Origin of the sequence: Myxococcus sp. XM-1-1-1, assembly GCF_020037095.1 — a bacterium.
Taxonomy (GTDB): Bacteria; Myxococcota; Myxococcia; order Myxococcales; family Myxococcaceae; genus Myxococcus; species Myxococcus fulvus.
Window position 1 is genome coordinate 400,035 of the sequence record NZ_JAIQDH010000003.1, and the last position, 56,377, is coordinate 456,411.

The 56,377-nt window shown below is 69.9% G+C and carries 50 protein-coding genes (2 of these 50 only partly in view); 26 read left to right on the forward strand and 24 right to left on the reverse strand.

Features of this window, described 5'->3' with window-relative positions:
* From K8640_RS09330 to K8640_RS09345, 4 genes are all read right to left on the reverse strand, one after another.
* Positions 1 to 57 carry the 5' portion of an FHA domain-containing protein gene (locus tag K8640_RS09330; protein ID WP_223746738.1) on the reverse strand. The gene continues 768 nt to the left of window position 1, outside the view, so 57 of the gene's 825 nt are visible here — the first part of the coding sequence; the start codon lies at positions 55 to 57; its stop codon lies beyond the left edge, outside the window.
* Positions 58 to 167: 110 nt separating this feature from the next.
* Positions 168 to 923, reverse strand: a complete 756-nt coding sequence (locus tag K8640_RS09335; protein WP_223746739.1) for a YqjF family protein — start codon at positions 921 to 923, stop codon at positions 168 to 170.
* 64 nt (positions 924 to 987) lie between these two features.
* On the reverse strand, positions 988 to 1,701 hold the full coding sequence (locus K8640_RS09340) for a hypothetical protein (RefSeq protein ID WP_223746740.1): 714 nt from the start codon (positions 1,699 to 1,701) through the stop codon (positions 988 to 990).
* 19 nt (positions 1,702 to 1,720) lie between these two features.
* The gene (locus K8640_RS09345) at positions 1,721 to 2,329 is read right to left on the reverse strand and encodes an LppP/LprE family lipoprotein (protein ID WP_223746741.1); all 609 of its coding nucleotides are present in this window, start codon (positions 2,327 to 2,329) and stop codon (positions 1,721 to 1,723) included.
* 152 nt (positions 2,330 to 2,481) lie between these two features.
* Here K8640_RS09345 and K8640_RS09350 point away from each other — a divergent pair, with 152 nt between their 5' ends.
* On the forward strand, positions 2,482 to 3,678 hold the full coding sequence (locus tag K8640_RS09350; protein ID WP_223746742.1) for a carbohydrate-binding family 9-like protein: 1,197 nt from the start codon (positions 2,482 to 2,484) through the stop codon (positions 3,676 to 3,678).
* An 18-nt stretch (positions 3,679 to 3,696) separates the two neighbouring features.
* On the opposite strand, the gene K8640_RS09355 is transcribed toward K8640_RS09350, so the two are convergent.
* Entirely contained in the window at positions 3,697 to 3,951 is a 255-nt protein-coding gene (locus K8640_RS09355; RefSeq protein WP_141325209.1) for a hypothetical protein, read from the reverse strand.
* A gap of 4 nt (positions 3,952 to 3,955) precedes the next feature.
* The gene (locus K8640_RS09360; protein ID WP_223746743.1) at positions 3,956 to 6,415 is read right to left on the reverse strand and encodes a DNA internalization-related competence protein ComEC/Rec2; all 2,460 of its coding nucleotides are present in this window, start codon (positions 6,413 to 6,415) and stop codon (positions 3,956 to 3,958) included.
* Between the two features lie 191 nt (positions 6,416 to 6,606).
* Between K8640_RS09360 and K8640_RS09365 the strand changes: the two genes are divergently transcribed.
* Entirely contained in the window at positions 6,607 to 7,101 is a 495-nt protein-coding gene (locus K8640_RS09365; protein WP_013939202.1) for a CarD family transcriptional regulator, read from the forward strand.
* 72 nt (positions 7,102 to 7,173) lie between these two features.
* Positions 7,174 to 7,839 (forward strand): hypothetical protein, encoded by a 666-nt coding sequence (locus K8640_RS09370; protein WP_223746744.1) that lies wholly within the window; start codon positions 7,174 to 7,176, stop codon positions 7,837 to 7,839.
* Here K8640_RS09370 and K8640_RS09375 read toward each other — a convergent pair.
* Positions 7,802 to 9,637 (reverse strand): FHA domain-containing protein, encoded by a 1,836-nt coding sequence (locus tag K8640_RS09375; RefSeq protein ID WP_223746745.1) that lies wholly within the window; start codon positions 9,635 to 9,637, stop codon positions 7,802 to 7,804. The genes K8640_RS09370 and K8640_RS09375 overlap by 38 nt on opposite strands.
* Positions 9,638 to 9,829: 192 nt before the next feature.
* Here K8640_RS09375 and cysS point away from each other — a divergent pair, with 192 nt between their 5' ends.
* The 6 genes from cysS (at position 9,830) to K8640_RS09405 (ending at position 19,398) form a co-directional block, all read left to right on the forward strand.
* The gene (gene cysS / locus K8640_RS09380; protein WP_370640330.1) at positions 9,830 to 11,302 is read left to right on the forward strand and encodes a cysteine--tRNA ligase; all 1,473 of its coding nucleotides are present in this window, start codon (positions 9,830 to 9,832) and stop codon (positions 11,300 to 11,302) included.
* A gap of 44 nt (positions 11,303 to 11,346) precedes the next feature.
* Positions 11,347 to 13,044: a M28 family peptidase gene (locus tag K8640_RS09385; RefSeq protein WP_223746747.1), complete on the forward strand. Its 1,698-nt coding sequence runs from the start codon at positions 11,347 to 11,349 to the stop codon at positions 13,042 to 13,044.
* Between the two features lie 84 nt (positions 13,045 to 13,128).
* Positions 13,129 to 15,231 carry an excinuclease ABC subunit UvrB gene (uvrB, locus tag K8640_RS09390; RefSeq protein ID WP_223746748.1) on the forward strand — a complete coding sequence of 701 codons (2,103 nt, stop codon included), beginning with the start codon at positions 13,129 to 13,131 and terminating at the stop codon, positions 15,229 to 15,231.
* Positions 15,232 to 15,243: 12 nt separating this feature from the next.
* On the forward strand, positions 15,244 to 17,184 hold the full coding sequence (gene uvrC, locus K8640_RS09395) for an excinuclease ABC subunit UvrC (RefSeq protein ID WP_223746749.1): 1,941 nt from the start codon (positions 15,244 to 15,246) through the stop codon (positions 17,182 to 17,184).
* A gap of 136 nt (positions 17,185 to 17,320) precedes the next feature.
* The gene (locus tag K8640_RS09400; protein WP_046712884.1) at positions 17,321 to 17,839 is read left to right on the forward strand and encodes a DUF507 family protein; all 519 of its coding nucleotides are present in this window, start codon (positions 17,321 to 17,323) and stop codon (positions 17,837 to 17,839) included.
* Between the two features lie 71 nt (positions 17,840 to 17,910).
* Entirely contained in the window at positions 17,911 to 19,398 is a 1,488-nt protein-coding gene (locus tag K8640_RS09405) for a hypothetical protein (protein WP_223746750.1), read from the forward strand.
* 153 nt (positions 19,399 to 19,551) lie between these two features.
* Here K8640_RS09405 and K8640_RS09410 read toward each other — a convergent pair whose 3' ends face one another.
* Together K8640_RS09410 and K8640_RS09415 are read right to left on the reverse strand one after the other, a co-directional pair.
* Positions 19,552 to 19,914 carry a hypothetical protein gene (locus K8640_RS09410; protein ID WP_223746751.1) on the reverse strand — a complete coding sequence of 121 codons (363 nt, stop codon included), beginning with the start codon at positions 19,912 to 19,914 and terminating at the stop codon, positions 19,552 to 19,554.
* Positions 19,915 to 19,978: 64 nt separating this feature from the next.
* Positions 19,979 to 20,878 (reverse strand): SDR family oxidoreductase, encoded by a 900-nt coding sequence (locus K8640_RS09415; RefSeq protein ID WP_223746752.1) that lies wholly within the window; start codon positions 20,876 to 20,878, stop codon positions 19,979 to 19,981.
* 108 nt (positions 20,879 to 20,986) lie between these two features.
* Between K8640_RS09415 and K8640_RS09420 the strand changes: the two genes are divergently transcribed.
* Entirely contained in the window at positions 20,987 to 21,880 is an 894-nt protein-coding gene (locus K8640_RS09420; RefSeq protein ID WP_223746753.1) for a LysR family transcriptional regulator, read from the forward strand.
* A 32-nt stretch (positions 21,881 to 21,912) separates the two neighbouring features.
* On the opposite strand, the gene K8640_RS09425 is transcribed toward K8640_RS09420, so the two are convergent.
* The 6 genes from K8640_RS09425 to K8640_RS09450 form a co-directional block, all read right to left on the reverse strand.
* Positions 21,913 to 23,250: a di-heme oxidoredictase family protein gene (locus K8640_RS09425; protein WP_223746754.1), complete on the reverse strand. Its 1,338-nt coding sequence runs from the start codon at positions 23,248 to 23,250 to the stop codon at positions 21,913 to 21,915.
* A 27-nt stretch (positions 23,251 to 23,277) separates the two neighbouring features.
* Positions 23,278 to 24,381 (reverse strand): imelysin family protein, encoded by a 1,104-nt coding sequence (locus tag K8640_RS09430; protein ID WP_223746755.1) that lies wholly within the window; start codon positions 24,379 to 24,381, stop codon positions 23,278 to 23,280.
* Positions 24,382 to 24,424: 43 nt separating this feature from the next.
* Positions 24,425 to 25,897 carry a hypothetical protein gene (locus K8640_RS09435; RefSeq protein WP_223746756.1) on the reverse strand — a complete coding sequence of 491 codons (1,473 nt, stop codon included), beginning with the start codon at positions 25,895 to 25,897 and terminating at the stop codon, positions 24,425 to 24,427.
* A gap of 136 nt (positions 25,898 to 26,033) precedes the next feature.
* Positions 26,034 to 26,948 carry a DUF3108 domain-containing protein gene (locus K8640_RS09440; RefSeq protein WP_223746757.1) on the reverse strand — a complete coding sequence of 305 codons (915 nt, stop codon included), beginning with the start codon at positions 26,946 to 26,948 and terminating at the stop codon, positions 26,034 to 26,036.
* A 22-nt stretch (positions 26,949 to 26,970) separates the two neighbouring features.
* Complete coding sequence (locus K8640_RS09445) at positions 26,971 to 28,662, reverse strand: DUF4091 domain-containing protein (protein ID WP_223746758.1); 1,692 nt, start codon at positions 28,660 to 28,662, stop codon at positions 26,971 to 26,973.
* 25 nt (positions 28,663 to 28,687) lie between these two features.
* Positions 28,688 to 29,494: a DUF3108 domain-containing protein gene (locus K8640_RS09450; RefSeq protein ID WP_223746759.1), complete on the reverse strand. Its 807-nt coding sequence runs from the start codon at positions 29,492 to 29,494 to the stop codon at positions 28,688 to 28,690.
* A gap of 330 nt (positions 29,495 to 29,824) precedes the next feature.
* Between K8640_RS09450 and K8640_RS09455 the strand changes: the two genes are divergently transcribed.
* Positions 29,825 to 30,034: a hypothetical protein gene (locus tag K8640_RS09455; RefSeq protein WP_141323204.1), complete on the forward strand. Its 210-nt coding sequence runs from the start codon at positions 29,825 to 29,827 to the stop codon at positions 30,032 to 30,034.
* 15 nt (positions 30,035 to 30,049) lie between these two features.
* On the opposite strand, the gene K8640_RS09460 is transcribed toward K8640_RS09455, so the two are convergent.
* Complete coding sequence (locus K8640_RS09460) at positions 30,050 to 30,721, reverse strand: YggS family pyridoxal phosphate-dependent enzyme (RefSeq protein WP_074957343.1); 672 nt, start codon at positions 30,719 to 30,721, stop codon at positions 30,050 to 30,052.
* Complete coding sequence (locus tag K8640_RS09465) at positions 30,718 to 31,317, reverse strand: nucleoside triphosphate pyrophosphatase (RefSeq protein WP_223746760.1); 600 nt, start codon at positions 31,315 to 31,317, stop codon at positions 30,718 to 30,720. The genes K8640_RS09460 and K8640_RS09465 overlap by 4 nt, the downstream gene beginning before the upstream one ends.
* Before the next feature lie 50 nt (positions 31,318 to 31,367).
* Here K8640_RS09465 and K8640_RS09470 point away from each other — a divergent pair, with 50 nt between their 5' ends.
* Entirely contained in the window at positions 31,368 to 32,462 is a 1,095-nt protein-coding gene (locus K8640_RS09470) for a sensor domain-containing diguanylate cyclase (RefSeq protein WP_141323208.1), read from the forward strand.
* An 83-nt stretch (positions 32,463 to 32,545) separates the two neighbouring features.
* On the opposite strand, the gene K8640_RS09475 is transcribed toward K8640_RS09470, so the two are convergent.
* A complete protein-coding gene (locus K8640_RS09475; RefSeq protein ID WP_223746761.1) occupies positions 32,546 to 34,114 on the reverse strand; it encodes a SurA N-terminal domain-containing protein in 1,569 nt (522 codons plus the stop codon).
* A 218-nt stretch (positions 34,115 to 34,332) separates the two neighbouring features.
* Here K8640_RS09475 and mreC point away from each other — a divergent pair, with 218 nt between their 5' ends.
* From mreC to K8640_RS09500, 5 genes are all read left to right on the forward strand, one after another.
* Positions 34,333 to 35,193 carry a rod shape-determining protein MreC gene (mreC, locus tag K8640_RS09480; RefSeq protein ID WP_141323211.1) on the forward strand — a complete coding sequence of 287 codons (861 nt, stop codon included), beginning with the start codon at positions 34,333 to 34,335 and terminating at the stop codon, positions 35,191 to 35,193.
* Positions 35,190 to 35,690 (forward strand): hypothetical protein, encoded by a 501-nt coding sequence (locus K8640_RS09485; RefSeq protein WP_141323212.1) that lies wholly within the window; start codon positions 35,190 to 35,192, stop codon positions 35,688 to 35,690. Before mreC ends, K8640_RS09485 begins: the two co-directional genes overlap by 4 nt.
* Positions 35,687 to 37,726 (forward strand): penicillin-binding protein 2, encoded by a 2,040-nt coding sequence (gene mrdA, locus K8640_RS09490; protein WP_223746762.1) that lies wholly within the window; start codon positions 35,687 to 35,689, stop codon positions 37,724 to 37,726. Before K8640_RS09485 ends, mrdA begins: the two co-directional genes overlap by 4 nt.
* Positions 37,710 to 38,861 (forward strand): rod shape-determining protein RodA, encoded by a 1,152-nt coding sequence (gene rodA, locus K8640_RS09495; protein ID WP_223746763.1) that lies wholly within the window; start codon positions 37,710 to 37,712, stop codon positions 38,859 to 38,861. Before mrdA ends, rodA begins: the two co-directional genes overlap by 17 nt.
* A gap of 137 nt (positions 38,862 to 38,998) precedes the next feature.
* A complete protein-coding gene (locus K8640_RS09500; protein WP_223746764.1) occupies positions 38,999 to 39,685 on the forward strand; it encodes a PilZ domain-containing protein in 687 nt (228 codons plus the stop codon).
* A 116-nt stretch (positions 39,686 to 39,801) separates the two neighbouring features.
* On the opposite strand, the gene K8640_RS09505 is transcribed toward K8640_RS09500, so the two are convergent.
* Both K8640_RS09505 and trxA read right to left on the reverse strand, forming a co-directional pair.
* Positions 39,802 to 40,131, reverse strand: coding sequence for a hypothetical protein (locus K8640_RS09505; RefSeq protein ID WP_046712903.1), 330 nt, complete (start codon positions 40,129 to 40,131; stop codon positions 39,802 to 39,804).
* Between the two features lie 471 nt (positions 40,132 to 40,602).
* On the reverse strand, positions 40,603 to 40,932 hold the full coding sequence (gene trxA / locus K8640_RS09510; protein ID WP_223746765.1) for a thioredoxin: 330 nt from the start codon (positions 40,930 to 40,932) through the stop codon (positions 40,603 to 40,605).
* Between the two features lie 179 nt (positions 40,933 to 41,111).
* Here trxA and K8640_RS09515 point away from each other — a divergent pair, with 179 nt between their 5' ends.
* From K8640_RS09515 to K8640_RS09545, 7 genes are all read left to right on the forward strand, one after another.
* Entirely contained in the window at positions 41,112 to 41,492 is a 381-nt protein-coding gene (locus K8640_RS09515; RefSeq protein ID WP_194869015.1) for a hypothetical protein, read from the forward strand.
* A 34-nt stretch (positions 41,493 to 41,526) separates the two neighbouring features.
* Entirely contained in the window at positions 41,527 to 42,342 is an 816-nt protein-coding gene (locus K8640_RS09520) for an inner membrane protein YpjD (protein WP_141323221.1), read from the forward strand.
* Positions 42,343 to 42,344: 2 nt separating this feature from the next.
* Positions 42,345 to 43,679 carry a glutamyl-tRNA reductase gene (gene hemA / locus K8640_RS09525; RefSeq protein ID WP_223746766.1) on the forward strand — a complete coding sequence of 445 codons (1,335 nt, stop codon included), beginning with the start codon at positions 42,345 to 42,347 and terminating at the stop codon, positions 43,677 to 43,679.
* The gene (gene hemC / locus K8640_RS09530; protein WP_141323224.1) at positions 43,676 to 44,617 is read left to right on the forward strand and encodes a hydroxymethylbilane synthase; all 942 of its coding nucleotides are present in this window, start codon (positions 43,676 to 43,678) and stop codon (positions 44,615 to 44,617) included. Before hemA ends, hemC begins: the two co-directional genes overlap by 4 nt.
* 42 nt (positions 44,618 to 44,659) lie before the next feature.
* The gene (locus K8640_RS09535) at positions 44,660 to 45,394 is read left to right on the forward strand and encodes a uroporphyrinogen-III synthase (protein WP_223746767.1); all 735 of its coding nucleotides are present in this window, start codon (positions 44,660 to 44,662) and stop codon (positions 45,392 to 45,394) included.
* 118 nt (positions 45,395 to 45,512) lie between these two features.
* Positions 45,513 to 47,309: an adhesin gene (locus K8640_RS09540; RefSeq protein ID WP_223746768.1), complete on the forward strand. Its 1,797-nt coding sequence runs from the start codon at positions 45,513 to 45,515 to the stop codon at positions 47,307 to 47,309.
* Complete coding sequence (locus K8640_RS09545) at positions 47,294 to 49,138, forward strand: GspE/PulE family protein (RefSeq protein ID WP_223746769.1); 1,845 nt, start codon at positions 47,294 to 47,296, stop codon at positions 49,136 to 49,138. The genes K8640_RS09540 and K8640_RS09545 overlap by 16 nt, the downstream gene beginning before the upstream one ends.
* A 52-nt stretch (positions 49,139 to 49,190) precedes the next feature.
* On the opposite strand, the gene K8640_RS09550 is transcribed toward K8640_RS09545, so the two are convergent.
* Positions 49,191 to 50,636, reverse strand: a complete 1,446-nt coding sequence (locus tag K8640_RS09550) for a hypothetical protein (RefSeq protein ID WP_223746770.1) — start codon at positions 50,634 to 50,636, stop codon at positions 49,191 to 49,193.
* Between the two features lie 394 nt (positions 50,637 to 51,030).
* Here K8640_RS09550 and K8640_RS09555 point away from each other — a divergent pair, with 394 nt between their 5' ends.
* Positions 51,031 to 51,435 (forward strand): hypothetical protein, encoded by a 405-nt coding sequence (locus K8640_RS09555; RefSeq protein ID WP_223746771.1) that lies wholly within the window; start codon positions 51,031 to 51,033, stop codon positions 51,433 to 51,435.
* Between the two features lie 86 nt (positions 51,436 to 51,521).
* Positions 51,522 to 51,857 (forward strand): hypothetical protein, encoded by a 336-nt coding sequence (locus K8640_RS09560; protein WP_223746772.1) that lies wholly within the window; start codon positions 51,522 to 51,524, stop codon positions 51,855 to 51,857.
* A gap of 69 nt (positions 51,858 to 51,926) precedes the next feature.
* Here the strand turns inward: K8640_RS09560 and K8640_RS09565 are convergent, their stop codons facing one another.
* The 3 genes from K8640_RS09565 to K8640_RS09575 form a co-directional block, all read right to left on the reverse strand.
* The gene (locus K8640_RS09565; RefSeq protein ID WP_223746773.1) at positions 51,927 to 53,459 is read right to left on the reverse strand and encodes a hypothetical protein; all 1,533 of its coding nucleotides are present in this window, start codon (positions 53,457 to 53,459) and stop codon (positions 51,927 to 51,929) included.
* A 79-nt stretch (positions 53,460 to 53,538) separates the two neighbouring features.
* Positions 53,539 to 55,545, reverse strand: coding sequence for a hypothetical protein (locus K8640_RS09570; protein WP_223746774.1), 2,007 nt, complete (start codon positions 55,543 to 55,545; stop codon positions 53,539 to 53,541).
* Positions 55,545 to 56,377: the 3' portion of a bifunctional UDP-sugar hydrolase/5'-nucleotidase gene (locus K8640_RS09575; RefSeq protein ID WP_223746775.1), read on the reverse strand. 1,678 nt of this gene lie beyond the right edge of the window; the window shows 833 of its 2,511 coding nt (coding positions 1,679–2,511); its start codon lies beyond the right edge, outside the window — the gene reads right to left on this strand; it ends in the stop codon at positions 55,545 to 55,547. Before K8640_RS09575 ends, K8640_RS09570 begins: the two co-directional genes overlap by 1 nt.

Below are 56,377 nucleotides of genomic sequence, written 5' to 3' on the forward strand. Positions count from 1 at the left end.
GCCCTCGGGCAATTCGAAGGGCGTGGTGGTGCCCAGGTGCTGGAATTCGAAGCGCATGACCCGGGGCTGGAGCAACGGGTGGACCGCCCTGGCGCACGGGGATTCGCGTGCTTGGCGCTTGGGTGCGTCCCGGGCGCTGGCCCGGCCCGTCCTCGCCGCGAGACGGCTCAGGCGGCCGGGTCGCGGGAAGTGTCCACTTCCGACACGCGCGCGCCAGGATGGACGGCCACCGCGGAGCCATCCGCGACGAACGCGGAGGCGGGCGTGCCCCGCAGGAAGGGCACGAAGCGCTCGCCGTACAGCTTCGCCACGTCGCACTCGAAGACGGGGTCCTCGGCGCGCCACACGGACCAGCGCGGGTGCTCCACGCGGTACTCCGCGCTGCCTCCGTCGCGCTGGGGCGTGTAGCCCCAGTAGTGCTCGGTGATGAACTCCTCCTGCGAACCCGGAGCGCTGGGCAGGGGAGTGCCCCGCGTGCGCGCCGCGAGTCGATGCCAGCGGCCCTCGTGCTTCCAGCCGTACTCCAGGCGGCCCGGTGCGCCCTGCTCGGCGCCGTCCATCTCCACGAGGTGCCGCATGGGCAGCGCCAGGTACGGCTCGTTGTAGACGACGCGCGCCACCGTCGCGATGGCCCACCGGGGGACGAGCTCCCGCACGAAGGCCACGCCCCGTCGCCATCCCTCGGGTCCACGGTGGCGCACGTAGTAGCGGAGGTTGACCTCGTCGAAGTCGCGATGGAAGGGCACCGCGAGCCCGCGCACGCGCGTGTCGAGGAAGCGGAAGCCCACCATGCTGGCGAAGGCCTTGCCTCGCCACGTGTCCAGCTCCGTGCCTCGGGGGACGAGCGGCGCGAGCACCTTCGGGTCCACCTCGTAGTTGAGCATCACGAGGTAGCGCCACGTGGCTGTCAGGAAGGGGCTCATGTCCCTTCGTAATCCGCGCCGGGCCCGCGTGTCCGGGCCGCCGTCGCGGGCCCCGAACTCCGCCTTACCGGAGTCGGAAGCCGATGTTCTGTGGGAGCGAGAACATGTACGCGCTCGCGACCACCATCATCACCACACCCAGGGCGAGCAGCGAGAGCTTCAGCGACGGGTGGTCGAGCTTCGTGGCCACGCCCGCGAAGAAGAGGACGGAGGCGAAGAGCACGACGCAGAAGGTGAAGTTGTCGCCGTTCTGGGTGGCCTCCCGCGCCTTGTCGAAGGTCGCTGACGCCTCTTCGTTCAGCAGCCGGCTGCGCTCGCGAGGCGCCGGGTAGTATTCGGGCCGCGTGAAGGGTGTGTCCGGCGGCGCGACGCCTTGCAAGAGGCCCTCCGCGCGCCACGCCTCGAAGGCGGGGCGGAACTCCTCGCGGAAGCGCTGCTCGAAGAACCGCGCCCGCTTCTCGTCGCCGTCGCTCCACGCGGCGGCCCAGTTCCCGAAGGTGCTCGTGTCCACCTCGACGAGCAGCGCCATCTCGTTGGCGGCGCGGACGGCCTCGGAGCGCAGCGCGTTCGCCTTGCTGTATTCGTAGGACTGCTCGCCGCTCCAGCGGGTGGCCTGGTACGCGCTCCACGCGGAGCCGACGGTGGCGAGCGCGAGCAGCACGGTGGCGAGCAGTTCCACCATGTACTCACGCCTGCGCTCGCGCGCGGGGCGCAGGTGGAGGATGGCGTCGGCGAGCTCCTTGTGGAACTCGTGGGGAGCCGGGGATGACGTGCTCATGCGGGGCCTCCAGGTCCTGTCACGGCGAGGACGTCGGCTGTGTGGTGGCCGAGGTCGCCGTCACCACGGGCCCCTTGGGTCCGGGCCGGATTTCGTAGTCGACGGAGGCCTGTCGGGAGGGGCAGCACAGCGGATCCTCGTCCGAGTAGCGGCGCACCGCGCCCGACAGGCTCTTCGCGTCCACCAGCCGCACGTCCCCGAGCGCTCCGTCGAACCGGTCCGACATGGGCTCCGGAGACAATGTGCCCGCGAAGCGGCCGTCGACGAAGACGAACACCTGGTAGCCCATGGCGCGGCACTGGCCGTCCCCCTCGGCCGCGGCGGTGATGACCTCCGTCGTGTCGTAGACCTGCAGCGCGCCCAGCAGCGTCCAGCCCGCCTTCACCACGGCCCGGTCCGACGCGGTGGTGGGCTTGCGCGCGAGCTTCGCGCAGGGGCCCGTGCGCAGGGACTGGCCATCGCCACGAGGCGCCTTGGGCAGCGTGGCCCCCGACACGTTCCATGACGCCAGGGGCTGCTTGTCCACCCACGCGGAGCCGCTGGCCTGGGGCGCGGCGGGCGACGCGGCCAGGGAGGGGGCCGCCCAGAGGAGCAGGACGGCGGGGATGAGCACTCGACGTCGCGACATGGGCGAGACCTCCGGAAGCAAGATGGCCCTGTCGCGCGCGAATGGGACGTGGGCCGCGCGGGCGGGCAGGTGAGCGGAGGGCCGCCCGGGTCGAACGCAGGCGCGATGGAGCCCACCTCGCCGCGGGAAGGCCGCTAGGATGCCCGCCGCCGATGCGCACTTCCTCCATCGTCCTCTTCCTGACCCTCGCGTGTTCCGTGGCCGCGTGCCGCGATGAACAGGCGGGCCCCAAGCCGCGCACGCAGCGTCTGCCGGAGCCTGCCCGCGCCCGCATCCTGGACGCCGCGCCCTCGGACCTGACCTTCCGCGCGGGCACGACGTTCGCCGGCGGCTCGGTGGTGTACCTGGGCTCGAAGGTGACGCCCGCGAACGCCGCCCCGGGGCAGCAGGTCCAGCTCTCGCACTACTTCCAGGCGCGCGCGCAGCCGCCCCAGGGCTATGGCTTCTTCGTCCACGTGGTGGACGTGGCGAGCGGCGGCATGGTCGTCAACGCGGACCACGAAATCCAGGACGGCGCCGCGCCGTTGGCCACGTGGCCGGTGGGCAAGGTCATCGAGGATGTCCATGTCGTGCCCATGCCCAACGCCCCCGCGCGGGTCATGCTGGGCTTCTGGCGCGGCGACGAGCGGCTGGCCGTGGACGACGCCTCCGCCCAGGACGGCGCGAACCGGATGCTCGGGCCCCAGCTCGGCGGCGCCGCGCCGGCGCTCCCCGAGTATGTCGTGCGCCGGGCCGAGACGGCGCCCAGGCTGGACGGCGTGCTCGATGACGCGGTCTGGAAGACGGCGACGCCGGTGGTGCTGAAGGGCAGCTTCGACGGGCGCGCGGTGCGGCTGCGCACCGAGGCGCGCCTGGCTTACGACGACGCGTACCTGTACGTGGCCTTCGACTGCGAGGACCCGGACGTCTGGGGCACGCTGCGCAAGCGCGACGACCCCATCTACGAGCAGGAGGTGGTGGAGATCTTCCTCGACGCCAACGCGGACGGGCGCACGTACAACGAGCTGCAGGTGTCACCGCACAACGTCCAGTTCGACGCGTACTTCCCCGCGCGTCGGCAGGGCATGGACCTGTCGTGGGACTCGGGGCTGACGTCCGCCGTGAAGGTGCGCGGCACGCTGGATGACGCCTCCGACAAGGACGAGGGCTGGTCCGTGGAGCTGCGCATCCCCTTCGCGAAGCTCGCGGAGGTGCCCCGGGTGCCGCCGCAACCTGGGGACAAGTGGCGCTTCAATCTCTATCGGCTGGAGCACCACGGCCGGAAGACGGTGGAAGGCCAGGCCTTCTCACCGCTCTTCGTCGGTGACTTCCACGCGCTGCCGCGCTTCGGGTGGCTGACGTTCCAGTGAGGGGCCGCGCCCCCGCGCTCAGGCGTGCGGGGTGATGTCCCACTGGGCATCCGCGACGGAGCGCTCGGAGGTGTCGCCCAGGAAGCGGAGGAAGCCCTGGAGCTCGAGCGTATCGATGAGCTCCTCGGCCTCCTGTTGCGAGTACCCCTTCAGGTCCACGAGCAGGTCGCGCATGAGCGACTTGCCGCGCAGGTAGCCCACGGGCTCTCCAGGGCCGAGCTTGGACTTCAGGTCCGCCGTCAACTGCCGCAGGTCGATGTCCTCGGGAATCATCGACTCAACGATGGGAATGACGCTCCCCCGCGGCAAGTCGTGGCGAGGAGGGCTCCGGCTCGCGCGTCAGGTGAGGGACCAGCCGGACTTCCCGCCCATCACTCTCCACCGTGACGGCGCCGTCGATGTCCGTCCGCCAACACTCGCTGCCCAGGGCGCGGTAGCGCGCCTCGACCTCCGGGTGGGGGAAGCCGAAGCGGTTGCGCCGGCCGACGCAGAAGACGACGTGCTGGGGACGCACCCGCTCCAGCAGCGCCTGGGTGGAGGACGTCCGGGAGCCATGGTGGGGTGCCTTCATCACCGTCACCGGGCCCAGGCCCTCGGTCAGCAGCTCCTCCGCGTCGTGCTCCATGTCGCCGGGCAGGAGCACCGTGACGTCGCCATGGCGCACGCGCAGCACCACGCTGCGGTCATTGACGCCCTCCAGCAGCTCCCGCTCCGCCGGGCCGGGCGGCCCCAGCACCTCCACCGTCGCGTCTCCCAGGCGAAGCGGCGGATGGCCCGCCTCCACCTCCTCGACACGTGCGCTGCCCGCCGCCTTCACCACCTGCCGTGACAGGGGACCGCCCTCGTCACCCGCGGGCAGCCACAGGCGCGCGGTGGGCACCTGTCCCAGGGTCGATATCAATCCCAGCGCGTGGTCCGGGTGCGGATGGGACAGCACCGTCAAATCCAACGCGGAGATACCCTGGTGGCGCAGGTAGGGCAGCACGAAGCGCGTGCCCGTGTCCGCGCCGTTGGGCGCGCCGCCGCCGTCCACCAGCGCATGGTGTCCCCTCGAGCTGAGCACCACGGCGTCTCCTTGCCCCACGGAGAGGAAGGTGACGCGCAGGCCCGGCTGCGGCATCACCCGGGGCACGAGCACGGTGGCGACGAGCGCCGCGGGCGTGAGCCACAGGCCGTGTCTCCACCGCCCCGCGCCCAGGGCCCACACCAGCAATCCCAGCGCATACGGCGCGGCCCAGAGGCCCAGCGACGGCACCTCCACCGAGGCCAGGGGCATGGCCGCGAACACGCGCGTCACCCACAGCAGCGCCTCCGACGCCCACGCGCCCGCCCACAGCACGGGCGTGGCCACCACGGGCGAGATGACGAACAACGCCGCCCCTCCCGCCGCCAGCCCCGTGAGCAGGCCACAGAGGGGCAGGGCGACGACATTGGACAGGAGCCCCGCCAGGCTCACCCGTCCGAAGGCCGAGGCCACCACGGGCAGCCCCGCGAGCGTGGCCGCGCCGCTCGCGCACAGCGTCTGCGCCATGGCCTCGCGCGACTGGTGCCACCACCGCACCCATCGGCGAGGCTCGCGAGGGTCCGCGGGCGCCAGGGGTAGCGCCAGCCTCAGCGCGGGCACGAGCACGACCAGGCCGAAGACCGCCAGGAACGACAGCCGCAAGGACAGGTCCTCCACGCTGGAGGGCGCCCACAAGCCCAGCACCAGGGCCGCGGCGCTGAGGCCGTTGAGTCCATCCGCGCGCTTCCACCACGCCAGCCCCAACAGCACCACGGTGGCCATCACCGCCGAGCGCACCGCCGGAGGCTGGTTCCCGGTGAACAGCACGTAGGCCCAGACGAAGGGCACGGCCGCCGGAGCCGCCACCCGACGCGCATCCACCATCCGCCACCGCGCGCCCGCTCTCACCAGCAACCGCCGCAGCACCGCGAGCGTCATCAACGCGAGCGCCGCGACATGCAGCCCGCTCACGCTGAGCACGTGCGCGAGGCCCGCGCGTGAGAACGCGTCCTCCCACCCTGCATCCAGCTCCGCCCGGCGTCCCGCCGCCAACGTCAGGAAGAGGGCCGCCGAGTCCCGCGACGGCGCCACCCGGTGCGTCTGCTCCGCGAGCCGCTCGCGCGTGTCCTCCAGGCTCCACCGCCACGTCGACGCGAGCGACAACACCAGCACCCGCTCCGCGCTCGTGGACCCGGTGAAGGCCACGCCCTGTCGCCGCCGGACCGAGGAGAAGTCCTTCTCACCGGGATTGGCCGCCGGAGCGTCCGGGGTGAGCCGCGTCCGCGCTCGGAGCCGCTGGCCCGGCAGCAACTCCACGGGCGCGCCGCGCAACGTCAGGTTCACCTTGAACCGGGCCGGCTCGAGCGCCGTCTCCGAGGGTCCCGCCAGGGCCACCACGAGCCGCACGCGCGTGCCGCCCTCCACGGCGTCCACCCGCTCCGCCTCGCCCTCCAGCACCGCCTCGCCGCCGCCCTGGAGGGACGCGGGCACCCGCACCCGGGCCTCCCAGTGCGACAGGCCGGCTCCCGCCATCCAGAGTGCCCCCAAGACCGCCAGGTGAGCACCAGGCAGCCGGGCGAGCGCCAGGCCGACCAGTCCCAGCAAAACCCCGCAGACCAGAAATAGCTCCGCCGAGCCATCCGTTCCGGGTGACCAGAGAGCGCCCAGCAGCAGGCTCAACGAAGGAAAGAAGAGGGGACGCGTCCCCAGGTCGCGCCAAGCGTAACGTTCCACCCACCACCCCGACCTGCACCGTCCGTCACGCCAGCTCGCACACCGAGCGTCATCGCGTACGAAAACCGACAACGTAGTCGGACGCGTTCTGGGTGGTCAAGGCGTTATCGTTGCCCGTTGATGTGGTTTGTGGTAGTAGTGCCCGGCTTGTTGATGGAAGGCCGGTTGCGAGTCTTTCAAGGAGGCAGTTAGTGCAGACCAGCTTCAAGACTGGTGACAAGGCGGTTTATCCAGGCCAGGGCGTCGGTGAGGTGATGGGTATCGAGCACACCGAAGTGGCCGGGCAGCGCCAGTCGTTCTACGTGCTGCGCATCCTGGAGAACGGGATGCGGATCATGATCCCGATCAACAAGGTCGGGTCGGTCGGCCTCCGGGAGATCATCAGCGAGGAGGATGTGAAGCAGGTCTATTCCATCCTCAAGGAGAAGGACATCTCGGTCGACTCCACCACCTGGAACCGTCGGTACCGGGAGTACATGGAGAAGATCAAGACGGGCTCCGTCTTCGAGATCGCCGAGGTGCTGCGTGACCTCTACCTCCTGAAGGGCGACAAGGACCTGTCGTTCGGCGAGCGCAAGATGCTCGACACCGCGCGCTCGCTGCTCATCAAGGAGCTGTCGCTGGCGAAGGACTGCTCCGAGGAAGAGATCGAGTCGGACCTGAAGAAGATCTTCAACCTGGCCTGATCCGGGCCTCCAGCCCGACACTCCCGCCCCGGGTTCCCTCACAGGGAGCTCGGGGCTTCGTGTTTGTGCGTCATGATTGAGCCGTCATCCTCCTCCGCGTCGGCGCGGGCCGAGCGGGACCTTCGCATCGCCGAGCTGGAGGCGAGGCTCGCGCGCCGTCGCGTGGGCGTCAGGCCGCTGGCCGCGGGGCTGGGCATCGTGGTGAGCCTTGCGCTGTTGGCGATGCAGCGTCGGGAGCTGGCGTATGTCTTCTCCCCGGCCGCTCCGCTCACGTTGGGCGTGGAGGGGGACTACCGGTTCGACGCGCTGGTCTCCAACCGCTACGCCCAGGTGCATGGCATCCCCACCGCGCGGGGCGCCTACGAGCGCGAGGGCGGCGCGACGTTCGTCCTGGTGGGCCTGCGCGAGTCTCCGTTCGTGGTGCGCAGGCTCGCGTTGCCCGGGGAGGACTGGGTGGAGGGCCGGCCTCCGCCTTCACCGGACTCGCGGCCCTTCGCCATCCGGGGGCGGCTCCTGGCGCAGGAGGACGCGCCTCGCTACCGGGACGCGCTCGCGTTGTTGAAGGGCATGGGAGAGCTTCAGCCCCACGAGGGCCGGCTGTGGCTTCTCATCGAGGGGGAGCGCCCCGGTGAGGACCGGGGGCGGGTGCTGGTGGCCCTGGCGCTGCTCGCGTTCGCGGTGTTGAACGCGGTGCTGCTGGTCAGGGGGCTGACTCGGCGGTGGTCTCCAGACGCCTGAGGCCCTCGATGGCGCTGCGGTTGCCCGAGTCGTACTTGAGGGCCTGCTGGAAGGCGGCCCGCGCGGCGCTCGAGTCGTGGGCCTTCACGTGGTCCACGCCGGAGCGGACGTACAGGATGGAGAGCTGCTTGCGCAGCTGCGGCCCCTGCAGGCTCCAGCCCTTGGAGAGCTCCTGGTCGATCTGCGTCGCCAGCGCGAGCTGGGAGATGGCGCGCGCCGTGTCGCCCTTCGCGAGCGCCTTGCGGGACTCGGCGCTGGTGGCCTCGAAGCGCACGAGCTGGGCGTGGAGCGTGTTGAGGCGGGCGCCCTTGGCCAGGTCCATCGCGCCAGCCAGGTCATTGGCTTCGTAGAGGCGCAGGACGTCCGCCTCCGTCACGGGGCCCGTGGGCTTCGACGGCGCGGCCTTGGGGGCGGTGGGTTCGGGGAAGGCCGCCACCTCCACGTCCGCGCTGGCACTGCTCGGCCGGACTGCGCCCGAGGCGATCTCGCGAGCGCTCGGACTCGGCGATGCAACGGTGCTGGCCGGCGGCGAGCCCCGGCTCGCGCCCGAGGCGATGTCCCGGGCGCTCGGGCTCGTGGATGCAACGGAGCTGCCCGGGGATGCGCCACGGCTCGCACCCGAGGCGATGTCCCGGGCGCTCGGGGCTGGAGACGCAACCGTGTTGCTCGACGGCGAGCGGCCCGCTCCCGAGGCGATGTCCCGGGCGCTCATGCCGGTGGCCGCGACCGTGTTGGCGGAGCCGGCGGCGCGCTGACCGTCCGAGACCTCGTCGGTCCGCGAACCCCGCGAGCCGGTGTCCTGCTGTGCGCCCCGGTTGCCATTCCCGGCGATGTCGCGGGCGCTGAGTCCAGCCGGCGACGAGGGGCGCTTCGTGCCCGAGCCTTCGTCCGAGGCGGTCCGCTCGACCTTCGCGGTGCCAGCGTGCTCTCCGCCAGGACCCTCGTCGACCGCGCGTCCCGTCACGGCGCGCGCATTGCCCGGGTCCACGAGCAGGGGCGGCTCGGCATTCGTATCGCCGCTCGCCGTCGTCGCGCCCGCGTTCGTCGTCGCGCCCTCGGTGGGATTCACCGCGCGACTCGAGCTCAGCCCCACGGCCAGCACCGTCACCAGCGCGGCCACGGTGGAGCCCACGCCCGCGGCGACGAGCCCCACGCCCAGCGGCCCCAGCCCTCGCTTGCGAGGCACGGGCGGAGGCAGGGCCTGGGAGATGGCAGGCAGACCCGCGGCGGGCGTGCCTCCGGGGCCGCGCAGCCGCAGCAGCGCGTTGCCCAGGGTGATTTCGTCGCCCGACATCACCTCGACCTCGCCCGTGACGCGGACGCGGTTGAGGAAGGTGCCGTTCTGGCTGCCCAGGTCCTTCAGGAGGAACTGGTCCCCGGTGCGGATGACCTGCGCGTGCCGCCGGCTGATGGACGGGTGCTGCAGCCTCAGGTCCGAGGACGAGGACCGCCCCAACACCAGCGAGCCCTGCTGCACCGGCACCAGCTGCCCGATGCCAGGGCCGCGCTCGACGTACAGGAAGGCCGGCGGGTGACCGGGGTTCGAGTACTCGCGGCCCCAGTCGAACCTGGCCGACAGCTCCCGGTCCGCCTTGTCGCGGCCCTTGCCCGAGCCCTGACGGGGCGCCTTGCGCGGGCCCGCCGGGTACTGGGGCACGCGCTGGGGACGCGGGTCATCGGCCTGCAGGGGCGCCACCTCGTCGTCGTCGAAGGGCAGCTCCACCTCGGGCTCCTTCGGCGCCTGCGAACCCGGCGGGCGGGGAGGGCGGGGCGGGCGCTTGGGATTCGGTGGAGCCATGAACACCATTCTCGCTGATTGAGGACCGGCTGGAAGGTTCTCAGGCCCTGGGCGTCCGAAGTTGTCCAGGTCCGATGGTTTCCCCCAGCCCTTCCGGATTCAAGACCCCGTGAATGCTGGCCTGTACAGGGACCGGGAATCTAGAGTGGCGGCCACACGCACAAAGACGGACCTCCAGGAGGAATGGCGCAAGTGACGACTCCCCCCACCATCCGGCTCTTCAACACGATGACCATGCAGAAGGAGCTCTTGCAGCCCTCTGTCCCGGGCTGCGTGGGGGTCTATGTCTGTGGGCCCACGGTCTACAGTTACATCCATATCGGGAATGCTCGCACCTTCACGTCGTTCGACGTGGTGGTCCGCTACCTCCGGTACCGGGGGCTCCAGGTTCGTTATGTCCGGAACTTCACGGACGTGGACGACAAAATCATCAAGGCCGCCCAGGAGACGGGCGAGGCCCCGGTGGCGCTGGCGGCGCGCTACGTCGAGCTCTTCCGCGAGGACGCCAAGGCGCTGCACATGCTGGAGCCGGACGTGGCGCCCAAGGTGAGCGACCACCTGCCGGAAATCATCGGCATCATCCAGAAGCTCGTGGACAAGGGCTTTGCCTACGCGTCCCAGGGCGACGTGTACTTCTCCGTCAGCGCGGACAAGGACTACGCGAAGCTGTCCAAGCGCCACCTGGAGGACCTGTGCGTGGGCGAGCGCGTGCAGCCCGGCGACCAGAAGCGCGAGCCGCTCGACTTCGCGCTGTGGAAGGCGGCCAAGCCCGGCGAGCCCGCGTGGGAGAGCCCCTGGGGCCCGGGGCGTCCGGGCTGGCACATCGAGTGCTCGGCGATGAGCGCGAAGTACCTGGGTGAGACGTTCGACATCCACGGCGGCGCTCTGGACCTCATCTTCCCCCACCACGAGAACGAAATCGCCCAGAGCGAGTCCGCCAACGGGGTGGAGTTCGCGAAGTACTGGATGCACTGCGGCTTCCTGGACCTGGAAGGCGCGAAGATGTCCAAGTCGCTGGGCAACGTGGTGCGCCTGCGCGACGCGCTCCAGCGCGTGGACGCGGAGGCCCTGCGCTTCTTCTTCCTCTCCACGCACTACCGCCACCCGCTCAGCTTCTCCGACAAGGCCCTGGCCGACGCGGAGGCGCGCATGGAGTACTTCTACGAGACCCTGCGCAAGGTGGACGAGCGGCTCGCCGGCAAGGACTTCGGCGACGGGCCGGTGCACGGCGACCCGCACCGCTTCCTCGCCGAGTTCGAGTGCGCCATGGACGACGACTTCAACAGCGCGGGCGGCCTGGGCGCGCTGTCGGGGCTGTTCGGCCTGATGAACGAGCTGACCGACAAGCCGCCGGTGAAGGACAAGGCGCTCGTCGGGCGCACGCTGCGCGCGCTGCGCGAGGACGTGCGCAAGGTGTCCGGCGTGCTCGGCCTGTTCGAGGACGACTCGAGCGCGTGGCTCTTGCGCCGGCGTGAGCGCGCCGTGCGCGAGCGGGGCATCGACGTGGCGGAGGTGGAGCGGCTGCTCGGTGAGCGGACGGCCGCTCGGGCGGCCAAGGACTTCGCCGCCGCGGACCGGGTGCGGACCACGCTGAAGGAGAAGGGCGTGGAAATCATGGATACGCCCGCCGGCACCTCGTGGAAGGTGGCGGCCGCGCAGGGCTGAAGGGCTGCGGTGCCCCGGGCCTTCGTGTTAGGGCTCGGGGCACCATGAAGCACCTGCTGTCACTGCTGCTGGCCCTGGCCTCCGCTCCCGCGCTCGCCCAGCGCGCGCCCCTCGTCACGCCCGCCGAGAAGACGGCCGCGGGCACCATCGACCCGGACGTGCTGCGCGCGCACATCCGCTTCCTCGCGCACGACCTGCTCGAGGGACGCGGACCCGGCACCCGGGGCGACGCCCTGGGACAGGCGTACATCGCCTCGCAGTTCGAGGCCCTGGGCCTGAAGCCCGCAGGCTCGGACGGCACGTTCTTCCAGCCCTTCGACCTGGTGGGCGTCACCGGCCATCCCCAGGCGATCTCCGTGCGCGCGCCCCTGGGCAGCGCGGAGCTGAAGTTCCACGAGGACTTCATCGCGGTGTCGGGCGTGCAGAGCCCCGAGGCGCGGCTGGACGCCTCCGAGCTCGTCTTCGTGGGCTACGGCATCCAGGCGCCCGAGTACGAGTGGGACGACTTCAAGGGGATGGACGTGCGCGGCAAGACGCTGCTCATCCTCAACAGCGACCCGGAGGATGACCCGCGCATCTTCGGCGGCCGCACGCGGCTGTGGTACGGCCGCTGGGATTACAAGTACGAGCAGGCGGCGAAGGTGGGCGCGGCGGGCGCCATCATCCTGCACACCACGCAGAGCGCCGGCTATCCGTGGCAGGTGGTCCAGTCGTCGTGGACGGGTGAGCAGTTCGAGCTGCCCGCCACCACCGGCCCCCGCCTCCAGGTGAAGGCGTGGACGACGGAGGACGCCACGCGCCGGGTGCTGCAGCTCGCGGGGCGCGACCTGGAGACGCTGCGCGCCGCCGCCCAGTCGCGCGACTTCCAGCCCGTGCCGCTGGGCGTGACGGTGTCCACGCGCTTCGCCAACGAGGTGCGCCGCAGGCCCACCGCGAACGTGCTGGCGCTGCTGCCCGGCAGCGACGCGAAGCTGTCCAACGAGGTGGTGCTCTACAGCGCGCATCACGACCACCTGGGCAGGAAGGAGGGCGGCAAGCCGGGCGAGGACACCATCTACAACGGCGCGCTCGACAACGCGGCGGGCGTGTCCGCGATGCTGTCGGTGGCGCGTGCCTACCGCTCGCTGCCCAAGGCCCCGCGCCGCTCCATCCTCTTCGCCGCGGTGGCCGCGGAGGAGCAGGGGCTGTTGGGCTCGCAGTACCTCGCCGAGCACCCGCCCGTGCCCGCGGGCCGCATCGCCGCCAACGTCAACATCGACGGCGCCAACATCCACGGACGCACGCGCGACATCACCGTCATCGGCCTGGGCAAGTCCAACCTGGACGCGGTCATCACGGCGCTGGCGAAGACGCAGGGCCGCGTGGTGAAGGCGGACCAGCTGTCGGACCGGGGCTTCTTCTACCGCTCGGACCAGTTCAACTTCGCGCGCCAGGGCATCCCCGCCGCATACTTCGGCAGCGGCATGGACTTCATCGGCAAGCCGGAGGGCTGGGGCCGCCAGCAGCGAGAGGCGTGGGAGGCCAAGCACTACCACCAGCCTTCCGACGAGCTGCGCGCGGACTGGGACATGTCCGGCGCGGTGGAGGACGCCCGGCTGTTCTTCCTCTTGGGGGCCCACGTGGCCCGCGTGCCGGAGCTGCCGCGCTGGAACAAGGGCGACGAGTTCGAGGCGGCCCGCCTCGCGGCCTTGAAGGCGCTGGAGGCGCCCAGGACGCCCCCGTCGGAAGGCGCCTCGAAGTAGGGCAGGGGGCGCTCCGTCCGCCGGTCGACGGGCGGGTACAAATGTGCAGTGTTTCCCTCCGCGAGGGTGTTAAACCTCGCGGATATGCCTGAGTTCCAGATCGTCAGCGACCACCAGCCCGAGGGCGACCAGCCGAGGGCCATTGGCGAGCTCACGGAGGGCGTGCAGCGGGGCGACCGCTACCAGACGCTCCTGGGCGTCACCGGTTCCGGCAAGACGTTCACCATGGCGAACATCATCGCCAACGTGCAGCGGCCCACGCTGGTCATCGCGCACAACAAGACGCTGGCCGCCCAGCTCTACGGCGAGTTCAAGTCGCTCTTCCCGAACAACGCCGTCGAGTACTTCGTCTCGTACTACGACTACTACCAGCCCGAGGCCTACGTCCCGTCGACGGACACCTTCATCGAGAAGGACTCGTCCATCAACGACAACATCGAGCGCATGCGCCACTCGGCCACGCACTCGCTGCGCACGCGCGACGACGTCGTGATTGTCGCCAGCGTCTCCTGCATCTACGGCCTGGGCACGGCGCGCAGCTACGTGGACCTGGCGGTGCGGGTGGACCAGGGCGGGGAGATGGAGCGCGACGCGTTCATGCGCCGGCTCGTCGAGTCCCAGTACGAGCGCAACGACATGGACTTCCACCGCGGCACCTTCCGCGCGCGCGGCGACACCGTGGAGGTGTTCCCCGCCTACGAGGAGGAGCGCGCCATCCGCGTGAGCTTCTTCGGCGACGAGGTGGAGCGCATCACCGAGTTCGACCCGCTGCGCGGCGTGACGCTCGGCGTGCTGGACAAGGTCGTCATCTTCCCCGCCAGCCACTACGTCGCCGGCGAGGACTCGCGCAGGCGCGCCATCCAGACCATCCGCGACGAGCTGGCCGAGCAGCTCGGCATCTTCAAGCGCGAGGGCAAGCTGCTGGAGGCGCAGCGGCTGGAGCAGCGCACCATGTTCGACCTGGAGATGATGGAGCAGGTCGGCTACTGCAACGGCATCGAGAACTACTCGCGGCACTTCTCGGGGCGGGCCCCGGGTGAGCCGCCGCCGTGCCTCATCGACTACTTCCCGCGAAATCTCCTGGTGCTCATCGACGAGAGCCACCAGACGGTGCCGCAGATTGGCGCCATGTACCGGGGAGACCGCGCGCGCAAGGAGACGCTGGTCAACTTCGGCTTCCGCATGCCCAGCGCGCTGGACAATCGGCCGTTGAAGTTCGGCGAGTTCGAGGAGCTGGTGCCCCAGGCCGTCTTCGTCTCCGCGACACCGTCCGAGTACGAGCTGCAGAAGTCCCAGGGCGTCGTGGTGGAGCAGATCATCCGTCCCACGGGCCTGACGGACCCGGAGGTGGAGACGCGGCCCGTCGGCAACCAGGTGGACGACCTCCTCGAGGAGGTGCGTGTCCGCGTCAGCCGCAACGAGCGCGTCCTGGTGACGACGCTCACCAAGCGCATGGCGGAGGACCTCACCGAGTACTACGCGGACGTGGGCGTGCGCGTGCGCTACCTGCACTCGGACATCGACGCGATTGAGCGCACGGCCATCATCCGCGACCTGCGCAAGGGCGAGTTCGACGTGCTGGTGGGCATCAACCTCTTGCGCGAGGGCCTGGACATCCCCGAGGTGTCGCTGGTGGCCATCCTCGACGCGGACAAGGAGGGCTTCCTGCGCAGCCACGTGTCGCTCATCCAGACCATCGGCCGCGCGGCGCGCAACCTGAATGGCCGCGTCATCATGTACGCGGACTCCGTCACCGACTCGATGAAGAAGGCGCTGGAGGAGACCTCCCGTCGCCGGGAGATCCAACGCCAGTACAACAAGGAGCACGGCATCACCCCGCGCTCCGTCAAGAGCAACATCACGGACCTGTCCGAGCACCTCTACGACGCCGAGTCCGCGGGCGCGCTGCCCATGGCGGCCGAGGGCGAGGACGACGTGCTTGAGTCGAAGGAGCTCAAGCGCCTCATCGAGGAGTTCACCCAGGACATGCACCGGGCCGCCGAGTCGATGGAGTTCGAGAAGGCCGCCGAGTACCGGGACAAGGTGCAGCTGCTCAAGGACATGGACCTGGGCCTCAAGCCCGCGTCGCGCTCGCTGCTCAAGGGCCCGGCGAAGGCGAAGGAGGACGACGCGCCGAAAAAGGGCCGGGGCCGGGGTCGTTCGTCACGGGCGAAGCCGCGCCGCTAGGAGGCGCCTGTCATGGACGTGAAGCTCCAGGAGAAGCTCGACGCCCTTCCCACCGAGCCCGGCGTGTACCTGATGAAGGACCGCCGCGGGCAGATCATCTACGTGGGCAAGGCCATCAACCTGCGCAGCCGCGTGCGCTCGTACTTCACGCGCACGGGGGACACGCGCGTCTTCGTGTCGCTGCTCGACGAGCTGCTCGGCGACCTGGAGACGGTGCTCGTCCACAACGAGAAGGAGGCGCTGCTCCTCGAGAACGAGCTCATCAAGAAGCACCGCCCGCGCTTCAACGTCCTGCTCAAGGACGACAAGCAGTTCATCTCGCTGCGCCTGGACCGCACCCACGCGTATCCGCGCCTGGAGGTCGTCCGAAAGTACGAGCGCGACGGCGCGCGCTACTTCGGCCCGTACTCCAGCGCCGGCGCCATCCGCGAGACGCTGCGCATCATCAACCGCTTCTTCCGGCTGCGCACCTGCACGGACCACGTGCTGGCCAACCGCAAGCGCCCCTGTCTGTTGTTCCAGATCGGCCGCTGCCCGGCCCCTTGCGTCTACCCGGTCCCCGAGGACGACTACCGTCGCAGCGTGGACGAGGTCGTCATGTTCCTGGAGGGCAAGGCGAGCGAGCTGGTGGAGGGCCTGCGGCTGCGCATGAAGCGCGCGGCGCAGGACCTGAAGTTCGAGGAGGCCGCGCGGGTGCGCGACCAACTGCTCGCCATTGAACGAAGCCTGGAGCGTCAGAAGGTCGCCACCACGGACTTCAAGGACCAGGACGTGTTCGCCCTCTACCGCGAGGGGGACCGCATCCTGTTCTACGTCCTCTGGGTCCGGCAGGGCCGCCTCAACGGCGGGCAGGCGTTCCCCTTCGGCAGCCAGGAGTTCCCCAACGAGGAGCTGCTCGCCTCGTTCGTGAACCTCTACTACGACCAGGGCAGCTTCGTGCCGGAGGAGGTCCTGCTGCCGCTGGAGCCGGAGGACGGCCTGGCGGGGCTGGAGGGCCTGCTCACCGAGCGGAAGGGCGAGCGCGTGCGCGTCATGGTCCCCAAGCGAGGGGAGAAGCACGAGCTGGTGAAGATGGCGGAGAAGAACGCCGAGCAGGCCTTCATCGAGCGCCGGCGCACCAAGGACGAGACCGACCAGGTGCTCTCCCGCCTCCAGCAGCGGCTGGGCCTGCGCAACTTCCCGCGCCGCATGGAGTGCTTCGACATCTCCCACTTCCAGGGCTCCGCCATCGTCGCCTCCCAGGTGGCCGTGACGGATGGCGAGGCCGACAAGTCCCGCTACCGGAAGTACAAGATCAAGACGCTGGAGAAGCAGGACGACTTCGCCAGCATGTACGAGGTCGTCACGCGCCGGCTCAAGCGCGGCCAGGAGGACGGCGACCTGCCGGACCTGCTCGTCATCGACGGCGGCAAGGGCCAGCTCGCCAGCGCGCACGCGGCCATGAAGGATTTGGGCGTGGACACGGTGGACGTGGTGGGCCTGGCCAAGAGCCGTGACCTGGAGGTTTTCGACCGGGACGCGGAGAGCGCTCGCAGCCCCGAGCGGGTGTTCGTCGTGGGGCGAAAGGACCCCATCGTGCTGGCGCAGAACTCGGCGGAGATGTTCATGCTGACGCGCATGCGGGACGAGGCGCACCGCTTCGCCATCACCTTCCAGAAACAGGTGCTGCGAAAGAGCCGGGTGCGCTCGGCGCTGGAGGACATCCCGGGGGTGGGGGAGGTGCGGCGCAAGGCGCTCCTCAAGCACTTCGGCTCGCTCAAGCGCGTGGGTGAGGCGAGCATCGAGGAGCTGGCGGAAGTCGTCGGTCCGGCGGTGGCGGAGCGGGTCCATGCGGGGCTTCATGGACACCCCGACGAAGAGGCCGAGGACCCCGTCCGGGAGGCTTCCCTGGATGACGCCACCGAACCCTCCCACGAAAAATCACGGGGAGGGTCGCCACCCGGTGCGGCGTGATTAATTTCCGCTGCAGACTGCGGGGGGAAGCGCGCTGGAACCGCGACGTTCCTGGGGTTTTTAATTGCGACTGGGCTCCGCGCTGATTTATAGCGGTTGACGATTCGAGCAGCTCCAAAGAGGGCGAGGGACCGACATGAGGCTGTATCCGAAGGTGATCCCGATCATTTCGCGAGAGACGATTCAACGGCTCATGCAGGATGGGGACATCGAGGTGGAGCCGATGCGCGTGGCGGACGCCGAGATGGACCTTTCGGCCATCATGCGTGAGTACCTCGCGAACGAAGAGCGTGTGAACCAGGCGACGCGCGAGGCGCTGGAGCGTCGCGGATACGACCCCTCCAAGTTCAACCAGGTGAAGCGCGAGATGGCGGACGTCCGCGGCTTCAAGATGGGCGACGAGGGCATCGAATACGTCATCAACCAGATGATCGAGTTCCTGCTCATCAGCCGGAACGTCGAAGAGGTCTTCTCGGCGGATAACTCGCTGCGTCAGAAGATCCACGTGGTGATGAAGAAGCACCTGGACGTGGACGAGGACATCGACAAGGAGGCGCGCTCCCGCCTGAAGCACCTGCAGGAGGGAACGAGCAGCTTCGAGATCGAGTACAACAAGACGGTGGAGCAGATCCGCCGCGCGCGGGGCCTCATCTAGTCTTCTTTGGAGAGAGGGGACTGTCGTTCCCCGCTCCGCTGCCTACCTTGTTGCACAAGGAGGCAGCGTCGATGGCGGGACCTCTCACCACGCTTCTTTTGTCCGGAGTACTGGCCGCCGGGCCAGGCGGGTTCACGTTCGAGGGCCGGGAGGCCAGCGCGGGGACCGAGCGACCGGACGGCTTCTTCATCCAAGGACCCTTGCCCTTCACGGACCTGGCCGAATCCGGCACGGGGAGCGCCGAGCTCACCGTGGAGGACCGGGTGGACCTGGCCCAGGCCACGTACGGCGACAAGGCGGCCTTCCAGGCGACGTTCCGGCTGGGGAACACCGAGTACCGGGTGGAGCTCGCCCAGGCCGGTTTCCCGCCCGCCCAGGCCCGTTCCCAGGCCTCGTCCAGCTTGCCCCCGGCACCCCGCCACACGGTGGGCGGCGGCGTGCTCCTGAACGTGCCCATCTACGGGGACAGCGGGCTGGGGTGGTCGGTCATGACCCGCTCCCATGCGGCGGTGGCCGTGTGGGGAGTGGGGAGCGTGTGGCGTGATGGCCGGTTGCTGACGGACACGGCGCTCATCCACGTGGCGGCGTTGGACGCCGGGGCGTTCGCGGATGACTCGACGCACCGGATGCTGCGTCAGGCGCGGGCGGGGGACACGGAGCTGGTGGTGCTCGCGTACAACCTGCCGACGGACGTCGAGCGTCGGGGCTTCGTGCAGTTCGTGTTCGAGGACGTGGCCATCGAGGTGGCCGGGGTTCCGGTGCGCTCGGTGGCGGTGGTGGAGAACACGGGGAATCTGACGGTGGACCCGACGCGGCTGACGCCCGTGCCGGCGAACGTCGCGCCTGGCCTGCCGCCCATCCTTCCGCAGCCGGCGGCCACGGGTGGCAGTGGCCTGGCGACGGGAACGTCCGTGTCGGCGCCGGAGGTGGGGACGCCCGGGGGCAGTCGGGTGTTCGTGGGCGGGGGGCAGGGCGGCACGGTGGTGCGGGGAGGCGCCACGGTGGGGACGGGGACGGCCGATGTGACGGCGCCCGAGTCGCCCGCGGTGGTGAGTGGCGGCTTCCCCACGAGCGTGGTGGCGGAGCCGCCGGTGAACATCTCGGGGGTGACGTTGGGGACACCGACGACGAGCCCGACGCTCGCGGCGGAGGGGGTGCTGACGACGGGCGCGTCGCCGGTGGGGACGGCGCCTGGGTTCTTCGGCTCCTCGGGGACGACGTCGAGCCTGGCGACCACGGGGTCGTTCTCGGTGCCGGTGCCCTCGGTGACGTCGCCGAGCTTCGATGCGTTCCTGGGCACGTCGCAGGTGAGTCCGGGCATCCTCGCGACGGCGCCGCCGCTCAATGCGGCGCCGGGCTCACCGCCGCCGGGGCTGCTCGGAACGCCCACGCCACTGAATGCCGCGCCCGCGCCGCCGCTCTTCGGGTCTCCCACGCCGTTGAACGCGGGGTCCGCCACGACACTGCCCGCGACGCCTGCTCCGGCCAATGCGGCGCCTGCCCCGGCCAGTGCCGTGCCCGCGACGTCAGCACCCGGCGGCGCGGCTCCAGCGAATTGAGGCACGGGTCTGTAGAGACATGAGAGGGCGCGCCGCGAGCGTTCGTTGCTCGCGGTGCCGCTCCGCGAGCGCCGTCATCGCCTGTGCATCCGCCTCGCGGCGCAGGCGGGCGACGGCCCGGTGTCGACGTGACAGCGCGAATGGTGTCGGCGGTCAGCGAGCCCGTGAGGGCGCGCCCTGATGCGCCATCGCGGCCGCCTGGGCCAATCGCTTGCGAATCTGGACGACGACGTCGTGCAGCTCGTCGAGCCGCTCGAGGACGCGAAGGTCATCCCCGGTGTTGATGAGGTTCACCGGTGACAACGTCGCGCCGCGCAGCGTGGTCAACACGTCGTGGAAGTGCGCTTCGACGTCACCGAGCGCGTCCAGCCCTTCCCTCAAATCGTCCTCCAGCAGGTCGACGAGCACCGCCGCGTCGGTGCGAGCGGGGAGCGCGCGAGCGAGGCGTTCGGTCGCCACTCGGACCGGGTCGGCCTGGCGCGAGAGCACGGGGGCGGCGAGGGCGAGAGGGGGCATGGGCTCGACGCTACAGGCCCGTAGCACCCCGTCAATTTTCCCACCCCCGCGGGGCCTCCGCCCCTCAGTGTCCCTTCGCCGCGAACACCGCGCGATGGGCCGACAGGAAGTCGCGGATGTCGACGGGCGCGTGCCCGGTGAGGTCGGCGATGGCCGTGCTCACTCCACTCATGCGGCCCTGTGCCACGGCCGCGTCGAACGACGCGTAGGCCTCCGCCATCGGTGCGGGCAACCCGTGCGCCACCAGGCCCGCGGCGAGGCTCGCGGTGTCCACGGCGATGGACTCGACGGGGCGCCCCGACAGCTCACCCGCGAACCGCGCCAGCTCCGCCTGCGTCACCGCCGACGGCCCGGTGATCTCCAGCACGCGCTGTCCCTCGTACGAGGAGGCGAGCGCCGCCACCGCCGCCCGGGCGCAGTCCTCGCGCGTGACATACGCCGTGGCCCCCGTCCCGGTCGCCGTGACGAGCCGCCCCTGCGCGACGGCCTGGGGCAGGCTGTGCAAGAGCATCTCCATGTAGACGTTGTTGCGCAGCACGGTGAAGCCCAGTCCGCTCGCCGCCAGCGCCTGCTCCGTGGCCCAGTGGTCCTTGGCGAGCGTGATGGGCGAGTCGGGCTCCGGCCGCGTCAGCGACGTGTACACGACGTGCTTCACCCCCACGCGCCGCGCGGCCTCCACGGCATGGCGATGCTGGGTGATTCGGCGGCCAGGAACATCGAGCGAGTCCGTGCTGACGAGCAACAGTCGCTCCGCGCCGACGAACGCCGCGTCCAGCGTCGACGCGTCATCGAAGTCCGCCTTGCGCACCACGACGCCGCGCGCCGCCAGGTCCGCGAGCTTCGACGGCTCGCGCGTGGTGACGATGAGAGGCCCCTTCCTGGCCTCGAGGAGCAGCTCCACGACGCGGCGGCCCAGATGGCCGGAGGCGCCGGTGACGAGCAGGGTGGGGGATGTGGCCGTCATGTGAATCTCCAGAGCGAGGGAGCGACATTGGCTCCGGCTCATGGGTAGCGCCGCCCGGCGTCCTGCACAATGCGGCCCGCTGGAGCATACTGTTCCACGGGAGGAACAATGGACCTGAACCAGCTCACCCTCTTCGTCGCCGTCGCCGAGGGCGCCAGCTTCTCCAGCGCGGCGAAGAAGCTGGGCCTGCCCAAGTCGTCGGTGAGTCGGGGCATCGCCCGCCTGGAGTCCTCGCTCGGTGTGCAGCTCATCCACCGCACCACGCGCCGGGTGTCGCTCAGCACCGCGGGACAGGCGCTCTACGAGCGGGTGTCCCCGATGCTGCTCGCGCTGCGCAAGTCCGTGGGGGAGCTGCCGGAACTGGAGGAGGAGCCGTCAGGCGTGCTGCGGCTGACGTCGGTGGTGGACTGGGGGACCACGGTGCTCGCGGAGGTCATCACCCGCTTCGTGGCGCGCTACCCCGCGGTGAAGGTGGACCTGCACCTGGACAATCGCGTCGTGGACCTGGTCGCGGAGGGCTTCGATGCCGCGCTGCGACTGGCCATCGCCCCGTTGAAGGACTCGTCGCTGCGCGCCCGCCGCCTCGGGACGCTCTCCCTGCGGCTCTATGCGTCGCCGGCGTATCTCGCGCGCCGGAGCATGCCGCGCCATCCTCGCGAACTCTCCAACCACACCTGGGTGTCCTTCCGCTCGCCCATGCCCTTCCGGCTCGTGGGGCCCGGCGAGACGCTCGTCATGCCGCAGGATGGGGCCATCGTCTGCGACGACATGTTCTTCATGCGGGAGGTGCTTCGTCAGGGCGCGGGCATCGGGTTCCTGCCGACGATGCTCGCGGAACCGGAGGTCGCCGAGGGGCGACTCGTCGCGCTGCTTCCGAAGTGGAGCATGCCGGCGGGGAGCGTGTGGTTCGTCTCCACCGCGGAGCGTCACATGCCTCGCAAGGTCGCCGCCTTCCGCGACTTCCTCCTCGAGACGCTGAAGCAGCGCTCCTTCCCGATGTGAGGCCGGGAGCGGACACTCCCGCCGCGCTCACCTCAGAGCGAGCCGAGGAACTTGAGCACCGCGGCGCGGTCATCGGCGGACAGGCGGTGGAAGCCGTCGCGCGCGGTGAGCGCCTCGCCGCCGTGCCACAGCACCGCCTCTTCGATGGTCCGGGCCCGGCCGTCGTGCAGGAAGCCGGAGTAGGGCAGCACCGTGTGCGTCAGGCCCAGGCCCCACAGCGCGGGCGTGCGCCACTCCGTGCCCGTGGCCGCGCCATCCGGCCGTCCGTCCGCGAGCTCCGGCCCCATGTCGTGCAGCAGCATGTCCGTGTACGGATGGATGCGCTGGAAGGCGAGCTCCTCGTAGGCGGCCTCGCCCGTCTCCAGCGTCTCGCGGTGGCAGGACTCGCAGCCCAGCGCGCGGAACAGCTTCTCGCCGCGTTGGACGACGGGGTCCTCCAGCGCGGTGCGCGCGGGGACGCCGAGCGACTCGGAATAGAAGACGGCCGCCTGCAGGATGTCGGCGGTGATTTCGTGCGTCCCGTCCGGCTCCGGGAAGAGCGGGCTCGTGATGCCCATGTCGTTGAAGTACGCCTCCGCGGACTGCTGCAGCAGGTGCGGGCTGTTCGCCTTCCAGCCGAAGCGCCCGGGCAACAGCGTGCGCAGCGCCACGTCCCAGACCTCGTTCAGCCGTCCGGAGATGCCGTCACCGTCCCGGTCATCCGGGTCCTCGAGCGCGCGCAGCGCCTCGATGGGAACGGCCTCCAGCAGCCCCAGTCCGAAGACGGGCGGAGGAAGCCGCAGCGACATCATCATGTCCTCCGGCAGCGCCGAGCCATCCGACTTGACGATGCGCACGCTCGGCGAGCGCAGCGTGTACGGCGTGCCATCCGGGTACTGTCCGGTGCGCTCCACCCACGACAGCGTGAGCGAGGCCGGCGGCACCTGGCCGTAGATGGACTGGTCACGCACCTGGAGCCCCAGTCCGGGGACGGGCACCGCGCCGTGGGGATGGTCGGGCACGCCCTCCGGCAGGCTCACGCGCACGAGGAGCTGGGTGCGCTGCGCGGTGGGCCCCATCACCGGCATGCCGCGCCCGTTGCGCAGGTGACAGCCGTTGCAGGAGACGTTGTTGTACGTGGGCCCGAGCCCCGGGTTCACCCGCGAGGGCGCCGGGACGAAGATGGCCGCGAACGCCGCGTCGCCCGCACGGTGCAGCCGGTCGTACTCGGGACGCAGGTTCGCGGCCGGCTGCGCGAACGCCTGCGACGTGCGGTTGTCGACGGTGGTGGCCCCGCCCGCCCTCGGTGGCTCCAGGGGCACCATCGGCGCCTCCTCGCCACAACCGGCGGACCACAGCAGCAGGGCTCCCAGCATCACCGCACGTCGCATGGCGTTCACCTGGCCTGAGTTCCTACATCACTTCGACAGCAGGGGCAGGACCTCGCCCTGGAAGGTGTCGTGCAGGGCGCGGATGGCCTCCTGCGCGGCGGCGATCTTCGGGCGCTCCGTCTCGTCACGGATGGAGTCGCGGAACGGCTCGCGGACGGCAGCCAGGGCGCTGATGGAGCCGGCGATCTGCTGGCGGATCTTCGCGTCGAGCGCGCTGTCCACGCCCACTACGTCACGCAGCGACATGCCCGTCTTGGCCTCGCCCTGCAGGTGACCCAGGTACGCGTTCTCCACGCTGCGGATGTTGTTGCTGAAGTCCTCCAGCGAGTTGTACGCGAACTGGCTCTCCACCACGTCCGGGTCCCTGGTGTCGTAGGGCTCGGCGATCTTCCCGTTGGCGACCTCGTCCAGGATGGTGGTGATGCCACCGACGATCTCCTGGGCGGCGGCCTCCACGGACGGATACGCGGTGTTGCCGGACTGACCCGCCGTCGCGAGCGTGTCACGGAACGGCGGGTTGCCGTCGTGCGCCTGCGCCCACGCGCCGTGCAGCAGCTGTCCCACGGCCTTGAGCTCCGCGGACAGGGCCGTGACGTACTCCAGCTCGCGGGGCGTCAGCTGCTCGACCGTCTTGGTGCCGCCATCGCCGTAGATGAGGTACTCCAGCGTGTGGAAGCCCTTCTGCTCGTTCTTGAGGTTGCTCACGTACTGCTGGGTGAGGGCGGCGTTGTTGGCCAGCACTGCCTCCAACTCGGTGTGGCTCACCGGCCAGCTGTCCAGCGCCGGGTCATAGCCGAAGCTGTCCACGGGGCCGAAGAGGAAGCCCTCGCTCTGCTCCCAGGGGATGCGCGCCGCGCGCCAGGCCGCCTTGGCCGCCGTCAGCTTCTCCGTCGTGGGCGCCGTCGCGAGCGCGACGCAGGCCGCGTCCAGCTCCGTCAGCCGCGTGGCCAGCCGCGCATAGGTCGGCACCACGACCTTGTCCGCGAACGTGACGACCAGCTCCGAGGTGACCTTGGAGTCGCCCTCGTTGGGGGTGTCGGAATCATCATCGCCGCAGGCCGCGAGGAACAGCGAGCCGGTGAGGAGCGCGGGCGCAAGCGCCAGACGCAGGGGCAGGGACGTACGCTTCATGACTGACCTTTCGTTGGGGGGAGGGGACACGGGGAGGGCCGCGTCAGTAGTTGAAGCCGGTGGCGAGGCGCAGGGTGTTCTCCGGCCGGAAGGCGTTGGAGCCCATGCGGCGGTGCCCGAAGTCGAGCTTCGCGTACACCGTGTTCAGCAGGTTGTAGGCCACGCCCACCGTGTAGACGGTGCGGCGGAAGCGGGGGTTGTCGTACAGCTCCGCGCGCGGCTTGAACTGCGTGTCCACGTAGTCGTAGCGGACGAACGGGAACAGGTGGTGCGAGTTGCTCAGGCCCACCACCGACGCGATGTCGTAGCCGAGCTCTCCCCACGCGGCCAACGCGTTGTCGGACACCGGCGTGCGCATCACGCCCAGCAGGTTCGACAGGCGCGCGTTGCGCTGCGAGACGAGCTCCGCGTTCTTCAGGTGGCCGTACATCACCATGCCCTTCGCGCTCCACGGGCCCTTGGACACGGACAGGTGCACGTCCAGCAGCGTCAGCGGCGCGGACACGTAGCCGCACGGGGCGACCTCGCGATCATTCGCCTCCTCGCAGCTCTTCACCAGGTCCGCCTTGGGACGGTTGCGCGTGGTGTCGCCGTGGTAGGCGGACACGCCGAAGATGAACCCGTCGAAGTGGGTGACGTCCGCGCGGAACACCAGGGCCATGTCCGTGGCGCGCTGCACCTCGAAGCGGCGCTGGTGGCCACCCACCGCCCACAGCTGCGAGCTGAAGCCCGTGGAGTCCAGCCCGTTGACCAGCTGTCCCGTCAGCCGCAGGCCCCAGGGGTACTTGTAGCGCAGCCGCAGGCCCATCTCGTCCCACGTGTTGGGGATGATGCCCGTCTCCGCCTCGTCGCGGAGGGTGCCCAGGTAGTCGGTGGGGCGCGAGAACTCGCTCAGCGTGCCCACCGCCACGTAGAAGCGGCCCACCGCGAGCGCCGCGTGGTCGCCGAGCTTCTTCGAGATGTAGAGCTCCTCGACGAGGATCTCTCCACCCTTGTCGAGCTCCTGGTCGAACTCGCCGAACTCCTCGTACTCGAGCTCCATCGCGGTGCCGGTGCCGCCGTGCTCGAACTCGACCTCGACTTCCACCTCGAGCCCATAGTCCGGCAGCGCGCCCTTCATCTCGAGCACGAAGCGCGTGGTGTCGAACTCCAGCCGCGAGTCGCGCTGCGCGCCACCCGTCCGGTTCTGGTTCAACCCGTAGTTGTGATAGCCGAACAGCAGCTCGCCGTAGGCGGTGACGAACGTGTCGATGTTCGGCCGCGCCCGACTCAGGGCCGCGGGAGCGGGCGCCGCGCTGACGGGCGCGGGCTCCTGGGCGGCGGGGGACGGCGCGGGCTGCTCGGGCTGCTCGGCGGATGGAGCCGAGGCGACGGGCCCCTCGGGCGAATCACTCGGCGGTGCGGCGGAGACCACCGGAGCACCGGCCGAATCCTGGGCGCGGGCGACCGTCGTGGAGAGCAGCAGGGTGGAACAGAGCAGGAACGACGACGAGACAAGACAAGAGCGTGGGCGCATCGGAGCGGCGCGCACCCTACGCTCATGATTTTGATTTTGCAAACCAGAATCAATTTCGGTTCAAAGAGAAAGGCCCGGGAACTCCGTCCACCGGGCCTCTCCTCGAGCCGTGTCTTCTTTTCTCAGCGGCTGGACATCACCACTTCATCTCCTCCTTGCCGGGGCCGGCCTCCTGGCGCTTCTCGCCGGGGCGGCTGACGGAGGTGAGGGTGGCGCGCACGGCGCCCAGGTCCAGCGTGCCCACGGCGGCGAGCGGCAGGCGGCGCGCGTCGTCGGAGAGCCACACGTGCACCTCGCGCTTCTGCTTGGGGCGGTCCAGGCGGACGGCGGTGCCCACCAGGTGCCAGGCGTCGAACTGTCCCAGCGGCGTGGTGACCTTCTCCTTCTTGAGCACCTGGCCCTGCATGCGCCACAGCCGGCGCACGCCGTACACGTCGAAGCAGACGGAGAGGTTCTCCTCGAGGGGGAGCTGACGCAGCAGGTAGATGGAGCCGGCCACGTCCAGACCGTCCTTGTCGTAGGTGTAGTTGTACTGGCCCTTGGGGCGCTGGCCGATCTGGTAGTCCACCTTGATGGCGCGGTCCTTGTGGGTGAAGGCGACCTCCACCTTGCGGCGCATCTCGTTCTCGGTGGCGTCCTCGACGTAGCGCTTGGGGCGCAGCGTGCGCGGGTTGAGCCAGGTGGTGGCGCTGCCGCGCACGCGGCGGACCTTGGAGAAGAAGGAGTTGGTCTCCGCCTGCGCGAGCACGGGAATCTGGCCGTCCTGCGGCTTCTGGACGCGCAGGGTCATCTTGCCGGCCTGCGCGCCCATGGCGTCCAGGTCGAACTCGAGCACCTCGCCGGGCATGAACGTGAGCGGCATGCGCAGCGCGGGCAGCGCCTGCGCGCAGGGCTCCACGGTGATGGGGGCTTCGTCGGGCTTGGCTTCGGGGGCCTCGGCGGGCTTCTCACCCTCGGGCTTGTCGGCCTCGGTGTCGGGGAGCTGGGCCCAGGCGGCACCGCCGGAGGTCAGCATCAGGCAGGTCGCCAGGAGGGTGCGCAGGGTGCTCATCCTTCTTCCTTCCAGAGAGAAACTACGGGGTGCTCTTGGGCGTGTGACGGCCCGGACGCTTCGCGAATTCTGATGCCAACCACCGCTGCCGGAGCCTCGCCGTCACGAGCTGGCGGACCTGCGCCCATTCTCGCGCATCCCGGCGGATGTCCCAACCGGACCTCACGAGCTTGCGCGCCGCGTCTTTCGCGAAGGCCTCGTCCCCCAGCGCGGAGAGCAGCCGGAGGTACTCGTAGTCCTCCAGTCCGTCGCGCAGGTGCTTGAGGCGCAGGGACGCCACGGGGTGGTGTCGGAAACCTCCCAGGCGGCCGGGCGTGCCTGGGTAGAAGAGGGTGCCGTCGCCGTTGCCACCGAACTCGAACACGTCGGTCCAGACGTCGTGCTTGGTGTTGTAGGCGAAGACGGTGTCGAAATAGAGCTCACCGTCCACGCCGCTCGTGAAGGCGAGCAGGCCCATGGCGCGGTTGAGCACGGCGGGGTGGTCCACCATGTACGAGGCCCAACCGCTGTAGCTCTTCTCCTGGGCACGCTTCTGGGACGGGCCCCCATCACAGCCATGCGAGTTGCAGCTCTGGTACCACCAGATACGGGTGCCTTCGGGAAGCTGCTCGCGCATCTGGGCCATGGTGTGCACGGCGCGGCAGGTCTGGGGGCCGGGGCGGGGGAAGAAGCAGTTGAGCGTGGGCGCGAGGATGTCGGCGGCGCTCGCGAGCGGCTCCTCCATGGGCGTGGTGATGAGCACGCGGCTGCCCCCGGCGGCGCGCACGCGGCGCGACTGCGCGAGCACGAGCGGCACGTCCTCCGGCTTCGGCTCGTCCTTGGCGTAGAAGAAGAGCTGCGCGGGCCAGCCCTTCGTCCGGTAGTGCTCGGCGAACGCGCGGTAGTACGCGACCTTGCGCTCCTCGGTGTCCGCCTTGCGGCTGTCGCGCACGTCCGACGTGGTGAAGCGCGCACCCGACGCCAGCAGGCTCCCGTCGAGGAAGGGCGCCATCTCCGCGTCGTAGTCGCTCCAGTCGATGATGGGCGTGTCGCCCTCGAAGCGCACGGACGGCGGCGTCATGCTCATGCCATGCGCGCTCACGCGGTGCTCCAGCAGCACACGCGCATAGTCGCGCAAGAGCTCGCGGGCCTCCGGTGACTCGGGGGCGAGCCCGTGGCCCCGGGCGATGCTGTACAGGGAGATGCCGAAGCTGGTGGCGAGCGAGGACGTCGCCGGCAGCGCGAAGGGCTGCACCTCCACCGTGAAGGGGACGCTCACGTGCTCCAGCTTGTTGAAGCTCGCGCGCAGGCGACCCTGATAGGTGCCCGGCGTCTGGTCCTCCTTCGCGCAGACCTCCACGTAGAGCACGACGGGGCGGGGTGGGGCGTCGTCACGCTCGGGCGCGCCGAGCGGCAACAGGGCATCGGGCCACGGGCCCACGTCCCCCTCCGAGTTGGAGGGCACCTCGACATCCAGGTAGCCCACGCGCCAGATGTCCGCGCGCAGCGCGTCCGACGGACCGCCGAGCAGCAGCGGCTTCACCTTCAGGCGACGGGCCGAGTCGGGCAGCACCACCTGCGTGCCCTCGCACTCGCCGCGGGCCACGCTCAGGCGGGCCACGGGGCGCGACGCGAAGGCGGAGCCCGGGCGCACCTTGACCAGGGGAGACACCACCCTCGGCTCCGGCGTGGCGGCCAGCGCCGCCATCACCACCCACGCCCATCCCGCGCCCATCCGCCCCCTTCACTCTCCAGCGGTGCTACCCACCGCTCTCCGCGCTCGCCACCGCCATCGTCCGCCCCGGCTGGTAGTCGGTGATTTCCGCCACCACCGTGCCGAGCGCGAAGTCCGCCTCGATTCGCACCGGGACATGCCGCGCGTCCGTGGTGAGGTAGACGAACATGTCCCGCTTCGACGTCAGGCTGCCGCCGAACTCCGCCTGCACCCGCGTCTTGAAGACCTCCTGCGTCCCCAGCTCCGTCTTCAAGGTCTCGCGCGACTCCACCTTGGCGCGCATGGTGAAGCTCTTGCTGCCGGTGAACACCGGGTAGGCGTACTCGCCGCCCACGACGAGCTCTCGGTTGCGCAGCGCGAACGTCGCCCCCGTCACGTCGAGCGTGCCCTCGGCCACCTCGGCGGTGGACTCGCGCGGCGCCTCGCCCTCCTTCTGCTTGACGACGAAGACACTCTTGCCATCCGGCTGCAGCTTGATGCGCTGGCGGCGGCGCTTGCCGTTCTCGTCCGCGTGCAAGTCACTGCCCACCACGCGCTGGGTGTCCGCCTTCCAGTAGGAGACGAACTTGTCCTTGATGGGCCACACGCCGATGAGCGCGTCCGAGCGCGCCACCGCGACGATGGGCCACACGTCCTCGCCCCACTGCTTCATGGGCGCGCCCACCGTCACCTGCGCGGTGCCCGCTGTCATGCCCAGGTACTTCACGCGATACTGCGCCTGCTCACCGGGGCCGAACGCCGGGTTCGCGGAAGACTCCTGGCCCAGGGCAGCCGCCGACCAGACCAGGCCCGCAACCACCGCCGCGAACCCCCAATTGGACTGCGCACGCATCGAGTGAGCTCCATCGCAAGGAAGTTAAGTAGCCCGCCTGCTACTCGCCAGGCCATGCCCCCGAACCATTCCCGCCACTCCACATTTCCCATCGACGTGCCTATGCGGCGGGCATTCAATGGACGCCCGCTCCCTCGTCGTGGGGGCGACCTGAGGGGCGGAAGGGGACATGAGTCTCGCACGGAGGGGCCCCACGGCGCCTCCCGGCCCCCTGAACCCGGCCGCCCTGCGGCGCGCCGGGCGTGTCCACCGGCCGACACCGCTGCTAGCCTCCCGAAGAGAAGGCGGCCCCGGCTGGAGGTCGCCCCCTTGCCCTGGAGACGCGGGAACATGGCCGGTGACTACGATTTCGACGACGACGACGCCAAGGAGACGACCAAGGGCGGCCGCCTCAAGGAGTTCGACTGTCCGGGCTGCGACGCCAACAACCCCGTGCACGATGGCTTCGGGGATGGGGACGAGCTGCGCTGCAACTACTGCGGCTGCGAGTACAAGGTGAAGATCAGCGCGGAGGGCCGCGCGAAGTTCAAGGAGATCTGACCCGCGCGCCGGCCCTCAGTCCCGCTCGCCGAAGAGGGCGGTGCCCACCCGCACCAGCGTGGCGCCCGCCTCGATGGCCAGCTCGAAGTCGTGGGTGGTGCCCATGGACAGCCCGGGCAGGCCATGGCTCCGCGACAGCTCGCGCAGCGCGTCGAAATAACCGCGCGCGCGGGCCACGTCGTCCGTGGGCGGCGGCAGCGACATCAGCCCCACCAGCGTGAGGCCCGGCAGCGCGCGCGCCTGGCCCAGGAAGTCGGGCAGGGCGGCGGGCTCCAGGCCCGACTTGGTGGACTCCCCGCCCACGTTGACCTCGACGTAGCAGGGCAGGGGAGAGGTGCCCTCGCGCCGCTTGGACAGCTCGCGCGCCACCTCCAGCCGGTCCAACGCATGGAAGGCGCTGGCCACCTTTGCCACGTACTTCACCTTGTTCGTCTGCAGGGGACCGATGGCGTGCCAGCGCAGGCCCTCCAGGTCCGACAGCTCCTGGGCCTTGTCGCGCAGCTCCTGCGCGTAGTTCTCCCCGAAGTCGCGCTGACCCGCGGCGTATGCCTCGCGGATGAGCGCCGCCGGCTTGAGCTTGGACACGGCCACCAGCGTCACCGACTCCACCGGACGCCCCGCGCGCTCGCACGCCTTCGCGATGCGCGCCTTCACCGACGCCAGCCGCTCCGCGAGGCCCGTGCTCATGGCGCGGGCTTCCAGGCCAGGGGCACGCCGGCGCGCGTCAGCAGCGCGAGCGTCTCGCCCAGCGGCAGGCCGACGACGTTGGTGGGGCTGCCCTCGATGCGCGCGACGAGGAAGCCCCCCTTGCCCTGGATGGCGTAGGCGCCCGCCCGGTCCACCGGCTCGCCCGTGCCCACGTACCAGTCGATTTCTCCGGCGCTCAGCTCACGGAAGGTGACGCGCGTGTGGACCGCGAGCGCCTCTTCATGCCGCCCCGCGAGCGCGACGCCCGTGTACACATCGTGTGTCTTGCCGGACAGGCGGGTGAGCATGGCGCGAGCCTCGGCCGGGTCCTGGGGCTTGCCCAATAGCGTCATGCCCAGCGCCACCGTGGTGTCCGCCGCGAGCACGAAGGCGCCAGGGGAGCGCCCGGCCACCACGCGGGCCTTCTCTCGCGCCAGCCGCAGGACGTAGGCGGCCGCCTCCTCGCCTGGGTGGGGCGTCTCGTCGATGTCCGCCGCGGAGACGGTAAAAGTGAGCCCCAGTTGCGACAGGAAGTCCCGACGGCGGGGAGAACCGGAGGCCAGGACGAGCAACGTTTGATCAGCGTGCGTGTGCATGTTACGGCTCCAGGCCTTAGCAGACTTGCGCCTCGGAGTGGACTCTACGGATGAATCCCGCGGACCTCCTGTCGGCCATGAAGCGGACGGTGGAGCAACTGGCCGCCTACAACGAGATGGCGAAGGCGTTGACGTCCACGCTGGAGCTACGCGAGGTGCTCGCGCTCGTCATGCAGAAGGTCAGCAGCCTGCTGCTGCCTCGCAACTGGTCCCTCATCCTCCAGGACGAGCGCACCGGGAAGCTCTACTTCGAAATCGCGGTGGGCGAGGGCGCCGGCGTCCTCAAGGGCCTTCAGCTCAACCCCGGTGAGGGCATCGCCGGGGCCGTGTTCTCCTCCGGGGTCGCCCGGCTGGTGCACGACGTGGGCGGGGACCCCAGCTTCGCGCCCCGCTTCGACGAGGCCTCCGCCTTCCACACCCGCTCCATCCTCGCCGTGCCGCTCCTGTCGCGCGGGCACGTGCTGGGCGTCATCGAGCTGGTCAACGGCCCCACGGACCCGCCGTTCTCCAACGACGACCTCACCACGCTGACGGCCATCGCGGACTACGCGGCCATCGCGATTGAGAACGCGCGCAACTTCCGCCGGGTGCAGGAGCTCACCATCACCGACGAGCACACCGGCTGCTACAACGCCCGGCACCTGCGCGCGCTCCTGGACACGGAGGTGAAGCGCTCGGCGCGCTTCCGCCACCCGCTGTCGCTCGTGTTCCTGGACCTGGACCACTTCAAGAGCGTCAACGACAGGTTCGGCCACCTCATGGGCAGCGCCACGCTGAAGGAGGTGGGCGATTTGCTCATGTCCCTGGGGCGCAACGGGCTGGACGCCGTGTTCCGCTACGGGGGCGACGAGTTCGCCATCCTCCTCGTGGAGACGGACCAGGACGGCGCCGCGCACATCGGCCAGAAGGTCTGTGAGGCCTTCCGCGGGCGCTCCTTCCTCCAGGAGCACGGCCTGGACGTGCGCGTCACCGCCAGCGTCGGCGTGGCCACCTATCCGGACCACGCCACCTCCGCGCTGGACCTCATCCGCTCCGCGGACTTCGCCATGTACGGCGCCAAGGCCCGGGGCCGGGATGCCCTCTGCGTCGCGGAGCCTCCGGGCCCGGACACGCCCTCCGGCGGCTCCGACTTCCCGGTGCGCTGAACACGGGCCCTGCAAAAGCGAGAGGGCCGGGGAGGGAAGTCCCTCGGCCCGGCCCTCACGTGCTGTCAGCTGAAGCGGGTGACTTACCCGGCGCCGACCACCGAGTCGATGGCCTCGGGGTTGGTCACCACGTTGCCGCCCTTCTTCAGCGCCTTGAGGAAGGACTCCGTCACTTCAATCTGCTTGGCCTGCTGGGCCTGCACGCGCAGCGCGTCCTTCTTCTGCTCGAAGCCCGCGGTGTCCGGCTTCTGGCGCTCCACCACCTGCGCCACCACGAAGCCCTCGCCCACCGGGAAGACCTCGCCCAGCACCTGGGGCGCGCTCACCGCGAAGGCCGCCTTCACCAGCGCGGGCGCGGGGCCCAGGTGCGGCACGGCCTCACCCTCGGCCGTGAAGCTGTCGGTCTCCACCGCCTCCGGACGGGTCTCCGTCTCGAAGCGCAGGAGCGCCGGCTGCTCCTTCTCCGCGGGGAAGAGCTCCTTGAGCGTCTTGCCACCCTGCACCGTGGCCAGCGCCTTCTGGGCCTCCGCCTTCGCCGTCTCCTTGGCGCGCTCCTGCTTGAAGAGCGTGGTGGCGATCTCGTCCTGGACTTCCTCCAGCTTCTTGTCCTGGGCCGCCTGCTTCTCCTCCACCTTCACCAGGTGCACGCCGAACTTCGTCTCCACCGGCGCCGTCATCTCGCCCGCCTTGAGCGCGAACGCCGCGTCCGCCAGCACCGGCTCCCAGCTGCCGCGCTCCACCCAGCCCAGGTCGCCACCGCGCGCCTTGCTGCCCGGGTCCTCGCTGGAGTCACGCGCCACCTGCGCGAAGTCCTTGCCGCCGTCGATCTCCTTCTTCAGCGCCTCCGCCTTCTTGAGGGCCTCCGCCTTCTGCTCGGCGGTCGCCTCCGGGGGCAGCTTCACCAGCACCTGGCGCGCGCGGATGCGCTCGGGCTGCTGGTACACGAAGCGGTTGGCCTCGAAGTAGTCCTTGATCTCCTTCTCGTGCGCCTTCTTCCACTCCGTCAGCTGCGCGGGCGTGGGGGCTGCGACCTTGTCCGCGTACATGGTGGGAAGGAAGCGCGCGAAGACGACCTTGGCCTGGTTGCCGTCCTTCTCGTAGCGCGCGCGCACCTCGTCGTCGGACACGGTGGCGTTGGCGCGGACGACCTCCATCATCTTCTGCGCGGCCAGCTGCCGGCGCAGCTCCGTCTCGAACTCCGGCGGCGTCTTCCGGTAGAAGTCGCGCAGCACCTGCTGGTAGCGCGCGAAGTCGAACCCGCCCTCCTTGGCGTGGAAGTCCGTGTTCTGATGGATGAGCTTGCGCAGCTCTTCATCAGAGGGGGTGATGCCGCGCTGCTCGGCCGCCTGGGCGAGCAACTCCGTGTTCACCAGCCTGTCGAGCACCTGGTTGTGCATGCCGAACTGGCGGGCCACGGACTCGGGGATGGGGCTGCCCTGCGCTCGCAGGAAGCTCATCTGCCGGGCCCAGGCCGTGGCGAAGTCGCGCAGCGGGATCTCCTTGCCGTTCACCGTGGCCACCGAGCCGGGTGCCGTCACCGGACCCGAGGCGCCGAAGCCGGTGCTGCCCGGCCCGAATTGCAGCGTGAACACCACCGCGATGCCGATGATGAACAGCAGGGAGAGGACCTTCCGGGGGTTCAGACCGTCCATTGTCGTCACTTCGGAGAGCAAACGCGCCGAGAAAAGTCGTGCGGAAGGACTCGCGACGCGGTGTTGTTGGTAGCCCGGCTGAAGGGTGGCGGACCAGCGACCACCCCCCTCGCGGGCCTTGACTGCCTAGGACACTGCACCAGAAAATGCAAGCGATTTAGAGAGTTTAGCCGCACCCCCTCCCTCCGCTTCCTCCTCCCACCCCGGAATTCCCCTCTGTGCTGTCGCTCCTCAAGCGATACCGGCGTCCCCTGATTGTCGGCGTCCTGCTCCTCTACCCGCTGGTCGCCTTCCTGCTGAGCGGGCGCAAGGGCAGGGACCCCAACCCCATCGACCGGGCGGTCATCGCCATCACCTCGCCCGTGCAGCAGGCGCTCACCGCCACCATCGAGGGCTCGGTGTCCGCGGTGCGCCACTACCTCGATCTGCGCGGGGTCCGGCAGGAGAATGACGCGCTGCGGCTGGAGAACCTCCAGCTGCGCGCCTCGGTGCAGGCCCTGGGGGAGTCGCGCACGGAGAACGAGCGGCTGCGCAAGCTGTTGGGGTACGCGGAGGTGGCGCCGGGGCCGGAGATTCCGGCGCGGGTGGTGGGCGTCAACCCGGTGGCGAAGCTCTTGTCGGTGCGCATCAGCGGCGGGGAGAAGGACGGGGTGTTCCGGGGCATGTCGGTGGTGACGCCGGACGGAATCGTGGGGCAGGTCATCCGGGCGACCTCCAGCTATTCGGACGTGGCGCTGGTGACGGACACGCAGAGCCGGGTGGCGGTGCTGGTGCAGCGCTCCCGGGCGCGGGGCACGGCGTCGGGGGCGGGCAGCGGGCCGCTCAAGCTGGAGAACATGTTGCGCACCGAGGACGTGGACAACGGCGACCTCATCATCACCTCCGGCACGGATGGCATCTATCCTCCGGGCCTGGTGGTGGGCCGGGTGACGAACCTGGAGAAGAAGGAGCACGGCATGTTCCAGGGCGCGGACATCGTGCCGGCGGTGGACACCAGCAAGCTGGAGGAGGTGCTGGTGGTGGGCAGTCCCTACAAGGCGATGGCGCAGGGCAGCGCGGCGGAGGGTGCGTCGAAATGAAGTTCCTGGTGACGGTGGGCATCGCGCTGGCGCTGCTCACGTTGGAGTCCGTGGTCGTCAAGCAGGCGGGGCTCGTGCTGGGCCGCATCGACGTCACCGTGGTGCTGGTGGCGTTCCTCGCGCTGCGCGCCACGCTGCTCGAAGGGGCCTTCTCCGCGTTCGCGGTGGGCTACCTGCTGGACCTGATGAGCGGCCAGCCCACGGGGCTGTTCACCTTCCTGGCCGTGTTCACCTTCCTCGTCGGGCGGCTGGTGTCCACCTTCGTGGACGTGCGCGGCGCGGTGTCGTTCGCGCTGTTCGCCATGGGCGCGGACGTGGGGCACGGCCTGCTCGCGGCCTTCTTCACCTGGCTGACGGTGAAGGACGGCGGCACGGCGCCGGCGCTCGCGGGGCTGCCGCTGCAGGTGGCGCTCACGGGGCTGGCGGCGCTGGCGCTCTTCCCGCTCCTGCGCCGCTTCGAGGCCGCGCAGGACCGTCCGGCGGGGTTGCTGAGGTGACGCCCCCCACGCTGGGCAACACGACGCCGGGCCGCGAACTGCGCCGGCGCTTCCTGTGGCTGGGCCTGGCCATGACGGCGGGCCTGGCCCTGTTGTCCATCCAGCTCTACCGGCTGCAGATCACCCGCGGCGAGGAGTACTCCGCCAAGAGCGTGGCGAACTTCGTCAAGGAGGTGCGGCTGCGCGCCGACCGCGGCGTCATCAAGGACGCGCGCGGCACCATCCTCGTCGACAGCCGCCCGTCCTTCGACGCCGTCGTCACGCCCGCGTTCTGCACGGACTGCTTCGCGCAGGTCATCCCCCGGCTGGCGGAGCTGCTCCAGTGGGACGCGGACCAGGCGAAGAAGGTGGAGGACCTGGTGCGCCAGGGCCGCCGCAACGCGCCCTTCCAGCCGGTGCCGGTGCGCGTGGACCTGACGCGCGACGAGTATGATCGGCTGGCGGCGCGCCGGGACATCCTGGACGGCGTGGAGGTGGCGCCCGTCCCGCACCGCTTCTACCGGACCAACACGGTGCTGTCGCACGTGCTGGGCTACATGAACGAAATCACCCAGGACGAGCTCGAGCGGCTCAACGGCGACGGCGCGCGCTACGCGCTGGGGGACTACATCGGCCGGCGCGGCCTGGAGCGCTACTTCGAGCAGCGCCTGCGCGGCCAGGACGGCGTGCGCAAGGAAGTGGTGAACGCGCGCGGCCAGAAGATTGAAGAGCTCAACGTCAAGCTGGGCGACAACGCCGTGGTGCAGCCCAAGGCGGGCAGCAACCTGGTGCTCTCCATCGACATGCGCCTGCAGGAGGAGGCCGAGCGCGCCTTCCCCGGTGTCACCGGCGCGGTGGTCGCCATCGACGTGCACACGGGCTTCATCCGCGCGCTGGTGTCCCGGCCCGGCTTCGACCCCAACCTCCTGACGGGCCGCGTGACGCCCACGCAGATGGCACAGCTGTCGCGCGATCCGCTGGAGCCCATGGTCAACCGCGTGGCGGCCGAGCACTACAGCCCGGGCTCCACGTTCAAGGTCGTCACCGCGCTGGCGGCGTTCAAGTCCGGCGCGTTCCGTCCGGAGACGGTGGTGAACTGCCCCGGCGGCTACCGGCTGGGCGCGCGCACCTGGCGCTGCCACCTGGACCGAGGCCACGGCCACGTCGACGGCCTGGACGCGATGAAGAGCTCCTGCGACACCTGGTTCTACAAGGTGGCGGACACCATCGGCCTGGACCCGATTGGCGAGATGGGCAAGTCGCTGGGCCTGGGCAGCCCCACCGGCATCAACGTGGTGGCGGAGGTGCCCGGCATCATGCCGACCAGCGCGTACCACGACAAAGCCTCGCCCGGCGGCTACACCAAGGGCATGGCGCTCAACAGCGCCATCGGCCAGGGTGACAACAACGTCACGCCGCTGCAGCTCGCGCTGATGTACGCGGCCATCGCCAACGGCGGCACGCTGTACAAGCCGCAGATGGTGCAGCGGCTGGAGAACCTGGACGGCCAGGTCATCGAGGAGTTCAAGCCGGAGGTCGTCCGTCGGGTGGACCTGCCGCCCGCGCACCTGAAGGCGGTCATCGACGGCCTGGTGAAGGTGGCCCATGAGCCGGGCGGCACGTCGTACCGCTCGCGCCTGAAGTACATGCGCGACCTGGACGTGAAGGTGGCGGCGAAGACGGGCACCGCGCAGGTGGCGCGCCTGGGCGCCATCCGCCTGAAGACGCACCAGATGAGCTTCTTCGAGAGAGACCATGCCTGGTTCGCGGGCTTCGCCCCGGCGGACCATCCTGAAATCGCGGTGGTGGTGCTCAACGAGCACGGCGGCCACGGCGGCTCGGACGCGGCGCCCACGGCGCTGGCCGTCATCCAGAAGTACCTGGACCTGAAGAAGCTGGACGCCACGGCGCCGCCGCCGCGTCCCAACCAGCCCTACACCCCGTCGATGTTCCGCCCGCCGTCTCCCGACGAGGCGGCCATGACGCGGGGCGTGCGCCCCCCCACGCAGCTTCCGGGCGACGAGGAGTCCGAGGACAGGCATGCAACTCAGGATTGAGCGGCGGATGGTGCCCCACGTGCCGTGGGGGCTCATCTTCTGCGTGCTGGCCGTGGCCCTGCTGGGCATCTGGAACCTGGCCTCCGCGTCGCGTCCTCCGCTGGCGCCCGTGTGGTCCAGCCAGGCCCTGTACCTGGGCCTGGGCATCGTCGCGGTGCTGGTGGTGTGCCTGGTGGACTACCGCTGGATCCAACGCATGGCGATGCCCATCTACGTCGCCAACATCCTGGCGCTCATCGCGCTGCGCTTCGTCGGCCACACGGCCAAGGGCGCCGAGAGCTGGTTCGCCATCGGCCCGTTCCGCCTGCAGCCCGCGGAGTTCATGAAGATTGGCGTCGTGCTGATGCTGGCCAAGGTCTACCACGACGACTTCCGCCCCAATGAGCCGTCCTACGGCCTGGTGCGGCTGTGGAAGCCGCTGGTGGTGGTGGGCGTGCCCTTCATCCTCGTGCTGGTGCAGCCGGACCTGGGCACCGCGCTGATGATCGGCCTGTCGTCGCTCACCGTCATCCTCTTCGGCAAGGTGCGCTGGTACCTGGTGGCCACGCTGGTGGCGGGGGTGCTCGCGGGCGCCATCGTCATCTGGAACGACTACATCCGCGAGGTGCCGGAGCCCCGGCCCACCATCGTCCGGCACCACCTGAAGAAGCACCAGAGCCAGCGCATCTCCGGGTGGTTGGATCCGGAGGCGGACCTGCGCGGCAGCGGCTACCACGCGGCGCAGTCGAAGATCGCCGTGGGCAGCGGCGGCGTGTCCGGCAAGGGCTGGCGCGAGGGCACCCAGACGGGCCTGCGCTTCCTGCCCGAGCAGCACACCGACTTCATCTTCTCGGTGTGGGCGGAGGAGCACGGCTTCGTGCTGTGCACCCTCCTGCTGGTGCTCTATGGCGCCATCTTCATCTTCGGCCTGGGGGTGGGGTTCAGCGCCCGAGACAGGTTCGGCGCCTTCGTCGCCGTGGGCGTCGTGGCCATGCTCTTCTGGCAGGTGTTCGAGAACATCGGCATGGTCATCGGCTTGCTGCCGGTGACGGGCATCACCCTGCCGCTGATGAGTTATGGCGGGTCTTCCATGATGTCCGTGATGCTCAGCATTGGATTGCTGGTGAACATCAGCATGCGTCGTCACATGTTCTGAGACATCGCGAGCCGCGCGACGACGGGAGACTCACGAGGTCGTCACGAGCGCTCGGCGCCCGGCCCAGGGTGGTGTATGAATCAACCCACCAATTCCGGGGGGAGGGTGAAGCCCTCCCGGGCCGGTGGAGGTCAGGCATGCAGAGGAAGGGTGGGCAGAAGGCGACGGGGAGTGTCCGCGTGGCGGAGCTTCCCCAGGCGGCGAGGGACGTGAAGCCCCCGGCGGCGACGGTGGTGGCCAGGCCGGGCGCTCCGGTGAAGGAGGAGCCTCGCAGGCCTCCCTCGGTGGCCTCCACGCCCGTGGCGGCGCTGTTGCCCGTCATCGAGAAGAACCAGGGGGAGCCCGAGCACCGGGAGTTCCCGCGGGCGCAGCTGACGACGCGCTTCGAGGTCTGGGTGGATGACGACCAGGGCGGGCGCCGGTTCGCGGCGAGCCTGGCGTCCATCAACGTCAGCGTCAGCGGCGCCTTCCTGGAGAGCACCTTCTACCTGCCCTTGGGGACGGTGCTGGGCGTGAGCTTCTCGCTGGAGCCCGGCGCCGCGCCCGTGCGGGCCCGGGCCGAAATCGTCCGCGAGGAGCGCGAGGACGGCCCCGGGGGCCGCAGCGGCTTCGGCATCCGCTTCCTCGACTTCAGTGGACAGACGGAGGTGGCCCTGGCCCGGCTCTTCGTGGGCAACCGCCTGCGGGCCTTCGCGGAGGACTACCTGCGCTCGCAGCGGGCGCGCTCGCTGCCCAATGAGCTGGAGCGGGTGGTGGATGTGCTTTCGGCCTGGGAGCTGCTCAAGGCGACGAGCACGGAAGCGGACCCCTGGCAGGCGAAGTGACGCATCGTCCCTCCCTCGCGAGCCTGCCCGTCATGCGAGGGAATGCCCACCCCTGACACGCATTGACGGCGGGTGGCTCGCCCAGGGCCGTGGGCGCCACCGCGTACCGCCGTGTCTCAGGCGGGCTTGCCACCCGCCAACAAGCGACGCCGCTCCGCCTGGTAATGGGCTGAACACAGCCCCTTCGAGCGCTGCTCGCGCGTGCAATCCGGCATCGTGCAACGCCGGTCCGCCGCCACCATGTTGCCCGCAAGGGCCTTGGGCGGACGGCCGCGCCGACGGCTCGCCGACAGCGCATTGCTGCTCCCCGAGCCGCTCGACAGCGGCATGCCCTGGTTCATCGCGCGGAGGACGCCTCGGCCAATCGCGTCACCCAGCGCCTCCGCCCAATTCACCATGGCGGGGGTCAGGGGGACCTTCGACAACTCCTTACGTGGTCGTGCCATGAAAACTCCCGTGAAAACAGTCAAACAAAGCAAGACTCCCAATGCGCTTATTTGGCGGTGGATGTCAACGTTGTCAATACAGCCTGGGAGGGGTCTCTCATGACTCGCAAGTCGTCCCGAAAAATTGGTGACACGACTGCAAAGGGATACGTGTTTCCCACACGTGCCATGCGTGCTGATTTGCGCATCGCGGTGGATTTGTCCGCGCGGGTGAAAATGGCGCGAAGTCTGAGAAATCGCTGAGAGGGCACGAAAAGTTTGCGTGCGCGTGGCGTGGGATTGGCGGGGCCGCGCAAGGGACTCACGCTGGGTGCGAGACGAAGCGCGTCACGCGAAGGAGCGGAGCGCGGGTTGATTCGTCCCGGAAACGAAACGGGGTGGGGCGTCTGGCCGTACGACGAAGCGCCGGACAGGGCGTGGGCGGGAGGCATTGGCCTCGACCCGCCAGGCCCGTGCCCGGCGCTCGGAGGTCTACAGCGCCTTCTTGAGGGCGTCCTCGATGCGCGCCTTGGGGACGGCGCCGACGATCTGCTCCACGACCTGGCCGCCCTTGAAGACGAGCAGCGTGGGGATGGACCGGATGCCGTAGTTCTGCGGCGTGCCCTGGTTGTCGTCGATGTTGAGCTTGGTGAACTTCACCTGGCCCTTGTACTGCTCGGCGAGCGCGTCGATGGAGGGCGCGATGGCGCGGCACGGCGCGCACCAAGTCGCCCAGAAATCCACCAGCACGGGCTGCTCGGAGTCCAGCACCTGCTGCTTGAAGTCGCCATCTCCGACATTCGTCACGTTGTCGCCTGCCATGATGTCTCCTTGGGGCCCGCTGTGGCCTGCATGGCGCGTCGTCTAGTACGCGCCTCGTGGGGCTGCAAGAACCGGTGGGCCGGGGCCAGTCCGCCCGCAATGATGCGGCCGGCAGCCCGGGGTTTCACCTGGAAGGATCATCCGCCCCCCGGGCGCGGCGCTGGTGTAGGCTGGCGGGCGTGACGAAGCTCTTCCTGCCCCAGGCCCAGCTCGAGGAGTGGGCACTGGCTGACAAAGCGGACCTGCGTGACGGCCGGCTGGTGGTCATGGCCGAGGGTGGAACGGCCTTCGCCGTCTCACCGGCCGTGCATTTCCTGCAACTGGTATCGGGCGAGGACACCCACGGCCTGGTGGCCAAGGTGAAGACCGAGGAGCAGCTCTCCCGACTGGGGGCCGAGCAGATGGCCGACTCGGTGCTGGTGGGGGAGTCCGCCTACGAGGTCGTTCCGGGGTATGTGACGGAGGTCCCCTCCGGCGCTCCGAAGCCGGAGGCGGCGGGGAAGAAACCCGATTCGGAGACGGACCTGTTGGCGGCGTTCCTCCTCAACAAGATGGGCTGATTCGCCTGTCTGCCGCGGTTATGAGCCTGATTCCATGAGCCACACGCTCGTATCGCTCGCCTGCCACGCCTACGGCATCGCCGCCGTGGCCTACCTCGCCTACCTCGTCCGCCAGTCGGAAGGGCTGGCCATGGCCGGTCGCGTCCTGGTGGGCGGGGGGCTGGTGCTCCACGGCGTGGCCCTGTTCGAGCTGTTGGGCGCCCAGGGCGGCCGTCCGGTGGGCCTGGCGCAGGGCTTCTCCGCGCTGGCCTTCCTGCTGCTCGCCATCTTCCTGGCACTGGACGTACGCTACCGCAGGCCCGTCATCGGCGCGTTCCTGACGCCGCTGGCGGTGACGGTGCTCCTGCCCGGCCTGCTGCTGCACGGGGGCCAGTCGCCGTTGCCTCCCGGCGTGCGCCAGCCCTTGTTGCCGCTGCACATCTCGCTGGCGCTGTTGGGGCTGGCGGCGTTCGCGGTGGCCGCGGGGGTGGGGGTCATGTACCTGCTGATGGAGCGGCAGGTGCGGGCCAAGCGCTTCGGGCTGTTGTTCGCGCGGCTGCCGTCGCTGGAGTTCCTGGACACCCTCAACCGGCGGTTGGTGGTGTGGGGCTTCATCGCGCTGTCGATCACCCTGGCGACGGGGGCCTTCTTCGTGACGACCACGGTGGGCTGGCAGTGGGATGGCAAGTCCATCGCCACGGTGGTGGCGTGGGCGGTGTTCGCGGCGCTGGTCAACGCGCGCATCTTCGCCGGCTGGCGTGGGAGGCGTGTGGCATTGCTGACCATGGCGGGCTTCTGCCTGGTGCTGGTGTCCTTCCTCACCTCGTATGACGCGACGCCGACCGCGGCCGCCGTCATGAGGATTCCCTGAGTATGGAGCTCGTCTGCATTGGCCTGTCCCACCGCACGGCGCCCCTGGTGGTGCGCGAGCGGCTGGCCTTGTCCGAAGCGCGTCAGGTGGAGGTGCTGCAGAAGCTGGCGCAGGCCCCGGTGGAGGTGTTGTGGGTCTCCACCTGCAACCGGGTGGAGGTGTATCTGTCCGCGCCGGATGGGGGCGTGGCCCGGGAGCGCGCCGTGTCGGAGCTGCAGGCGCTGGGCGGGCCCGAGGCGGCCGAGCACCTGTACGAGCACCGGGGCGAGGCCGCGCTCATCCACCTGTTCCGCGTGGCGTCCAGCCTGGACTCCATGGTGCTGGGCGAGGCGCAGATCCTCGGCCAGGTGAAGGACGCGTTCGAGCGCGGGCAGGGCGCGGGCGCGGTGCGGGGTGAGCTGACGCGGGCGTGCGCGGCGGCGTTCGGCTGCGCCAAGCGGGTGCGCACCGAGACGGCCATCGGCCGCGCGGCGACGTCCATGGCGTCCGCGGCGGTGCAGCTGGCGAGCAAGGTGTTCGACGGGCTGAAGGGCAAGACGGTGCTGGTGGTGGGGGCGGGGGAGATGGGAGAGCTGGCGGCGCGGCACCTGCAGCAGGCGGGCGCGACGAAGCTCTTCATCACCAACCGCACCCTGGCGCGCGCGGAGGCGCTGGCGGCCGAGGTGGGCGGGACGGCGCGGCCCTTCGAGGAGCTCTTCACGCTGCTGACGGCGGCGGACGTGGTGGTGTGCAGCACGGCGTCGCCGGTGCCGCTGTTCACGCGGGACAATGTGGGCGCGGTGGGCAAGGCGCGCCGTGGCCGCCCGCTGTTCATGGTGGACCTGGCGGTGCCGCGCGACATCGACCCCGGGGTGGGCACGCTGGACTGGGTGCACGCCTACGACGTGGACGACATCCAGAAGTTCGTCGCGGACAACGCGGCCGCGCGCGCCGAGGAGGCGCACAAGGCCGGGGTATTGGTGGCGCAGGAGGTGGCGCGCTTCGTCAAGGAGCGCGCGCTGCGCGAGGGGATGCCGGTGCTGGCGAGGTTGCGGCAACGCGCGGAGGGGATTGCCCGCGCCGAGGTGGAGCGGACGTTGACGTCGCTGGGGGATGGGTTGACGGACAAGCAGCGCAAGAGCATCGAGGCCATGGGGCGCGCCATCGTCAACAAGCTGTTGCACGAGCCGACCTCGCGCCTGCGCGCGGTGGGGCCGGAGGGCGAGGGCAACCGGCTGGCGGGCGCGGCCGCGGAGCTGTTCGGGTTGCTCGAGGCGGAGCTGGAGGCGGCGGAGCAGCAGCCGCAGGCCCTGTCCGCGCAGGGCCCGGCGCAGGTGGCCACGGGGGCGAAGCGATGACGTCCGTGCGCATCGCCACCCGGCAGAGCCCGCTGGCGCTCTGGCAGGCGCGTCACGTGGGCGCGCTCCTGAAGTCCCACCACCCGGGCCTCGAGGTGTCCTTCGTCGAGATGACCACCGAGGGGGACCGCTTCCTGTCCGCGCCCCTGTCCTCGGTGGGCGGCAAGGGCCTGTTCGTGAAGGAGATTGAACAGGCGCTCATCGACGGGCGCGCCGACGTCGCGGTGCACAGCCTGAAGGACATGACATCCGAGCTGCCCGAGGGGCTGGTGCTCGCGGCCGTGCCCGAGCGCGAGGACCCCCGGGATGCCTTCTGCGGCACCGCGGGCCAGACGACGGTGGACGCGCTGCCCCAGGGGGCGCGCGTGGGGACGTCCTCGCTGCGCCGCAGCTGCATCCTGCGCTCGCGTCGGCCGGACCTGGAGATCGTGAGCGTGCGCGGCAACGTGCAGACGCGCCTGGCGAAGACGAAGGAGCTGGGGCTCGCCGGCGCGCTGCTGGCGCACGCGGGGCTCAAGCGACTGGGGTTGGAGCATGTCATCACGGAGGTGCTGTCCACCGACGTGAGCCTGCCAGCGGTGGGGCAGGGGGTGCTCGCCATCCAGTGCCGCGGGGCGGACGCGCGGGTGTGCGGTCTGCTCGCGCCGCTGGAGCACGCGACGACGCGGGTGGCGGTGACGGCGGAGCGGGCGCTGCTGGCGAAGCTGGAGGGTGGCTGCACGGTGCCGCTGGCGGGGCATGCCACGGTGTCGGAGGGCCAGGTGCACCTGCGCGGACTCGTGGGCCGGCCGGATGGCGCACACGTGGTGCGGGGCGAGGTGCGTGGCCCCGTGGCGAAGGCGGCCGAGCTGGGCGAGGCGCTCGCGGACGACCTGCTGTCGCGTGGCGCGGCGGACATCCTGCGTGATTTCGCTCGCCGCCCGGGCGCGCGGCCCTAGACTGCCGCGCGCGTGGAACGGCGACTGGAAGGCATCCGAGTCTTGGTGACGCGCCCGCGTGAGCGGGCCGAAGAGCTGTGCTTCCTCCTGGAGGACGAGGGCGCGGAGGTGCTCAGCCTCCCGCTGCTGGAGCTGCGTCCTCCGGAGGACCCGCGCCCGCTGGCGTCGGCCGCGGAGCACATCCAGCGCTACCGCTGGGTGGTGTTCGCCAGCCCCTCCGCGGTGGACGCGCTGCTGGACGCGCTCCGGGAGGCGGGCACGGCCGACAGGATCTCCCGCGTGAAGCTGGCGGCGGTGGGGCCTCGCACCGCGCGCGCGGTGAAGGGCTATGGGCTGGACGTCGCCGCGGAGCCCGAGGAGGGCACGGGGCAGGCGCTGTTCGAGATGCTCAAGGACGGCCTGCAGTCCGGGGACGAGGTGCTGCTGCCCGCGGCGGAGGACGGTCGGCGCGAGCTGGAGGACGCGCTGCGGGAGGCCGGGGTGCTCGTCACGCGGGTGACGGCCTATCGCTCACTGCCGGCGGAGCTGCCGCTGGAGGCGCTGGAGCTGTTGGGGGCCTCGCCGCCCGACGTGGCGGTGTTCGCCTCGCCGCGCACGGCGGAGGCCTTCCTGGAGGCCGCGGGGCGCGAGCGGTTGGGCGCCGCGCGGGTGGTGGCCATCGGTCCGACGACGGCCTCGGCGCTGGAGCAGCTGGGGCTGCCGGCCTCGGCCATCGCCGAGCGACCCACGCCCGAGTCGCTGGTGGACGCCACGGTGCGCGCCGTCCGGGGGAACTGAGTCCCTGGCGGAAAGTGGCGTGGGTGCCACGAGGCGAATCGTTCGCGAGTAGACTGGCCGTCCCATCGCCCTGCCGGCCGCATGCCGGGAGTCAGGCGACGCGGGAGGGGTCTCATCGATGAATCGGGGTTCGCAGCGGAGCGCCGTCGTACTTGGGCTGTTGTTGGCCGCCACGGCGGCGGCGCAGCAGGTGCTGGAATACAGGGACCTGGGGTACCGGGTGCTCAGCACGCCGTCGGACCCCTTCGTCTTCTACGTGGACGGGCGTGCGGCCCAGCCCGCCGGCAATGACCTGGCCCTGGTGACGGCGGCCAGTCGCGCGGCTTTCGAGACCTGGCAGGGGACGACCTGCGCGTGGCCCACGTTCTCCTTCCCGGCGGACGGCGGCGTGGCGACGACGGGCTCGCCCATGGCGAACGTCGATGACCCGGGGGACCGCTTCAACGTCGTTCCCATCTGGGTGACGAGCGCGACCGATATTCACTTTCAGGACACGCTCAACGGAGGCGACAGGCCCGCGGCCGCGAGGGCGCTGACTTTCGGCGGCTACGTGTACCAGTGTGATGTCTATCTCAACGCGGTGAACTACGCCTGGTCCACGCTGACGCCCACGCCGGCGGGACGCATGGACATCCAGAGTGTGCTGACCCACGAAATCGGCCACTGTCTCGGGCTCGGTGACAGCTTCGAGGCCATTGGCGCGGTGATGTTCTTCGACCTGCCCACGGGCGTGACGCGGCGGCAGTTGGCGGACTACGACAGGACGGCGCTGTGCCGCTTCTATCCGAAGACGGGGGCGGTCGGCTCCCCGTGCGAGAGCGGCACGTGCACCACGGGCCTGACGTGTGTCACCGCGCCGTCCACGGTGTCGGGCAAGGACCTGAAGGTCTGCGCGAAGGGCTGCTTCGGCAACACCTCCGGCGAGTGCCCCGCGCCCTATGTCTGCCGCGACTCCTCGTTGGTGAATGGCTATACGAAGGCCTGTCTTCCGGCGCTGCCCGACGGTGTCACGCCCGTGGGCCGCGAGTGCACGCCGGGCCCGCGCAGCTGTGGCAACACCAACGGCGTCTGCATCCCGCCGGTGGATCCGCCCTCGGGCAACGGGGAGTTCGACCGGTGGGACCTGGGCTACTGCACGGAGACGTGCAGCGGCGCGGGCTCGTGCCCCGCGGGCGCCGAGTGCTCGGATGTCCCCGGCCAGGGCTCCATCTGTCTGAAGACCTGTACGCCCGGCGGGAGCGACTGTCGGCCCGGCTATACCTGCGAGACGCGCCCCGAGGGGAACCTCTGCGTCCCCGGTTGCTATGGTGATGCGGATTGCGACAGCAACTCCGTCTGCAGGACGTGCGACCGCGTCTGCGTGCCTCGGCAGACGGCGGGCAGGCAGGTGGGGGATGCGTGCACGGCGGATGCGCAGTGCGGCACCAACCAGTACTGCCTGGTCGCGGAAGGGGGGACGGAGGGCGTCTGCGCGCAGCCGTGCTCGGTGGCGGCGTGCGCGTGCCCGGGTGGGACGTCGTGCCAGGTGGTGAACAAGGAGGGTGAGCGGGCGTGTGTCCGGGCCTGCTCGGCGACGTCGTGTGACGCGACGCTGAGGTGCGGCACGGTGGAGCAGGGCAGCTCCGCCTGTCTGCCCGTCTGCCGGACGGAGAAGGACTGCGCGCCCTCCATGCTCTGCTCGGCCGCGGGCACCTGTTACGATCCGCTGGCCAAGCCGGACGCGGGCTCGTGCACGCTGTGCAACGACGCGGGCACGCCGCCTCCGCCGCCCGTGGACGCGGGGCCGCCGAAGGGCCCGGGTGGTCCGGACGGCTGTGGCTGCCAGGGCGCGCCCGTGTCGGCGGCGGCCTTCCTGGGTGGATTGGTCCTGTTGCTGCTGGTGGCTGGAAGGAGAAGGACGTGGCACAAGCCGTGAGCGGCCCGAATGCGTCTGCCGTGAGGAGCCGGGTGGACTTCACCACGCTCTTCGTCCTGGAGGCGCTCGTCGGCCAGGGGCTGTTGACGCCCCAGCAGGCCCAGGAGGTGCTCGCGAAGGAGCCCGCCGCGCGAGCGCGTGTGCTCAAGGCGCAGACCGCGGCGAGCGGCAAGGACGCCGCGCGCTACGACGTGTCCCCGGTGGAGGTGGTGGCCGCGTTCCAGGTGCCGTTGGCCAATGGCCGCGGCGTGCTGGACGAGGACCGCGTCACCGAGGCCGCCGCGCGCGCCTCCGGGTTGACGTACCGGAAGATCGACCCGCTGAAGCTGGACATGGGGCTGGCCACGCGCACGGTGTCGCGGCCCTATGCGCAGAAGCACGTGCTGCTGCCGCTGGAGCGCACGCCGCAGGGGCGCCTGGTGGTCGCGGTGGCGAACCCGTTCGACCGGGAGCTGTTCGAGAGCTTCCACCGGCTGACGGGGCTGCCGGTGGAGCCGGTGCTCAGCTCGAAGGCGGACATCCTCAAGTCCATCTCCGACATCTACGGCTTCAAGAAGACGCTCGCGCGGGCGGCGGATGATTTCAGCGCGGCGTCGGGTGGGGCGCAGGTCTCCAACTTCGAGCAGCTCGTCTCCTTGAGCGGGACGCAGGAGCTGGAGGCGTCGGACCGGCCCGTGGTGCAGGCGGTGGACTACCTGCTGCGCTATGCGTTCGACAACCGCGCCTCGGACATCCACATCGAGCCCAAGCGCGCCACGAGCGTGGTGCGGCTGCGCATCGATGGCGTGTTGCATCCGGTGTATTCGTTGCCGGCGCAGGTGCATCCGCCGATTGTGTCGCGCGTGAAGATGCTCTCGCGCATCGACATCTCGGAGAAGCGCAAGCCGCAGGACGGGCGCATCAAGACGGAGCGGGACGGGCGCGAGGTGGAGCTGCGTGTCAGCACGTTGCCCACGGCCTTCGGCGAGAAGGTGGTCATCCGCATCTTCGACCCGGAGACGTTGGTGCAGGACATCGCCCAGCTCGGCTTCGAGCCGGACGAGAAGGCCAACTTCGAGTCGTGGATCGACCAGCCGCACGGGCTCATCCTGGTGACGGGCCCGACAGGCAGTGGCAAGACGACGACGCTGTACTCGGCGCTCAAGGCGCTGGCGGGGCCGGACGTCAACGTCACCACGATTGAAGACCCCATCGAGATGGTGTGGGACGCGTTCAACCAGGTGCAGGTGCAGCCCAAGGTGGGGCTGGATTTCGCCGGGGCGTTGCGGCACATCCTGCGCCAGGACCCGGACGTCATCATGGTGGGCGAGATTCGCGACGCGGAGACGGCGGAGAACGCCATCCAGTCCGCGCTCACCGGACACCTGGTGCTGTCCACGTTGCACACCAACGACGCACTTGGCGCGGTGGCGCGCATGAGGGACCTGGGGGTGCCGTCATTCCTGCTGGCGCAGAGTCTGCTCGGGGTGATGGCACAGCGCCTGCTGCGGCGGGTGTGCAGTCATTGCGCGGAGGAGACGTCGTTGACGCCCGACGAGCTCCTGGCGCTCCAGGCGCCGTTGCCGCTGCTCCCCGGGGGCGTGCGATTGCTCAAGGGCGCGGGCTGCGTGCGCTGCCGTGGCACGGGCTTCATCGGACGCACGGGTGTCTTCGAAATCGTCACCACGGGCAGGGAGCTGCGGGAGCACATCTCCCGCGAGGCTCCGTACGAGAAGCTGGTGGAGGTGGCCCGGCTCGGCGGGATGCGCACGCTGCGCGAGGCCGCCGTTCGCAAGCTGGCGCAGGGGCTCACCGCGTTCGACGAAGTGGTGCGGATGACGTCCGCGTGAGGACGGGCGCACGGTGTTTCACCGTGCGCCTGGGCCACGATACGAACGGGCTTTAGTCGAGGGTGGCCCGGCCAGGGACCAGCTCACTGGCGGGGAGTTCCTCGCCGAGGAACCAGCGCTTGCTGGTGGCGGGCGTGGAGACTTCGGCGCAGCGGGTCGGCTGACCTGTGAGCATGATTTTGGCGTACGTGGGGCCCTGGTGACGGGCGCCCAGGTGGAAGGCGCGGTGCGCGTCTCCTGCCGTGGTGGCCGCGACGACGGCATACGGGCCCGTGTAGCAGTGCTCCTCGTAGGTCTGCGCCAGGGCTTGGGTGCACGACGCATCCGCGTAGAGCCCGAGATTGAAGGTGGGCGTGGTGGGGAAGCAGCGCAGCTGTCCACTCGTGTCGGCCTCGAAGTGACAGTCCGCGTTCAGTTGGGTGTCGAACAAACCCATCGGGACATGGAGCGAGTCATTCAAACGTGCTCCGCGCACGACGAGCCGGCCATGGGCCTCCATGTCGACGTGTCTGGCTTCAGGCCAGCGCGTGGGAGGAACCTCCTGGCCGGGGCGATGGAAGCAGGGCCCGTTCGGGCCGAGGGAGGACTCCATGCACGTCCCGTCCTCGGAAATGGCATACATCTCAGTCGCGACAGGGCCGGTGGAGAACACGCTGACCCCGGTCTCGCAGCGGCTCGAAGAGGGCTCGACCGCGAAGCGGGGTGCATTGCAGGCGGTCGCCATGAGGACCGGCTCGCTGCAGCTCGCGTCCGCGGACAGTCCACCGAGGAGCGCGACGGCGGCGTCCTGTCCCGAGGGGAGGCATCGCAGTGACGCGTCCTGGGCCTGCTGAACGGCACAGGTGACGCCGTGTTCGGTGGCATCGAGGTGATGGAAGCTGAAGGAGCCATCCTCTCCTTCGACGAAGTGGGCCGCGACGCCATCCTTGGAGACGTGTTGGCGCAGTTGGCCTTTCACGAACGTGTTGCCGGTGACCTCGTCACCGAAATGGTAGGCCGCTCTCGAGGAGTTGTTCGGGAGGGCATGGCAGCCTCCGGAGTCGTCACGGAGGTAGACGGAGCCGGTGACACGGGCGCCCAGGTGGAACAGTTGCTGGAGGACTCCGGGAGGTGCTGCTTCCTTCGCGAGGATGGTCCCCACGGGCAGTGGACTCGCGGAGATGACGCCTTCCTTGGTGCAGCTCTCGTCGACGTAGAAGGGTGTCTCGTTCCAGGTGGTTCGGTGGAGGTTGTCACTCAGGCAGTAGAGGTCGCCGTCGGGGGCCACCGGCTGCCAGGTGCAGGGTCGGAGGCGTGCGGCGTCGTAGGTCGCCTCTGCCCAGCGTAGGCCCTCGGTCGTGGTCATCCGACGGACCTTGATGCGTGAGCCGCCCTTGAAGAAGGACTCTTGAGATGTGAAGTCCACGTCTTCCGTGGGACCCAAGCCGCCCTCCGTCGAATCCCCACAGCCCACTCCCCCCAACATCACCATCACCAGCCCTGCACAGACGCGACGCATGACACTCCTCACGAAGCGGCGCGACCCAGGAACAGCCCCCATGCTGTTCCTGGTCGACCGGGACGCGGATGCGCGCCCGCGACCTATACGGCCCCAGGCGTGCGAGCTGGCAGTGCCGTCCGTCGATTCGACGGCGAAGCGGTGTCACTCGACCGAGGGAGGTAAAAGGACGAAGGATGTCGCGGGAATCTCGGCGCCGGATTGCCAGTCGGTGGCGGCGGGATGTCTGTTCAGCTCGAAGCAGTGCGTGGAGCCATCCTGAGAGACGAGCCATCGGGATTCGCCGAGTAGCAGGCAGGGAAGGGCGGAAGTGTCAGCGGTTTGTAACCAGGATGGCCAGACTCGGCCGAAGCGGGGCAGTGAGATGATGGGTGGTACGCAAGAGTTGTATGTCTTGAGTGATGACAGGCGTGCGGAAGCTGTTCGTGCCTTTCTCGAACGGTTCCTGCCCGGACGCTCAATCCGGAGGGACGAGTTCTGGATTCCAGAGTTCGCCAGCCCGCCGCGGGAGATCTTGCGAACCGAGGATGGGATTCTGGAGTACCTGGAAGCACACGCTGACGAGCCGTATGGGCTGTATTGGGGCCAGGAGGATGGGCTGGCCCCACGTCAGGCGATGGCTTTCTTTACGAGAGACGGCAAGGTCATCCTCGGGCTCGCGGATCTGCCAGAGCGGGCTCCTGTGTTGTTGCAGGAACTCGCGCGCTTCGCCGGCTCCAGCCATGCTCTCACGGGCTGGGAACAGCGACCACCCGACACGGCCCGTGAGTTCATCGAGTGGTGTCGGCGACAGGGATGAGCGTTTGCGCCAGCAGTGGCTGTCCGCCAGGGACCGACGGAGGGGTCGGTCCCACCGAGATAGCGGATGCCAAGGAGTGATTCGTGATGAGAGACACCGAGGCCCTGGAGGCGTGCATCCTTGTGCTGCCCGAGGAGCGCCGACGCTGGTTCTATCTTGCGTATGCCCATCAAGTGACCATCGTGGCGCGTGAGCACTTCCTCGACGCAAGGGTCGAGCGAGCGCGCCGGTGCAACGAAACCCTTCACCGGCTGACAGGCCATCTTGCCAGGCTTCATTCGGGCGAGGTCGACACGGCGACCGAGACATCCTTCGTCAAGATGGTGGTCGGCGGAGCGGATTCGGAAGGCTGGCTGTCCCTGCTCGAGTCCATGCTCCAGAGGGTCTCGTCCAAGGAGTCCCGAGGGACACGTCCCTCATGAAGCCCACGAACGACAACGGCCCGGCTCCCCAATCGGGAACCGGGCCGCGTGTCTCACTTCACGTGAGTCCTAGAAGCGCGCCTGCAGCAGCGTGTTGAAGCCCAGCGCATGCGGCTTCTCGAACGTCGGCTGCGCGATGCCCGTGATGTCATCGCGGAACGTGGTCCGGTTGGTGTCGTACGTGTAGTAGACCTCGCCGACCGCCGCGACGGAGTCGGACAGATCCCAGCGGAACGTCGCCTTCGCCGAGTAGATGGGCTCCGCCTCGCACGAGCCCGAGCCACCGCACGTCTCCGGCAGGATGCTCAGCATGTTCACGTCACGCACCACCACCGTGCGCGTGCCGATGAGGTTGTCCGGCGGGTTGTTGCCACCCAGCACCGGCGTGGGGCTGCGGAACGACGCCGGCCGCTGCACACCGAAGATGAAGCCCGGCGTGAAGTGCAGCTCGGGCAGGTGGTAGTCCGCGCCCAGCGCCAGGAACATCTCCGGGTTCAGCTTCGTCCCCTCGGGGAAGTCCTGGAACGGGGGGAAGCCCGGCACGTCGAACTGGATGAACGAGAGGCTGCGGTACAGACCCAGCAGGCTCAGGCGCAGGAAGCCCAGCTTCGCGCGCGCCTGCAGCGCCAGCGCCGTGGCGCCCTGCGGCTCCGTCGCGCCGAACGTGTCCGGCTTCTCCAGCGTCTGGGACAGGTAGCTGCCCTCGAGCGACACGGAGTAGGACAGGCCACCCGGGTACTGCTCGGGCGCGAAGAACCGCTCGTAGATCTCCGGGTCGTTCTTGTAGAGCCGGAAGTCCACGCTCGTGCCGACCGGCACGCCCACGTGGTAGACGACCTGCGCGGAAACGCCCGCCGCGTTCACCGGCGCCTCGACGCCCAACGTGGCGAGACCCGGGACCAGGCCCTTCTGGAAGAAGCCGCCGCCCGCTTCGACGCGCAGGGTGTCCAGGATGTCCCAGCCCGCGCCGCCCATCACGCCGTAGAGCGTCTCCTCCTCGAGGATGAGCTCGTTCTGCACCAGCGCCGTCTTGCCGCCGACGTACGCGTACCACCGGTCGCGCGTGATCTGCAGCTTCGCGCCGGGCACGCCGTTGGTCGCCGAGCGCGTCGTGAACGCCGCGCTGCCACCCCAGGAGATGCGGTACGCATAGCCCAGACGGAAGCGGTCCGCGGACACCGGGAAGCCGACCAGCGAAATGCCTTCCTTCTCACCCCAGCCCGGCGGCTGGTAGTTGAGCCGGATGTAGCTGGAGTTGTCCTGGATGGCCACCGCGCCACTGGGCCGCTCGAGCACCAGCAGCGTCAGGGCCGCCTCCGTCGTGAGTCCCTCGAAGAAGGCGGGCGCCTTCTTGTAGAGCACCACGTTCGAGAGCGACTCGAAGCCGGAGAACCGGGTGTTGAAGTTGTCGTAGAACTGGGTGTTCTGATTGCCCGCGCCGAACCGCGCATTGGGGCTGTTGGGCGTCGTCTCACCCGAACCCGCAAGCACGTTGTCGTCCGCGAAGACGAACGACAGACGCGTGTCCACGAAGTCACTGGCCCAGGCGGGCGCACTCAAGGAGATAAGCCCCGACAGGGCCAGCTTCTGCAGCGTTTTCAATGTCCCTCTCCACGGAGCGCCCGCTTGGAACGCTCCTCCCTGCGCCCCGGTGGAACCGGGGCACGAGCTCGTCAAAAGTCTAAGGATTCACGCAAGGCTTGATGGGCTTCGGGCACTCCAGACCCGGGCCGGGGTAGCAGCAGAGGTCGTCCTGATCTCGAGGCAGGATGATCCACCGGGGACGCGCCGCGCTCACGTGGCGCAGGTGACCCACGATGTCGAAGGTGGCCTCGTGCAGCAGCTTGCACTGCCGACGCGCCTCGTCGTCTCCGTTCGTCTCGCTGCAGTTGACCACCAGGTCGGGGACCGCGTCCTTCGTCACCAGGTTGATGCGAGCCTTCTGGTTCTGGCTCACCGTGCAGCGGGCCGCGCCGTTGGCCGGGTCCGCGACGGAGACCCACACCACCATCTGGTTGTCGGCCATCAGGTGCTCCAGGTGGGTGGCCGCGGGCAGCGCCACGTTTGTCGCGGGGCCGGGGGCGCTCGTGCCGCCGAAGCGCACGTTCGTGGCTTTGTCGCACCAGATGTTGAGCGTCACGCCGATGCTGTAGGTGTTGGTCGAGCGCGTCCAGGCCTCGGTGGCCGGGGCCACCGGAGGCGCGGCGTTGAGGGTGTGCAGGCGGCCCGCCACGGAGTCGTCGAGCCCCGCCTCGGGCGCGCCCATGGAGACCATCTCCACCACGAACTGGCCGAAGCTGTCGTAGGTGTTCTTCTCCGCGCAGATCTGGTTGCGGTACTGGCCCATGCCCAGCGTGCAGTCGACGTTGCACTGACGCTCGGGGACATCAGGGTCATTGGGCGTATCCGCGCCGCAGGCGCCGAAGACGCCGTTGCGGGCATCCGGGCAGAAGAAGGGCACGGTGCCGTTGCCGTTGGCGTCGCAGTTGCGGAACACCGTGGGGAACTTCACCCGGCGCACCTTCACCAGCGAGGACTCCAGGCCCTCCATCTTGTAGTTGCCGTAGCTGTAGCCGCACATCACGTCCGAGATGTAGGGCGAGCCGCTGAGGCCACACAGGCGGCCGTTGATCTCCGTCGGGGGCGCCAGCGCCAGGTACTTGTTCCACTCCGTCTGGGGCAGCAGGCGGACCCGCTCACGGATGCTCCACGACGGGAAGGTGAGCTGCGTGGTGGCCGTGAACTCCTGCACCGAGCCCGCGATGGACCACAGCAGGTCGCCCGGGTCCAGGCCCTCCGGGAAGGAGTAGTTGTAGATGTAGAGGGAGTTGAAGCGGCCCGGGAAGAAGCCGGAGGGCTCCGCCGTCTGGGTGTTCGCGCCGGGGATGCTGCCCTCGCGCACGCGGCAGGCCGTCAGGTCCGTCACGAAGAAGCCGCTGGGGTCCGTGCCCGTCACCAGCAGCGTCACCGGCTGGTTGTGGTTCGGGTCGTCCGGCTCGCAGTTCTGCAGGAGCGGGGGACCACCCTCGGGCGCACGACCGATGCGCATGAACGTGCCGGCGTACGCGGTGAGCTGGTCGCTGTTCTGCGGGACCTGCACCGTGGAGATGGTGGGCTCCTCGAAGAACACCGAGCGCGACAGGCCCGTGGCCGAGGTGCGGGTCGCGGGCTCCACCGGGAGCTCACCGTCGACGACGGCGCCGCCCGCGTAGTCGACCTCGACCGGATCATCCTCGACCCACACGTGGGCCTCGCCGTACAGCTGCGAGGAGCGCACGGTGCCGGTGCCCGCGCCGTTGGTCAGCTGCACCCAGCGATAGCGGTAGGGGCCCGTCAGGTTGCCCGGCACGGTGCGGAAGGACACCGGACCGTTGAACGACTCCATGAGCTGGCCCTTCACGTCCAGCGCCTGGATGTCGATGTCCACGTCCACCGCGCTGCGGGGCATGGCGAGACGACAGTCCTTCGTGCCGCGAAGCTCCAGGGGGACCGCCGCCTGGTTGCCTTGCCCGTGCTCGGTGGCACAGCTGGCCACCACCGGGACCGCCGTGCGCGGGTTGGAGTCCGCGACGTAGAAGCCCTTCACCGTCACCTTGAAGGAGGAGACACCGGTGGGCTGGGGCGTCTCGTCGGTGTAGCAGCCCGCGCCAGCCAGGGTCAGCGCGGACAGGAGAACCAGTCGCTTCATTACTTCACCCTCCGGCCGATACGGCCGTCTTCCACGGCGTCGGCGATGGGCATCGCCGTCGGGTTGTCACAGAAGTTGCGCAGCTGCTGCGTCACGGTTCCGCACACGGGGTTGCTGCCGCTCAGGATCTCGCGGCAGTCGCACCGTCCGGTGAAGGGACCGGGCGACACGGCGCAGGCGGCCTGCGCCTCGACGGCGGTCGTCACGTCCGGGATGTTGCAGCCCGACGGGTCGTAGCCACGGCCCGCCAGCTCGCCGCAGGTGCAGGTGCCCACCTGCTTGGCCGCGATGCACGCCGCGCGGGCCTGGTCCGGGTTGGTGACGGTGTCCACACCGCAACCGGCCGGATTGAAGCCGTTGCGCAGCAGGTCTCCGCACGAGCAGCTGCCCACGCGCGCCTCCAGCTCGTTCTCGTAGTCCTGCATCTCACGGCACGCGGCGCGCAGCCGGTCGTTGACCACCCACTGGCCGTTGACGATGGAGCCGCAGCGCTGGCCGTCCTCGCGGTTGCCGCGCGTGGCATAGCCCGCGTTGATGTCGTCGCAGGTGCAGAAGTCCTGCATGTAGCCGATGAGCGAGTCACGCAGGGAGATGCCCGTCTCCTGGCGCGTGGTGTTGCGCTTGAGCACGTTGAAGCCCGAGCCACCCTTCGCGATGTAGTCGTTCACCGCCACGCGGTAGGTGCCGAAGGGGTTGAGCGGCTCATCGCCGATGCGGATGTCGGTGCCGGGGTTGGCGTAGCAGCGGCCCTGGTCCGAGGAGCTGCTCTCGTCCTGGATGCACTGCCACGGCGCGTGGCCGGTGCGGCTCTCCGGGGGGCAGTCGGCGCCCT

What these genes read in the sequence shown, in the direction of transcription:
- K8640_RS09435 (WP_223746756.1), bottom strand. Translation starts at nt 25,897, where the DNA reads ATGCGCCCACGCTCTTGTCTTGTCTCGTCGTCGTTCCTGCTCTGTTCC.
- K8640_RS09440 (WP_223746757.1), bottom strand. Translation starts at nt 26,948, where the DNA reads ATGAGCACCCTGCGCACCCTCCTGGCGACCTGCCTGATGCTGACCTCC.
- K8640_RS09385 (WP_223746747.1), top strand. Translation starts at nt 11,347, where the DNA reads ATGAAGCACCTGCTGTCACTGCTGCTGGCCCTGGCCTCCGCTCCCGCG.
- uvrB (WP_223746748.1), top strand. Translation starts at nt 13,129, where the DNA reads ATGCCTGAGTTCCAGATCGTCAGCGACCACCAGCCCGAGGGCGACCAG.
- K8640_RS09505 (WP_046712903.1), bottom strand. Translation starts at nt 40,131, where the DNA reads ATGGCACGACCACGTAAGGAGTTGTCGAAGGTCCCCCTGACCCCCGCC.
- K8640_RS09340 (WP_223746740.1), bottom strand. Translation starts at nt 1,701, where the DNA reads ATGAGCACGTCATCCCCGGCTCCCCACGAGTTCCACAAGGAGCTCGCC.
- K8640_RS09445 (WP_223746758.1), bottom strand. Translation starts at nt 28,662, where the DNA reads ATGGGCGCGGGATGGGCGTGGGTGGTGATGGCGGCGCTGGCCGCCACG.
- K8640_RS09570 (WP_223746774.1), bottom strand. Translation starts at nt 55,545, where the DNA reads ATGAAGCGACTGGTTCTCCTGTCCGCGCTGACCCTGGCTGGCGCGGGC.
- K8640_RS09355 (WP_141325209.1), bottom strand. Translation starts at nt 3,951, where the DNA reads ATGATTCCCGAGGACATCGACCTGCGGCAGTTGACGGCGGACCTGAAG.
- K8640_RS09500 (WP_223746764.1), top strand. Translation starts at nt 38,999, where the DNA reads ATGCAGAGGAAGGGTGGGCAGAAGGCGACGGGGAGTGTCCGCGTGGCG.
- K8640_RS09415 (WP_223746752.1), bottom strand. Translation starts at nt 20,878, where the DNA reads ATGACGGCCACATCCCCCACCCTGCTCGTCACCGGCGCCTCCGGCCAT.
- K8640_RS09405 (WP_223746750.1), top strand. Translation starts at nt 17,911, where the DNA reads ATGGCGGGACCTCTCACCACGCTTCTTTTGTCCGGAGTACTGGCCGCC.
- K8640_RS09550 (WP_223746770.1), bottom strand. Translation starts at nt 50,636, where the DNA reads ATGCGTCGCGTCTGTGCAGGGCTGGTGATGGTGATGTTGGGGGGAGTG.
- K8640_RS09350 (WP_223746742.1), top strand. Translation starts at nt 2,482, where the DNA reads ATGCGCACTTCCTCCATCGTCCTCTTCCTGACCCTCGCGTGTTCCGTG.
- K8640_RS09425 (WP_223746754.1), bottom strand. Translation starts at nt 23,250, where the DNA reads ATGCGACGTGCGGTGATGCTGGGAGCCCTGCTGCTGTGGTCCGCCGGT.
- hemA (WP_223746766.1), top strand. Translation starts at nt 42,345, where the DNA reads ATGGAGCTCGTCTGCATTGGCCTGTCCCACCGCACGGCGCCCCTGGTG.
- K8640_RS09455 (WP_141323204.1), top strand. Translation starts at nt 29,825, where the DNA reads ATGGCCGGTGACTACGATTTCGACGACGACGACGCCAAGGAGACGACC.
- K8640_RS09420 (WP_223746753.1), top strand. Translation starts at nt 20,987, where the DNA reads ATGGACCTGAACCAGCTCACCCTCTTCGTCGCCGTCGCCGAGGGCGCC.
- K8640_RS09335 (WP_223746739.1), bottom strand. Translation starts at nt 923, where the DNA reads ATGAGCCCCTTCCTGACAGCCACGTGGCGCTACCTCGTGATGCTCAAC.
- rodA (WP_223746763.1), top strand. Translation starts at nt 37,710, where the DNA reads ATGCAACTCAGGATTGAGCGGCGGATGGTGCCCCACGTGCCGTGGGGG.
- K8640_RS09410 (WP_223746751.1), bottom strand. Translation starts at nt 19,914, where the DNA reads ATGCCCCCTCTCGCCCTCGCCGCCCCCGTGCTCTCGCGCCAGGCCGAC.
- K8640_RS09540 (WP_223746768.1), top strand. Translation starts at nt 45,513, where the DNA reads ATGAATCGGGGTTCGCAGCGGAGCGCCGTCGTACTTGGGCTGTTGTTG.
- K8640_RS09450 (WP_223746759.1), bottom strand. Translation starts at nt 29,494, where the DNA reads ATGCGTGCGCAGTCCAATTGGGGGTTCGCGGCGGTGGTTGCGGGCCTG.
- K8640_RS09430 (WP_223746755.1), bottom strand. Translation starts at nt 24,381, where the DNA reads ATGAAGCGTACGTCCCTGCCCCTGCGTCTGGCGCTTGCGCCCGCGCTC.
- K8640_RS09520 (WP_141323221.1), top strand. Translation starts at nt 41,527, where the DNA reads ATGAGCCACACGCTCGTATCGCTCGCCTGCCACGCCTACGGCATCGCC.
- K8640_RS09345 (WP_223746741.1), bottom strand. Translation starts at nt 2,329, where the DNA reads ATGTCGCGACGTCGAGTGCTCATCCCCGCCGTCCTGCTCCTCTGGGCG.
- K8640_RS09400 (WP_046712884.1), top strand. Translation starts at nt 17,321, where the DNA reads ATGAGGCTGTATCCGAAGGTGATCCCGATCATTTCGCGAGAGACGATT.
- K8640_RS09370 (WP_223746744.1), top strand. Translation starts at nt 7,174, where the DNA reads ATGATTGAGCCGTCATCCTCCTCCGCGTCGGCGCGGGCCGAGCGGGAC.
- K8640_RS09375 (WP_223746745.1), bottom strand. Translation starts at nt 9,637, where the DNA reads ATGGCTCCACCGAATCCCAAGCGCCCGCCCCGCCCTCCCCGCCCGCCG.
- K8640_RS09475 (WP_223746761.1), bottom strand. Translation starts at nt 34,114, where the DNA reads ATGGACGGTCTGAACCCCCGGAAGGTCCTCTCCCTGCTGTTCATCATC.
- trxA (WP_223746765.1), bottom strand. Translation starts at nt 40,932, where the DNA reads ATGGCAGGCGACAACGTGACGAATGTCGGAGATGGCGACTTCAAGCAG.
- K8640_RS09470 (WP_141323208.1), top strand. Translation starts at nt 31,368, where the DNA reads ATGAATCCCGCGGACCTCCTGTCGGCCATGAAGCGGACGGTGGAGCAA.
- K8640_RS09560 (WP_223746772.1), top strand. Translation starts at nt 51,522, where the DNA reads ATGAGAGACACCGAGGCCCTGGAGGCGTGCATCCTTGTGCTGCCCGAG.
- K8640_RS09465 (WP_223746760.1), bottom strand. Translation starts at nt 31,317, where the DNA reads ATGCACACGCACGCTGATCAAACGTTGCTCGTCCTGGCCTCCGGTTCT.
- K8640_RS09485 (WP_141323212.1), top strand. Translation starts at nt 35,190, where the DNA reads ATGAAGTTCCTGGTGACGGTGGGCATCGCGCTGGCGCTGCTCACGTTG.
- hemC (WP_141323224.1), top strand. Translation starts at nt 43,676, where the DNA reads ATGACGTCCGTGCGCATCGCCACCCGGCAGAGCCCGCTGGCGCTCTGG.
- K8640_RS09460 (WP_074957343.1), bottom strand. Translation starts at nt 30,721, where the DNA reads ATGAGCACGGGCCTCGCGGAGCGGCTGGCGTCGGTGAAGGCGCGCATC.
- uvrC (WP_223746749.1), top strand. Translation starts at nt 15,244, where the DNA reads ATGGACGTGAAGCTCCAGGAGAAGCTCGACGCCCTTCCCACCGAGCCC.